The following is a 54664-nucleotide window of genomic DNA, read 5'->3' on the forward strand; positions in this document are numbered from 1 at the left end:
CTGGCCCGCGTCGGCGGCTACGGCGCCGCGTCCTAAGGAGACCCATCTGATGCGACCCACTCTTACCCGGATGGCCCTGCTTCTGCTCAGCGCCAGCACCCTGACCGCCTGCGCCGCGGGCGAACGCCTGTCCTATGTCGGCCAGGCCCCGCCCATGAGCCCGATGGAAAATATCGGCTCGATGAATATGGGCGCACCTAATCCGGCGATTTACGGCTCCCAGGATCCCCAGACGCGACACGTCGCCCAGCTTCGCTCCATCGCCGCGACGCGCGGCCTGGACGCCAATCCGGGCTCGCTGTGGCGGGGCAATGCGCGCAGCTTCTTCGGCGACCCGCGGGCAGCCAATGTCGGCGACATCCTGACGGTGAACATCGACATTTCCGACCGCGCCCAGGTCTCCAACCAGACCAACCAGTCGCGCACCAACGATACCGATTCCAACCTGACGAGCTTCTTCGGCGGGGAAGCGGCGCTCGGCCAGTTCTTCAACGACGCGGTGGATCCCGCCTCCCTGGCCAGCTTCGGTTCGTCGACCGCCACGCAAGGGTCGGGCAGCGTGAACCGGTCCGAGTCCATTTCGTTGACCGCGGCGGCCATCGTCGTCGAAGTCTTGTGGAACGGAAACATGATCGTCCAGGGCCGCCAGGAAGTGCGGATCAACAACGAGGTGCGCGAATTGCTGATCTCCGGCATCGTGCGTCCCCAGGACATCGAGCCGGACAACACGATTGACCACACCAAGATCGCCGAAGCGCGCGTGTCCTATGGCGGCCGTGGCCACATCTCCGACATGCAGCGTCCGCCGATCGGTCAAGAACTCTATAATCTTCTCTGGCCATTCTGATTGACGGCGAAAGTCGGCCGCGTCGGCGCCATCAGCCCGGATCCGGGCTGATGGCGAATCCTGGAGATAGGCATTGTGGACGATCTTGTTCTGGAACGCTCCGAACTAGGTGAGCTGAACGTCTTTTGCGTGAAGCTGATCGGGACCAATCGGTACAAGGAAAGCCGGGCGAACGCGGAGAAGCTCTGCGACCGGCTGGTGCGGGAGAACCGCGCAGGCCTGCTCATGGACTACACGCAATGCACGCTCGATCACACGACCGAGCAGTTTGCCGAAATCGTCACCCTGTTTTCCGCGCGCGTGCCCAAGAGCTGCGTGATCGCCTATGTCTTTGCGCCCGAAAACATGATGCATGCCCTGCTCATGACCAAACGCCTCCACCAGGCCGGTTTCACGGCAGGAGCCTTTCCGGTCTTCGAGAAGGCCGAAGAATTTCTGGAAGAAAGACTTTCTTAACCGCGTCTCTCAACGAAATGCCAACTGCGCCGGCCTAGGGTGTCTCCAGATACAAAAAGAGGCCGCGTCGGTGGGGAACAAGGATTTCAGCTATAGTGGCCGGGTGCTGCCACCCGGCGATATCCTGTATCTGGGTTTGAAGGGCCGAATGTCACCGGCCACGACCCGGCGCAGCGTGCCGCGCGTTCGCGAAGCCCTCGTCAGCCGGGGATTGCGGGCGCTGGTGCTCGACTACAGCCGGGTCAATTTCCTTCACAACGAGGTCCAGTTCGATCACGTCACCGGGCGCCTGGCCCACCTCCTCCCCCGAAATCTGGTCACGGCCGTCGTCTACTCGTCCGCCTCCAAGCCCCATGCGATCATGCTGACGCGGGCCCTGCAGGCGAGCGGCCTGCTGGTCGGGGCATTTGCAAACCGGCGCGATGCCATCACCTGGACGCGGCGCGTGCTGACCCTGCGCGACACCACCGACATTGCGCTGGCGCGCAGCGCCTGAGTTGGGGCGGAGCATTAAAAAAGCCCGGCGCGGGCCGGGCTTTTGACAGTCTGTGCAGATGGCTTTGACTAGTCGTCGCGGTGCACGCGCTCGGAGCGCTCGTGACGCTCCTGCGCCTCTATCGACAAGGTTGCCACCGGACGCGCTTCCAGGCGGGCCAGCGCGATCGGCTCACCGGTTTCCTCGCAATAGCCGTACTCGTCGGTCTCGATCCGGCGCAGCGCGGATTCGATCTTCGAGATCAGCTTGCGCTGGCGGTCGCGGGCGCGCAGTTCCAGCGCGCGGTCGCTTTCAGTGGAGGCCCGGTCGGCAAGATCGGGCAGCGAGCCCATATCCTCTTGCAGATTGGACAGGGTGGACCGGCTCTCGCGAATGATCTCGTCGCGCCAGGCCATCAACTTGCGCCGGAAATATTCCTTCTGGCGCTCGTTCATGAACTCCTCGTCCTCGCTCGGACGATAATTCTTGGGAAGTTCGATTTGCGAGACAGTGACGCTCATCCCTGGGATACTCCTCCCTTGGCACTCCCTGTCTGGAGCGGGCGAAAAATATCAGCGGTTCCTGGATAGTCAATCGGCACAAGCCGCGCGCACTACACTATGACACTGGTGTGAAAATACCGTGTTTTCCACACCTTACCGTTTTGTCACCTAAGCGTGATATTTCGCGAGCTCGACCGCGGCGCGAAGCTCGACTTCATCCAGGGCCGCTTCCAGCCGGGGATCGTCCACGCCGTCGCGTTCGCTCTTGAGCAATTCCATGAGGGCGGAGAGCTTGGCACGGGGGATCCCGCCGTCCAGCAGCGCCATTTTCAGATCGTCGAGAACGTCGAGCAGGGAGAAGGCCCGCTCGGTCGCGCGCTTGCGCGCCTCGCGGTAATCGCCGGCCGCCTGCAGCGTCAGCAGGGCATCGACCGAGTTGATCGCGCTGGCTCCAGACAGGGCGCCGGCCGAGCCTGCCCCCGACGAGGCGCCGGCCGATTGCGGCGCAAAGCCGGAGCCGTCGCCGCCCGAAGACGACTTGCGCTTGGCCCCCGCAGGGCCCTGAAGATGGCGTGGTCCGTTGATTTTCATGGCGTGGACACTCTCACCGCTAATTGTGCTGCAGCCTGCTTAATCAGTCTTAAGAAGAATTTAAACACCCGGCCTGACCCGGCAATTCTTTCCGGGCAAATCCCGCCCCGGCAGGATTCGCCGCCGGCACTGAAAACCTATCCAATTGATTTTCATCGGCATTTCTTCCATTAACCTTGGCACGGTTCTCGCATCCGGTTCGATGTGCTGATTAACACGCGCGGAGAACCGCCTGCCATGATCCGGATTATCGCCCTTCTTCTCGCTGCTGTCCTCACCACGGCTGCAGCTCACGCCAACCCGCGTATCAAGGATATCGCGGATGTGGAGGGCGTCCGGGACAACCAGCTGGTCGGTTACGGCCTGGTCGTCGGTCTCGACGGGACGGGCGACACGCTGCGCAATACCGCCTTCACGCGCCAGTCGCTCAACTCCATGCTGGAACGCTTCAACGTCAATGTGCGCGAAGCCGATCTGCGCACCGGCAACGTGGCCGCGGTGATCGTGACCGCAGAGCTGCCGCCCTTCTCGATGCAGGGCACGCGCATCGACGTGACGGTCTCCGCGCTCGGCGATTCCGACAGCCTGCAGGGCGGGGTGCTGGTCGCCACGCCGCTGATGGACGCAGCCGGCAATGTCTACGCCGTGTCTCAGGGCTCGATCGCGGTGGGCGGGTTCGCCGCCGAAGGCGACGCGGCCTCCATCACGCGCGGCGTGCCGACGACCGGACGCATCGCCAACGGCGCGCTGATCGAGCGCGAGCTGAATTTCGACATGAGCGGGGCGCAAGCGATTCGCCTGGCGCTGCGCAACCCCGACTTCACCACGGCCCGGCGCATGGCCGAGGCCATCAATGCCTTTCTGGGCGGCCGGGTCGCCGAGGCGCTGAACCCGTCCGTCGTGACGGTCTCCCTGCCCGCACAATACGGCTCCGGCATCGTCGGCATGATCTCCGACATCGAGCAGCTGCGCGTCCAGGCCGACATGCGCGCCCGGGTCGTCATCGACGAGGCCACCGGCACGATCGTCATGGGCGAGAATGTGCGGGTGTCGACCGTGGCCATCGCGCAGGGCAATCTGACCATCACCGTCTCCGAAACCCCGCAGGTCGTGCAGCCGGGCGCCTTCGCACCCGAAGGTGAAGCCGTCGTCGTGCCGCGCACGGAAGTCACCGTGGACGAAGGCATGAGCCAGCTGGGCCTGATCGAGGAAACAGTCTCCCTGCGCGAGCTGGTCGACGGCCTCAACGCGCTGGGCGTCAGCCCGCGCGACATGATCACCATCCTTCAGACCATCAAGGCGGCCGGCGCGCTGCAGGCCGAGATCGAGGTACTGTAACATGGACGGTTTGCTGAACGGACAGGTCAATGCCGCCCTCCTCCAGAGCCAGGCTCAGGAAGGACCGCGCGTCAACCGGGTCGAGACGGCCGAACAGGCCCGCCAGGTCGGCGAGGAATTCGAAGCGGTCTTCCTGGCCCAGATGCTCGAGCACATGATGGGCGAGAGCACGGAGGACTCGATGTTCTCCGGCGCCGGCCAGGGCGCCTGGAAAGGCATGCTCAACGAGGAATACGCCAAGGTCATGGCCAAGGCCGGCGGCATCGGCCTGGCCGACGATCTGGCCCGCGAAGTGATGCGCTATCAGGATATCGGAGAAGACCAATGAGTGAACTGGCTGCCAACACACCGCTGGAACGCGCCGAGGCGCTGCTGCGCCTGACCCGGCGTCTGACCGAATTGCTCGATGCCGAAACGGCCTGCTTCGACGCGAAGAAGCCGCAGGACGCCATCCCGATGCAGACCGAAAAGCTGCAGCTGGCCAATATCTACCGGCGCGAGACGATGCTGGCGGCCAAGGATAACAGCCGGCTGGCCGGCGTCGGCGATGCGCTGAAGAACGAACTCCGCAGTGCCACCGAAACCTTCGAGGCGGCAGTGCGCCGCAACGGCGCCGCGGTCGAAGCGATGAAGGTTCTCACCGAAGGCGTGGTCAAGGCCATTGCCGACGCGGCCGCGCGCCAGAAGCGCGAGGAAGCCGGCTACGGGCCCGGTGCACAGCAAAGCGGGCGCATCGGCTCCATGGCGCTCAACCAGAGCGCCTGACGCAGCGGCCGGTTTGACATCTCCTCCCCGGGCGTTCGACAGTAGCGCCAACCTGAAAATCAGGACTCTAAGGGGAGATCATCCATGAAAATCGTCAGTGCCGCGATCGCGGCCGGTCTTGCGCTGTCTGCGAGCAGCTTCGCCCAGGACTCCGCCGGGGACACGCTCACCGTGATCCATGCCGGACACCTTATCGCCGTGCCCGGTGAACGCGTCCGCGAGAACGCCTCCATCCTGGTGCGCGGCAACCGGATCGAGTCCATCGAAGACGGTTTCGTCACCCCGGACGGGGCGGAGATCATCGATCTTTCCGACGACTGGGTGATGCCCGGCTTCATCGACAGCCACGTTCACCTGCTGTCCCAGCAAGGCCCGCTGCGCCGGTTCGAAGGCTTCATCCTGAACCCCGCCGACATGGCGTTCAACGGCGCGGCCAACGCGCATACGACGCTGCTGGCCGGCTTCACGACGGCGCAGGATGTCGGCGGCAATTTCGAAGCGATCACCGCGCTGCGCGACGCCATTGAAGATGGCGACGTGCCCGGCCCGCGCCTGCGCGTGTCCGGCCCCTCCGTCACGCCGACCGGCGGACATGGCGACATCAACGGCTTCGCGTTTGACGTGATGCACATGTTCAGCTCCGAAACCGCCTGCAACGGCCCGTCCGATTGCCGGCGCGCGGTGCGCGAACTGGTGCGCGGCGGCGCGGACGTGATCAAGATCACCGCCACCGGCGGGGTGCTGTCCGACACGGCCGCGGGCGTGGAGCGTCAATTCTTCAATGACGAGCTGGACGCCATCGTCGAAGCCGCGCACCTGATGGGCCGCCGCGTCACCGCGCACGCCCACGGCGTGACCGGCATCAATGCCTTCCTGGAAGCGGGCGGCGACTCGATCGAGCACGGCACCTATCTCGACCGGGATTCCATCCGTCTGTTCCGGGAAAACGGCGCCTACCTGGTCCCGACCGTGATGGCAGGCGAGTTCGTCGCCGATCAGGCCGAGACCGCAGACTGGATGACCGACAACCAGCGCGCCAAGTCCCGCGAAGTGGGACCGCAAATGCTGGAAATGGCGCGCCGCGCCCACGAGAACGGCGTGCCGATCGCGTTTGGAACCGATAGTGGCGTCTCCGCGCACGGCGACAATGCGCGCGAGTTCGAGCTGTACGTGAACGCCGGCATGACCCCGATGGAAGCGCTGACCACCGCCACCGTCAACGCCTCGCGCCATATCCAGATGGACGATCAGATCGGCACGCTGGAAGCAGGCAAGCTCGCCGACATCGTGGCCGTCGACGGCGATCCGACGGAGAACATCTCCGAACTGACCGATGTCGACTTCGTCATGAAGGACGGCGTGGTCTATCTGAGCGAGTAATCCGACGTGCCGAAACCCCGGCCGGGCCCGGATATCATCCGGGCGAAGAGCCGGGCTCCTGCACGAAAACAGCGATGAGGTCCCGGCCCTGCGCGCTACGCGCCTGGCCGGGATTTCATGAAGGTGAGAAGACGGACGAATGACTGACCTGAACGAACAGTTTTCCGGCACGAAGACCGTTACCGACGCGCTGAAGTTCGACGAGTCCGCACTGGACGCGTGGATGACGGCCCATGTTGGCGACTATGCCGGCCCGCTCACCGTCACACAGTTCAAGGGCGGTCAGTCAAACCCGACCTACAAGCTGGATACACCGTCCGCGTCCTATGTCCTGCGCCGCAAGCCGCCCGGCAAGCTCCTGCCCAGCGCGCATGCGGTGGACCGCGAATTCACCGTGATGAGCGCTCTGGGAAAGACCGGCTTCCCGGTGCCGAAAATGCACGGGCTGTGCGAGGACGAGAGCGTCATCGGGACGCCCTTCTACGTCATGGACTTCGTCAAGGGCCGGATCTTCTGGGACCCGTACCTGCCCGGCATGGAGCCCGACGAACGCGCCGCGCTCTACGACGCGTCGAACGCGACGCTCGCCCAGTTGCACAATATCGACTACGAGGCGATCGGCCTGGGCGATTACGGCAAGCCGGGAAATTATTTCGACCGCCAGATCGGGCGCTGGACCAAGCAGTACAAGGCCGCTGAAACGCGCCCCATCCCGGCGATGGACAAGCTGATCGAGTGGCTGCCCGAGCACGCGCCCGAACAGGAGCGCACCTCAATCGTCCACGGCGATTACCGTCTGGACAACATGATGTTCCACCCGACCGAGCCGAAGGTCATCGCCGTGCTCGACTGGGAGCTGTCCACGTTGGGCGATCCTCTGGCCGACTTCACCTACCAGCTGATGCAGTGGCGCACCCCGAAGGATATCCGCAACGGCTTCCTCGGCGTCGATCTGAAATCCCACGGGATTCCGACAGAAGACGAATACGTCAAAGCCTATTGCGAACGCACCGGGCGCGACGGGATCCCCAAGCTCGATTTCTATATTTCCTACAACATCTTCCGCCTCGCGGGCATTGCGCAGGGCGTGTATGCGCGCTCGCTGCAGGGCAATGCATCGAACGAGCGCGCCAAGGATCTGGGCGCGCTGGTCGAGCCGATGGCCGAGTATGCGTGGGAGATTGCGCAGAAGGTTTGATCGCCACGAGCTCCCGGGTCTGTGCCTCGCACCACCCGGGGTTTCAGCGGCCGAGATGGCCGAGGAAGGGCGCCAGCAGGGCGACGCCGACCGCGAGTTCGAAGGCGGTACCGAAGACGTTGTAGCCGGTGCGGACGCCCTTCGAGGCGTCGGCCACGAGCGACACGGTGCGTCCGAGGCCCATGCCGATCCAGTAGCAGGCTGCGGCAAAGCTGGCCCCGATCACCGATCCTTCACCCGCCTGACCGCTCATGGCCAGGGTCAGCAGAACCGCAGCGTGCAGCAGGAAGAGCGCGCCGCCATAGCTGGCGCGAAACTCCGCCCACCCGCCGGGCCGTTCGGTTTCGGGGGTCAGACGCACGACGCCGGCGCCCCAACGGGGCCGGATCAGGCTGAGCAAGCCCATCGCGCCCCCGATCAGGGCGGCAATGCCTGCGATATACCAGGTGAAGGACCAGTCGGCCATGAGCGTGCTCCCGCGAAGACTATGACAGTTATACGCGGTACGCAGCGCCGCGGATCAAGGCAGCAGAGGCGGCCCGGTATCCCCCACCCTGCAAGGGAGGAATTCCCGGACCGCCAGCCCGAGCATCAGCCCTCGTTCAACCACCGCTTGGCTTCAAGGCGGGCGATGGTGCGCTCGTGCACCTCGTCCGGCCCGTCGGCCAGGCGCAGCGTGCGGATGCCGGCATAGGAATAGGCCAGCGGGAAGTCGGCACTGACCCCGCCGCCGCCATGGGCCTGGATCGCATCGTCAATGACGCGCAACGCCATGTTCGGCGCAGCCACCTTGATCATCGCGATCTCGCCGCGGGCATGCTTGTTGCCCACCGTGTCCATCATCCACGCCGCCTTCAGGGTCAGAAGACGCGACTGCTCGATGTCGATGCGGGCGCTCGCGATGCGCTGGTCCCAGACCGAGTGCTTGATGACCGGCTTGCCGAAGGCTTCCCGGCTCATCAGGCGCTTGACCATCAGCTCCAGCGCGCGTTCGGCCGCGCCGATCGTGCGCATGCAGTGGTGGATCCGGCCCGGCCCGAGGCGGCCTTGCGCGATCTCGAAGCCGCGCCCCTCGCCCAGCAGGATGTTGGCGGCCGGCACGCGGACATTGTCCAGCTTGACCTCCATGTGGCCGTGCGGGGCGTCGTCATAGCCAAAGACCGGCAGATGACGTTCGATGGTCACGCCCTTGGCGTCGGCGGGGACCAGGATCATGGATTGCTGGCTGTGCGTCGGCGCATCGGGATCGGATTTGCCCATCACGATGTAGATCTTGCAGCGCGGATCGCCCGCGCCCGAGCTCCACCATTTGCGGCCGTTGACGATATATTCGTCGCCGTCGCGCGTGATCGAGCATTCGATATTGGTGGCATCCGACGAGGCCACGGCCGGCTCGGTCATCAGGAAGGCGGAGCGGATCTTGCCTTCCAGCAGCGGCGTCATCCACTCGTCCTGCTGCGCCTTGGTGCCGTAGCGGGCAAGCACTTCCATATTGCCGGTGTCCGGCGCGGAGCAGTTGAAAACTTCCGACGCCCAGGGCACCCGGCCCATCTCTTCGGCAAGCGGCGCATAGTCGGCATTGGACAGGCCCGCGCCCTTCTCCGACTCAGGCAGGAAGAGGTTCCACAGACCGTCCTTCTTCGCCTGTTCCTTGAGCTCCTCGATGATCGGGATGACCTGCCAGCGGTCGGTGCCGAACCCGGCCAGCTGCTCGGAATAGGTCTTCTCGTTCGGATAGACATAGGCGTCCATGAAGGCCCGAAGGCGCTTCAGATAATCCTTGCAGGTATCGGAATACTCAAAATTCATTGAAACGATCTCCTCCCGTGTGGCTTTTGCCGTACCGCAACACGCGGCGTTTTCGAGTTTGGCCTATCATGGCACGGGAGAAAGCTGATTCCACCTGCCATATGACCGCATTTCTGATTCTCATAAGTGTATTAGCGACCGCAGCATTGTCGGCCGTGTTCGGCATGGCCGGCGGGCTGATCCTGATGGGCGTGCTGGCCGCCCTGCTGCCGGTGGCGAGCGCCATGTTCGTGCACGGCATCCTGCAGGGCGTGTCCAACGGGTGGCGCGCCTTTTTGCTGCGCGACTATCTGCTCTGGCGCACGATCGTCTGGTACGCGGCCGGCGCGATCGCCGCGGCTCTGGTGCTTGCAGGTGTGTCGGTCGTCCTGTCCCGCCCGCTGCTGTTCATCGTGCTGGGACTGGTGCCCCTGCTGGTCTGGCTGCCCCGGCGTCATCTGCACCTCGATTTCACGCGCCCGGTCCATGCGGTCCTGTGCGGGTTTCTGGTCACCGGCCTCAACGTGATCGCCGGGGTCGCGGGGCCGCTGCTGGACGTTTTCGCGCAGAATGTCGACGCCGACCGGCGGGCCGTCGTCGCCACCAAGGCCGCGACGCAACTGGCCGCCCATCTGGTCAAGATTGTCTACTACCTGCCGCTGGTGCTGGACCAGGGCCTGGGACTTCCGGTCTGGGTGCTTGCGGCCGCCATCCCGCTCTCGGTCGCGGGCACGATGGCCGGCGCGCGGGTGCTGGACGCGATGAGCGATACGCACTTCCGGCGCTGGACGAAGCGTCTGGTGACCGCTATCGGCGCGGTTTACGTGATACGCGGACTGATATTGCTGGCAGGGTAAGCGATGGACTTGAGCGAGCAGAAACTGCTGGAGAACGACTTCGTCCGGCTGGAGCCGTTGCGCGACCGCCACCGGGGCGTCTTGCGTCCGCTCGCCGACGAGGCCGAGCTCTGGGCGCTGACCAGCGTGCGCGCGGACGGCGTTCATTTCGATCCCTGGTTCTACACCATGCACGCAGCAACCCGGCTGGACCGGCAGATCTCCTATGCCGTGTTCGACAAGCTGTCCGGGCGCTATGGCGGGCATACCGCCTTCCTGTCCATCGTGCCCGAACACCAGCGCGTCGAGATTGGCTGGACCTGGTACGGCGCGGAGTTTCGCGGCACCCACGTCAACCCCGCCGCCAAGCGCCTGATGCTGGAGCGCGCCTTCGAAGCGGGTGCCGAGCGCGTCGAGCTGAAGACGCACGGACGCAACGAACGCAGTCAGCGCGCGATGGAAAAACTCGGCGCGGTGCGCGAAGGTGTCCTGCGCTCGCAGATGAATACCTGGACCGCAGAGCGGCGCGACACGGTGTATTATTCGGTTCTCAAAGAGGAATGGCCGGATGTCAGAGCCGGGCTCGACCGGCGCCTGACGGCCATGAAGCCCTGATGCGTATCGCCATCGACGAACCCACCCGTCCCGAGGCCGCCGCCGTGATCGAGGCCCATGGCCGCTACACGTCCGATGTGTCTCCGGCCAATACCTGCCACTATCTCGATGCCTCCGGCCTCACCCATCCCGACATCACCTTCTGGACGGCGCAGGAGGACGGTGCGGTGCTGGGCTGCATCGCGCTCAAAATGCTCAGCCCGGACCGCGCGGAGATCAAGTCGATGCATGTGCTGGCCGCCCATCGCGGCAAGGGCATCGCACGCAAGCTCATCGAGGCGCTGATCGAGGAGGCGCGCGGGCGCGGGGTCAGCTGGCTCGGTCTGGAGACTGGCCGGTCGGAGGGGTTTGCCGCTTCGCGCGCGCTTTATGCCAAGCTGGGATTTGACCCGTGCGAGCCTTTTGGCGCTTACTGCGGCAAGTCGTTCAGCTATTGCATGTCGCGCGCGCTCTGACCCGCGGCACAGTTTCCGGGGGGATCCATAGTGACCGCACGCATTTTTCACGCACGCCCGTGCATGGGCGCAATCCTGGCCGGTCTCGCCCTGGCCTCACCGGTGGCGGCCGCCCAGGAGGCTGAAAGCGTCTACACGCGCGTCGAGAGCTGCCCCAGCTATCAATACCCCGACGAGCCGGTCTGGGAGACCGCCTGCGCCGGCCATGACACGTATTCGCTCTATCTCATGAGCAGCGAGCACAGCTCGGCGATTGCCTATGCGTTCGATGGCGGGCCGCGCTCGGACTTCATGCGCGTTCCGGCCAATGCGCCCTATTCCAACTTCCATGACGTCGTGGAATGGCGCCTGCACGCGGGCACGCCCGTCGCCACCATACACAGGTCCATCGCCTTCACCCCCGGCGGCCTGGAGGGGACCGACGCCGAGCAGCAGGAGACGCTGGTGGTGACCGCGCTGGCGCCCGGCAGCGACGCCGTGGCCTGCCAGATCGCCTTCCTGGACGCCAGCGCGATGAGCGACGCCAACCAGGCCGCGCGCCTGGTGGCCGACACCTTCGCCCCGTCCTGGAGCTGTGACGGCGCGGACCCGATGCGCTTCGATGCGCTCGACCAGGTCTACATGTCGGTCGAAGCCTTCGACGGCCAGTCGCGGGACGATTAACCCGCAGGCGCGCCTTGATCGGGCCTCCCCCATCCCTGACATTGGAAAGGGCCGGTCAATCAGAACAAGGGACGAGCCAGCATGGCGGTAATCGAGATACGCGACAGGGGCGGCTGTTTCGGCGGAGGATGCGTCGGCATCGTGGCACTGGCTGGCTGGATCACCGCCGTCGTGCGCGACGCGATGATGGTCAAGTGGCTGTGGCTGATCTTCGATCTCCTGCTGCCGCCGCTCGGCGCCCTGCGTGGCTTCCTCATGTGGCTCGGCTGGGCCTAGCTTTTCTTCGGGCGCAGACGCCGGCTCGGCCTTCGGCTGGGTGTCAGGGATTGGGTTTGGCGCGGCGCGCGCGGAAGAAGGCCCGGAGCAGGTGCGCACTGTCCTCTGCCAGCACGCCGCCCGACACGTCGGGGCGCCAATGGCAGGTGGGCTGGTCAAAAAAGCGCGGGCCGTGATCGACCGCGCCGCCTTTCTCGTCGCTCGCGCCGTAGACGACCCGGCCAATACGGGCATGGCTGATCGCACCGGCACACATGGCGCATGGCTCGAGCGTCACGTAGAGTTCGAGCCCTGTCAGGCGGTAATTGCCGAGCGCCAGGCCGGCCCGGCGCAGGGCGACGATCTCGGCATGGGCCGTCGGATCGTGACCGGCAATCGGCGCATTACCCCCCTCGGCCACGACCTGTCCGCTGGCGGGATCGACGATCAGCGCGCCGATCGGCGCCTCGCCCGCGTCGCCTGCCGCTTGCGCCAGCTGCAGCGCCCGGCGCATATATCTCTCATCGCGTTCGGTCATGATCCGAGCGCTTAGCCGCGAACCGGAAATACCTCAAGCATGACCGATCAAGACGATGGCGCCAAAGCCACCGGCGAACGCATTGCCAAATATCTCGCTCACGCCGGGATCGCCTCGAGACGCGAGGCGGAAAAGCTGATCGAGGCGGGCCGCATCGCGGTCAACGGCAAGGTGCTGACTACCCCGGCCTTCAAGGTCACCGCCGCCGACGACATCACGCTGGACGGCGAACCGGTCGGCGCGAAACCGGAGACACGGCTCTGGCGTCACCACAAGCCGGAAGGCCGGTTGACCACGCACAAGGATCCGGAAGGGCGCGAGACGGTCTTCGAACACCTGCCCAAATCGATGGGCCGGGTGATCTCGATCGGGCGTCTCGATCTGAATTCGGAAGGCCTCCTGCTGCTCACCAATGACGGCGAGCTGGCGCGGATACTGGAACTGCCCGCAACGGCCTGGACCCGCCGCTACCGGGTGCGGGCCTATGGCGATGTGAAGGACAGCCAGCTTGAGAAGCTCAAAGACGGGATCACCGTCGAGGGCGTCACCTATGGTCCGATCGAGGCCAGCGTGGACCGGCGCACAGGCGCGAATATCTGGCTCACCGTGGGCCTGCGCGAGGGCAAGAACCGCGAGGTGCGCAAGGTGCTCAACGCGCTCGGCCTGCAGGTCAACCGCCTGATGCGCGTGGCCTACGGACCGTTCCAGCTCGGCGCGCTGGCGAAGGGCGAGACCGAGGAGGTCAAGCTCTCGGTTCTGCGCGACCAGCTGGGCAAGCTCTACCCGCTGGACACGGACGGCTATCCGGCCGGCTCCGGCCACGTCACCGGACCGGTCAAGACCGGGACCGCCAAGGCCAAACCGCGCCCGCAGCGCCCGGGTGGTGGAAGCGGGCCCGGCCGCAAACCGGGTGGAAAGCGCCCGGGCGCGCCGGGGCGCGGCCCGGACTCATCCTCTGGAAAACCGGCAGGAGGCAAGGCGAATGCGAATCGTCGCCGGCGCCCATAAGGGACGCCAGATCGCCGCGCCGAAGGGGCGGACTACGCGGCCGACCTCCGACCGGGCCCGTGAGGCGATCTTCAACAAGCTGGCTCACGCCCCCTGGTCAGCCGGCCTGGAGGGGCGCCGTGTCATCGACCTGTTTGCAGGGTCCGGCGCGCTCGGCTTCGAGGCGATGAGCCGAGGCGCGGAGTTCTGCCTCTTCGTGGAAACCGACGCCGCAGCCCGCGGCGCGATCCGCGAGAATGCCGAGGCCCTGTCCATGTTCGGCAATACGCGCATCCACCGGCGCGATGCGACCTCGCTGGGCACGAAACCGGCGGGCGTCGGGCCGGTCTTCGACCTGGTCTTCCTCGATCCGCCCTATGGCAAGGGACTGGGCGAAGCGGCGCTGGTCGAGCTGACAGCCGGGCGCTGGGTCGGGCCGGACGCGCTGGCGGTTTTCGAGGTCGGTGAGAAGGAAGATCCCCAGGTCGAAGGCTGGGACCGGCTGGACGAAGGCGAGTACGGCGCCGCGCGGGTGATCTTTCTCAGGCCCAGCGCAGTCGTGGCCTGAGGCGCGTCCGGCGCGGCTTGCTGATCTCTAGACCAGGGCGGCGGGGCCGCCATCCGCACCGGATTCGCTAGCAGTGCCAGCACGCGTCTGGCGTCTGAGCACCAGGAGCGCACCGGACATCAGGACCAGAACCAGAACGCTGGCAATGACACCCTGCAGAAGAGCCGATCGCATCCGAGCCCGTGTGGCAGCCTCGAACACCTCGGTCTCCTCGCGCAAGCGCAGGCTGCGCAGCATCGACAGGTCGTTGTGGCGCGCTCTCATCGACTCCGACCAGGCAATCATCTCGGAGCGCTCCAGGACTGCACCTTCTTCACCGGATCCCCAGACGGCGTCGCGCATGGCGGTGAGCGAGGCCGTGCCCGTTCGATGAAAGGCGAGATTGAGCGCGCTCGCCGCCGCCGCATCTGTGTTCGCGTGATACTGCGTGCGCTGAACCTGTTGCGTCTCGATCGCCCGTTCGAATTCCGCGCGCAGCGGCTCGGGTAGCCAGCCTTGAGCAAATGCGACCTGACCCAGCGCGTTTTCCAGACCGATGCGATCATCCAGCCTGGCGAGCGCAACAAACGCTTCACCGAACGTGGTCTCGCCAAGCCGGTCGTGGATCAGAACGCCCATCTCGGCAATCATGGAATCGATCACAGCGGTATAGCGTGTGGCGACAGCCTCGGGAGACGCGGTTCCGCGGCGCACATCCTCGCGAAGCGGCCCGAGCGCAAGCACGGCCGGACGCGTCCTGTTGAGACTTTCCCGGCCGACGTCGCTCAGCGAGCGCCGCCACTCTTCATCGGCAACCGCAGTGCTGAGAACCGACATGATCGAGTTGGTCGATTCGACCCGGCTCTCGTATTCATCCGGCGCGCTGTCCTTCAGCGCGGTAAGGTAGATCGCTTCGGTACGCTCGCGGCCCAGATCGTCGAGCATCACGTTCGCATAGGCGAAGTGTTCCAGTGATTTGTCCGCCTGCGCGACCCGGGCATCGAGGGATGACACGCGCTGTGCCGTGACCGCGACGGCCACCAGCACCAGAAACAGGCCGATCGCCAGGATCAGCTTGTGCGGCAAGTCACTGTCTGACGCGGCTGCCATAGATATCCCCCAACCCGTGCAGCGAATGGTTGAAAGCATTCAACAGAAATCTTGTTAAACGAGCATGAAACTTTTGGTGCGACCGCTGCGATTCGCAGCGTGGCGCTACTATCTGCGCCCGAACAGACGTTCGATATCGGCGAGCTTCAACTCTACGTAGGTGGGGCGGCCGTGGTTGCATTGTCCTGAATGAGGCGTCGCTTCCATCTCGCGCAGCAGCGCATTCATCTCCTCGCCCGACAGGCGGCGTCCCGCGCGCACCGAGCCATGGCAGGCCATCGTGCCGACGACCTCTTCCAGCTTCTCCTTCAGCGAGAGGGCTTCGTCGTATTCGGCCAGCTCGTCGGCCAGATCGCGGATCAGCCCCTGCACGTCGAGACGCTTGAGCAAGGCGGGCGTTTCGCGCACGGCAATGGCGCCCGCCCCGAAAGGTTCGATCACCAGGCCCAGCTCGGCCAGCTCCTCAGCCCGGTCCAGCACGCGGCGCGCCTCGGTCTCGTCCAGTTCGACGATCTCGGGAACCAGAAGCGACTGGCGTGCCACGCCGCTCGCGCGCAATTGGGCTTTCATGCGCTCATAGACAAGCCGCTCATGCGCGGCGTGCTGGTCGACGATGACGATCCCGTCCGCGGTCTGGGCCACCACATAGGTCCCGTGAAGCTGCGCGCGCGCCACGCCGAGCGGCCAGTCGGCTCCCGGCTGCCCGGACTCGCCGCCGGACTCCTCATGCGGCGCGCCGGAGGGGCCGGGAGGCTCGGCGAGATAATCGGGTTCGACCCGCGCCGAGACGCCAAATCCGGAGGCCTGGTCCTCACGAACCGGGTAAGCCATATCGCCTGCGCCATCCGGCTGCAGGCTGCGCTCGTATCCTGGCGAGACGGCTGCTCCCGCCCAGCTGCGCGACCCGCTCCACAGTCCGGCGGATGGAGATGATTGCGGCTGCACCTTGCCCAGCGCATAGCCGGCCACCGTGGTTGAGGCGCGATGGCCCGCCCCGGCCAGCGCATGGCGCAGAGCGCCGACGATCAGACCGCGGACCAGACCAGCATCGCGAAACCGTACCTCTGCCTTGGCCGGATGGACATTGACGTCCACCTCGTCGGTGGGCAGGCCGACATAAAGCGCCACGACCGGGTGCCGGTCGCGCGCCAGAAAATCCTGGTAGGCGCCGCGCACGGCCCCGACCAGCAGCTTGTCGCGCACCGGGCGGCCATTGACGAACAGGAACTGGAACTGGTTCGAGCCGCGATTATAGGTGGGCAGGCTCGCCCACCCCGACACGCTCACGCCCTCGCGTTCCTGATCGATGGCCAGCGCGTTCTCGCCGAAATCCCGGCCCAGCAGGCCCGACAGGCGGGCGCGGCGCGCCGCCGCCGGATCGGACGCGGTCTCGGCCGGAAGCGAGAGCCTCGAGCGTCCGTCCGAGTTCAGGAAGAAGCCGATATCGGCCCGCGACAGGGCAAGGCGCTTGAGAATGTCGTTGATCGCCGTCGTCTCGGCGCGCTCGGATTTGAGAAATTTCAGCCGCGCCGGCGTGGCGTAGAACAGATCGCGCACCTCCACCCGTGTTCCGCGCCGTCCCAGCGGCGGGGCCGGACGTGGCTCTCCTGTCCGGCCACCCTCCACGCTGAGCGCCCAGGCCTCGCCGATTTCCGCGCTCTGAGTGCATATCTCCATCCGGGCGACCGAACCGATCGAGGGCAGCGCTTCGCCGCGAAATCCCATCGTCTCGATATTCAGCAGATCGTCGCCCGCCTCCGACACCGGTAGCTTGGACGTGGCATGACGCTCTACCGCGAGTGCCAGCATGTCGGCATCCATGCCCGACCCGTCATCTTCCACGATCAGCCGGGTCAGTCCCCCGCTTTCCACGCTGACATCGATGCGGCGCGCGCCGGCATCAATCGCGTTCTCGACCAGCTCCTTGATGGCGGACGCAGGGCGTTCCACCACCTCGCCGGCGGCAATGCGATTGATGGTTTCCGGACTGAGGCGGCGAATGGCGGGCATGGCGCAAGCGTCGCGGGCGCGCCTGAGTCGGTCAAGATGCCCGCTCACCGTAAAACCGGAATAGAAAACCCCGGCCGCAGCCGGCCGGGGTTCAAAAAGCTCAGCGCCGTGAGGCCTCGCCTAGAGACCGGGCAGCTTGCTGCGCACCGTTTCGGGCCGGCCGATGACCACATCGCCGCCACCGGTCGCGCTCAGGATGCGCTCCTGCTCGGCCTGCGGATCGATGGGTTCGGGCCGCGCCTGGTTGCCCACGACCTGCCCGTCTCCGTCGCGCCAGAACAGGATCCGGTCGGCAAAGCTGGTTTCCTTGCGGACCACCTGCGCGGTCTCGCCATCGATCAGCGCACGCACATTCGGGTTCGCGTTACCCGCACCGGCGCGGGCGGCCAGCAGGATTTCCGCGTCCGACGCGTTGGTGGCATCCATGTCGCCGAACAGGGCGCGGCGCGCCTGCTGGTCGGTATAAATGTCTTCGGGACGCAGGCCGCCCGGCTCCGGCGGACGCAGATTATACTCGGGCGGAACCGAGAGCGGCGCGATCGTGACCACGCGGAACTCGTCCGGGGTCGCCTTTTCCGCACCAAGCGCCTGACGCACGCCGGAGGAACAGGCGCTGGTCGCCAGAAGGGCTGCAACAGCAGTCAGGATGAGGCGTGTGCGCATGAAATCGGGCTCGCTCATGGGTCAATGTCAAAACGATAGGGACTGTTTAACAGAGCCGGGCCCTCGAAGACCAGCCTTCACGACATTCTGCCGCGCTTTTCAGAGCGGGCGCGATTGTGGCCGTCCGTTATCGAGCAGCAGGTCCAGCACGAGAAGCGCGACCCCGATCGAGATGCCGGCGTCGGCCACGTTGAAGACATAGGGAAAATACAGGCCGGAAAAGTCCAGGAAATCGGCCACAGCCCCATAGACGAGCCGGTCGATCACATTGCCGATCGCCCCGCCGATGACCAGGCCGAAGGCGACCGCCTGAAGCCAGCGCTCGGCCTTGGTCAGCCACGCCGTCAGCACACCGGCGATCAGCAGCGAGAACCCGGCGAGCAGAAGGCGCTGCCACAGGCTGTCCGCGGCCAGCAGGCCGAAGCTGACCCCGCGATTCCACACCATGGTCAGATTGAAGACCGGATCGAGCACGCGGATCTGACTGCCCGGCCCTCCGGCATCCAGGTCGACGACGCGCAGAATGATGTGCTTGGTGATCTGGTCGAGCGCCAGCACCAGGCCGGCGACGAAAAACCCGGCTGCGGCCAGGCGCGCACGGCCCCGGCGGCGTCCAAACATCTTGCTCATGGCCATCCCTTCTTCAAAAACACGATCCCGCGCCAGCGGTCTAGCCGTTCAATATCTGCCGAGCCGTTTCGCAATCCGCGCCGATCTGCGCCTTCAGCGCATCGAGCCCGTCAAAGCGCTTCTCCGCGCGGATGAACGCCTCCAGCGCCACTTCGAGCTCGAGCCCGTAGAGATCGCCCTCGAAGTCGAAGATATTGACCTCCAGGCGCTCGTCCGTGCCCCCGACCGTCGGGCGTTTACCCGCATTGGCGACACCGGCGCGCCATTGCGTCTCGCCGGGCAGTCGCGCGCGCACGGCATAGACGCCGGGCAGCGGACGTACGTAATCCTCGAAGGCGATATTGGCCGTGGGAAAGCCCAGCACACGGCCGCGCTGATCGCCGCGGCGGACCACACCCTCCACGATGAAGGGCCGGTCCATCAGCAAGCGGGCGCGCGTCACGTCGCCGGCCTGGATGGCCTCGCGCACGGCGGTCGAGGAAATCTTCTCGCCGCCATCGTCGATCTCGTCTGCCGTGCGTGCCGTGAAGCCGTAGCGCTCGCCAAGCTCGCCCAGCATCGCCGCATCGCCGGCACGGTCATGGCCGAACCGGAAATCAGCCCCGGTGACCACGCCCTTCAGGCCGAGGCCCTCGGCCAGAACGCCGCGTGCGAACATGTCCGGAGTCATGGCCGCCAGCTCCGGTCCGAACGGAATGTGATGAACACGTACCGCGCCGTGCTTGCCCAGCGCACGCACACGCTGGCCGTCGCTCATCAGGCGGAAGGGTATGGTGTCGGGTTTGAAATAGCGCCGCGGATGGGGCTTGAAGACTGCGGCCACCACCTCGCAGCCGAGCGACCGGGCCAGCTCGGCCGCCGTCTCCAGCACCGAGAGGTGCCCGCGATGCACACCATCGAAATTGCCCAGCGCCGCGACGCCCCCCTTGTCGGAGGACGCAAGCGCGCGATAGCCCTCAACGGCGCGGGTCATGGCAGACGTCGTGTGCAGCGGGGAGCGGCGGTCACGCTTACGCGTCCGCGTCGCTGGACTTGCGGCGCTTGCGCACCATGACTTCGGCATCGGCCTCCATCACGACTTCACCATTGACCCTGCATTCGCAAACCATCTTCACAAGACGCGAGCGGATATCGATCCCGGCCACCGTGGCGCGGGTATAGACCGTGTCGCCCGGGCGGACCGGCTTCTGGAATCGGATCTTCATGCTCTGGAAGATCGCGCCCGGTCCGGGCAATTCATTGCCCAGCACGCACGAAACGAAGGACGCCACCAGCGCACCATGGGCGATCCGGCCACGGAACGGAGTCTTCGCGGCGAAGGCCTCGTCCATGTGCAGCGGATTGAAGTCGCCAGACACTTCGGCGAATTTTGCAATGAGGTTATCGTCGACCTGCCGCTCGATCTCGGCGGACTGGCCTACCTCCAGCTCATTGATTCCGAAGCCCTGATTCTCGCTCATTCGCCTGCCTTTCTTCACGTGCAGCGTGTTTAACCGAATTTTGACCGCACTTGTCTAGCTTTCACACCCAGAGAACGGGCAACGCCGGATCGGCCACGGCTCGGGACCTTGGTGAAACAGGACGGAGGTTGGGGTATGGCTGTCGAAATGTCGATGCCGATCCTGGTAGTTGATGACTACAAGACGATGATCCGGATCATCCGGAATCTTCTGAAACAGATCGGGTTTGAGAACGTGGACGAGGCTGCCGACGGCACCGAGGCGTTCGAGAAAATGAAGAAGCAGAAATATGGTCTGGTCATCTCTGACTGGAACATGGAGCCGATGACCGGTTACGAGCTTCTCCAGCGCGTGCGCAGTGACGATTCCACGAAGAACACGCCGTTCATCATGGTGACCGCAGAATCCAAGACGGAGAACGTGGTCGCTGCGAAGAAGGCCGGTGTGAACAACTACATCGTGAAGCCGTTCAATGCCGGCACGTTGAAGGCCAAGATGGCCGCCGTACTGGGTGACTTCTAAAGCCCAGCGATCCCTCGACGGACCGCAATTCATAAGGAGGGTCTCATGCCCGCCGCAGAAGTCGCCGCGCGAGTGCGCGAGTCGCTGCAGTCGATAAAGGCCAGTGACTTCAAGGACGCCCAGGTCATGGATGTCCTGGAGCTGGCCCAGCAGCTTACCAGTACGATGCAGCTATTCTTCGGATCGCTCGACCGATCGATCCATCAGGAATTCAGCTATATCGCCACCTACATCTCCCGCACCCGCGAGGAGATCTCCAAGCTGCGCCCGAACGACATCAAGGAACAACGTATTCCTGTCGCCGGGGCCGAGCTGGAAGCGGTGGTCACCGATACCGAAAAAGCGACCGAAACCATCATGAGCGAGGCTGAAACCATCCTCGGTCTGGATGCAGAGGCCGATCCGGCCGCCTACAAGGAGCGCGTCGACGCCGCGATGATGACCATCATCGAGGCCTGCTCCTTCCAGGATCTCGCCGGTCAGCGGGTCTCGAAGGTCGTCACCTCGCTCAAGCACGTCGAAAAGCGCGTTACCCGCTTTGCCCAGTCGATGGGCGTGCACGATGCCGACGCGGACGAGGACGAAAAGAGCGAGGCCGAGCGCAAGCGCGAGCTTCACCTGAACGGTCCGGCCATTGGCGGCCCGGAGAAGAAACAGAACGAAGTCGATAACATCATGGATCTCGGCCAGGACGATATCGACGCGCTGTTCGACTAGGCTCGTCACGTCCTCCCAGCCCGATCAGACCCGATAAGCCCCGCGAAGATTGACGCTTCGCGGGGTTTTTTGACGGCCGGAAGAATTTGCACACACTCCCTCTTCTCAAGGGGTGAAAGACGCGCCAATTCTATATCAGCGCGGCACGCCTCGGGTCCGGGACGTGAGGGCGCGCGTGTTCATTTTCTGGACGTTACACACATGATCGACCCGATCGCCGCCGGAACTTCCCCGGCGGCCGCCCCGGCGCCTTCCCCTTCGCGCCTCGGCCTTCACGCCATCGCCTGCGCCGTCTTCGGTGCCGGCTTCGTGGCCATCACCCTGGAATCGGTTGCCGCGGCCCTGATCTGGTCGCTGGCCTCCATGGCCCGCCTGCCCGCCGGCACGCTCTACAGCCTGGAGGCGGTCTGTCTCGTGGTCACCCTGGCTGGCGGCTTCTGGCTCGCGCGCCATGCGCTCGGCCTGGCGGCTGCACGCGCCCGGGGCGCGCTGGTCTAGCGGTTCGCTTCGCGCAGACCTGGCTACCAGACCAGCGCCGCTGCGCTGTAGCGCGCGGCGACCTGGTCCTCGGCCAGGACGCTATCGGCTGCGGCCGGATCGAACGCGCCTGAAAATCGCTCGCCGAGTATCCCTCCGGCGATGAAGAAAGCGTCGATGCCTTCCTGCTGCGCGCCGGAGATATCGGTTTGCGGCCCGTCGCCGATCGCCAGAAGCCGGGTCTTGTCGACCGGCTGGCCGCCATTCAGCTCGGCCAGGCGCTGATAGGCGAGATCGTAGATGGGCGGGTGAGGCTTGCCGGCAAAATGGGTTTCCCCGCCCATGGCCTCATAGGCCTGGGCAAGCGCGCCGGCGCAGGGCAGAAGACGGTCGCCCACCTGAACCACAATGTCCGGGTTGGCGCACACCATGGGCAGGCGGCGAAGCTGCGCCTCGCGCAACAGGTCGGTGTAATCGTCCACCGTCTCGGTCTCGTAGTCGAACAGGCCGGTACACGAGATGAAGGCGGCGTCCTCCAGAGGTGCAAATTCCAGGCCCGTGCCCTCATACAGCGCATCGTCCCAGTCGGGACCCAGCTTGAAGGCGGGGCCGGGAGCACGTGCCGCAAGCAGGGCGTGGGTCGCATCCCCGCTCGTCACCGCATCGTCGAACGGGCGCGGACGCTGCGGCCCGAAGCCGCCCATTTCATCCAGAAAATTCAAAAGCGAGCCCGACCGGCGCGGAGAATTGGACACCAGCACCACCTGTCCGCCTGCCGCCTTGAACCGGGCCAGGGCCTCCAGGGCCGGATCGACCAGGCTGCGTCCGTCCCGGATCACACCCCAGACATCGCAGAGGATGGCGTCGTAATCGGCCGCGACATCGCTCAGGCGGACAGCGTCGCTCATGGACAGGGACTTTCTCTTGGCTTGGGGCCGGCGCAATCTCGATGCGCGCCAGCCTGCCCGGTTTGACGCGGACTTCAAGCGGCCAACCGCGCAAGCGGCGTCCAATGTTGCAGTCTGCCGGAGCGCACCGAAAAATTCTCGGGAACCTGACACCGGTGCTTGGGCGTTACCCTGTTGTCACACCGGCGCCGTCCCCTCCCCAAACAGGCGCATACCCCAAGGCGTGACACGCGGCGTTCCCCTGCGCCGCACCGATACGGACTGGGCCCGGCCGGGCCCGCAAAGACGCACCCGCCTCCCCTCCCCGGGCGCCGCGCGCGTCAGTTCAAACAGGCCCGGCCGGCCGCCCGCTCTTCCAGACCGATCCGACCTTTCCTGACGGACATCGGCCCCGTGAAATCTTTCACCGGGTGGCGTCCTCACACTTACATTGCTGCCTGTACGACTCGTCGCTCACACCCGGGCGAGCCTCACAGACGTGATAGTCGTGGTAGTAGGAGGCGGTTGCGGCGCTCCTAGGTGAGAAAATTCTCACCCGGGGCAATTTTCCGGACCGGATCAAAGTCCGTTCTTGGATTCGCGCCAGCGCTCCATGGACTGGGAAATGGCGAAGGTTTCCCGGTATTTGGGGCTGTCCGAGGGGCGCGGAGGCCGGGCACTGGTCAGCGCCATGATCTCGGCGAGCTTGTTGTGCGCCGCGCCCGACTGACCTGCGCCGATATAGGCGTGCAGTTCGACCAGGGAATCGCTGAGCGGGTCGTGGGCGCGAATGACGAAATAGGGCTCGTCCTCGGCGAGGTCGGGCAGGCAGTCATACTTGGAGGGATTGGCTTTCGACCCGAGCGGCGGGCCGGAATGGGACTGGTCGCCGGACATGGGCGTCTCCTCTTCTTGGCAGAGCGAATCATCAAAGGACCGGAGGGCACTCTAGCCAGTTGCCCCCGGACTTGTCCCGGCGTCGATGTGCGTCGTCCTGACACGCAAGGCCCCTGAGGTGAAGCGCCGAAACGCTCGTGCCTGCTGGATGGCGGAACCGCGCGGTGCCGCCGGCCTGAAGACCGGCCTTGCCCGGGAGGAGGAAATCCCGTTTTGTTCCACTCATGTCCCCGTTCGCGCTCTTTCCCGCCCGCTCCGCCAGACCGGCTCATCCCTCCCGCGAGGACGAGCTTGCCATGAGCGCCTCGCAGGCCGGAAGGATCAGCGTGAACGGCGTGGAGCTCGTCGCCGACCTCTCCGGCGTGGCCTTCGAGCCGGAGAGCGCCAGCCTGCTGGTAGCCGATCTGCATTTTGAGAAGGGCTCCGCGCTCGCCTCGAAGGGCGTGTTCCTGCCGCCCTATGACACACGGGCCACGCTGTCCCGGCTCGCGGCCGCCATCGCCCGCTACCGGCCCCGCCAGGTGATCGCACTGGGCGACAGCTTCCATGACAGCCAGGCCGGCCAACGCATCCACGCCTCGGACGCGGAGGCGCTGACGGCCCTGGTCGCCAGCGTCGACGCTTGGGTCTGGATCGAGGGCAATCACGATCCGGCCCCGCCGCCGCGCTTCGGCGGGCAGGTCACGAGGCAGATGACACTCGGGGCTCTCACCCTGCGCCATGACCCGTTGCCGGGCGAGCGGCCGGGCGAGGTCGCGGGCCATCTCCATCCGTGTGCCAAGGTGCGCGGCCGTGCCGGATCGGTGCGCGCGCGCTGCTTTCTCAGCGACGGGTCGCGGCTCATCATGCCGGCCTTCGGCGCCTATACGGGCGGGCTGAACCTGCGCGATGCAGCGTACGCGCCGTGCTTTACGATACCGCCCGACGCCTGGGTGCTGGGCCGAAGCAAGGTGGTGCGCGTATCCGCCCGCCGCTGCCTGCCAGACTAGCCGGGCCGATCGGCCGACGCGGTTCGGATCGGCATGCCCGGGCTGGCCTCGCGCGTGTTGAAATTGCGGATCACTCTGTAGGTGATCTGGAGATTGTCCGCCTCGATGACCTCGATCAGCGCGCCGCGATAGCCGATCTCGCGCGACGCGGTCAGATCGTAGCGGGCGGCATTGGCGAACGCGGGCCGGGCGATGTCGCCGTCAAACTCGCGATAGGCCATGTGGATGTCGGATCCGCTGCGCCCGGAATAGATCAGCGTCTGCTGGAAGGCTCGTTCATGGGCGATTGCCCGGCTGGTATAGCTGAACTGCGGATACTGGCAGGCCGACACGTTCAGGATCGTGACGACACACAGCTGACCGTCTTGCGAGGCGCGGATGGAGGCGGCCGGGTCGACGATGAAATTCTTCGTGAGCGCCCCGATTGCAGCCGCGCCGTCGCCTGGCTCATCGCCAAACCGGTGGAAGGTGCGCCCTTCCTCATCGCTACCGGTTTGCGGGTAGAAGCCGCCATGCAGCGTATAGCCGGAAATGCTGACACGCCCCGGCAAGTCGATGCCCGCAAGCTGGACGATATTGCCCTGGGCCAGCATGGGCTCGCCGACAGCCACCGTCACCCTCTCGCCCAGCGGGGGATGGCTGAAGGCCTCCTGCGCCGGCCGGTAATCGTATTGCGGTGTCGTGCAGGCCGTAGCCAGCAGGCCAACGCAGGCCCAAGCGGCACGCAGGCTCATCGAATATCCCCCGGTAGCAACCGAGGACATTATTCACCTTCTACGAGAAAAACCGCAAGAAGACTCGCCCTAGAAAGCGAACCCGGTCCGGATCCACGCCGCCGCGAACAGGCTGAGCACCGCGCCCACGGTGAGGATAAGGCGCAGGGGATCATACCATCCCGGGAAGGTGGCACCGCGGATCGCGCTTCGGTCCCAGAGATATTGAACCAGAAAGCCCGCCATCAGGAGAACCCACCCAGCGAGCTCTCCATTGAACGGCAGGTTCGGACCGTTCCAGACCTGGATGATCACGGCCAGCCAGCCGGAAAGCGACAATGCAATGGCAAGGATGAGGATACCGGGACGCGGATCGTCGCCGTGCAGGACCAGCTCTCCGCCCCAGCGGGACCCGGCCAGGAAGGACAGGATGACCGCCGCGTAGACCGGCAACCCGACGGCCGCCTGCAGGGCGAGCGGTCCGCCGAGCGCCAGAGCGATGGCGCCGCCCACGAACGGGATAAGTCCACCAAACCCGAGAATGATGGCGGAGGCGGGAGCGTCTTTGAGCGTGGACATGATGAGCGTCCCCTGTCTAGCGGCGTCGGAAAATCTCGGCTGCGCCCCATCCGCTGACGACGGCCAGGATGACAGCCACCAGACCATAGGCGAGCGGGGAGTTATGAGCCATCTCGTAGATGAGACGTTCGATGCCGGCCTTCTCAACCCGCAGCGCCACACGGCGCGAGGCAATCGGCTCTCCGTCGCGGAACAGGTAGACATCGGCCTGGTATATCCCGACAGGCGTTCGCGGCGGGAGGCGGACTTCGGCAGAGAACAAGCCTCCCTCGATCAGCTCCACCCCGTCTGACGCTTCGTAGTATAGCCCGTCGCGGTTCTTGATGCGCACCAGGGCCTCGCGATAGTCGACGATCTCGGCTCCCAGCGTCGATACGCGCACATCACTGACACCGAAGCGGGTTTCCAGGCTCTCGGTTTCCGGCGCGGACAGATAGACGTGACCGGTGCCGAGCGAGTTGCGCCGCAGGGCAGAGAAGCTCGCGAACTCAGAAAGCGGCGCCGTCGCGGCGACCGCGTAATATCCAGGCACGCTCTCGAACCGGATCGGTGCCCGGTTAATCCATATGCCCAGCGTGCGCACTTTCTGCATCACGCGAACGTCGCGCGCGGGCCCGCGTACGGCGATGGCGATGTCGTCACCTTCCTCAAAGCCGCGCACGGCGCCATAGAGCGTGATCTCGGCGCCAGCGAAGTTCGATCGGATCTGCACCGTTTCCTCGGTCAGGGCCGCCAGGATATCGGCCGGGGGCGGATCTCCCTCAGGCGGCGCGCCGTGCGCTGCAAATGCGGCCCACGCCGCCAGCACTACAGCCGCAAACAGATGACGCAGATACCGGGTCATGTGGCCTGCCCCCCGGCTTCGATGATCTCGTAGAATTCGTTCGGGGTCGCGACCAGGCCCCACGCCAGGGCCAGGCACACGGCCAGAACGATGATGGCCAGCGCGGCGCGCAATTCCTCTGCCTTGACCTTCGCGCCCGCACGCGCGCCCAGCTGCGCACCCACGACCCCGCCGACGATCAGCAGGAAGGCCAGCACGATGTCCACGGTCTGGTTCTGTGCCGCCTGCAGGAAGGTCGTCAGGGCGGTGACGAAGAGAATCTGGAACAGCGATGTTCCCACCACGACATTGGTCGGCATGCGCAGCATGTAGATCATTGCGGGGACCATCACGAAGCCTCCGCCCACGCCCATGACGGCAACCAGTATGCCGACCAGGAGACCGATCACGATCGGCGGGATGACGCTCATATACAGCCCCGAGACCGGAAAGCGGGTCTTGAGCGGCAGGGTATCGATCCAATTGCGCTTGCGCCGGCCGCGGCGGGGCATCTGGCCGCCGCGCGCCAGCTTGCGGCGGACACGGATCGCATTGACGCTCTCGATGAACATCAGCGCACCGATCGAGCCCAGAAACCCGACATAGGAGAGCGAAATCACCAGGTCGATCTGACCCAGCCGCTGCAGCAGAGAGAAGAGGAAGACGCCGGAGGTCGAGCCGATCACGCCGCCCACCAGGAGTACCAGCCCCATCTTCACGTCCAGCGTCTTTCGCCGGAAATGGGCCAGCGCACCGGAAACCGAACTCGCCACGATCTGGTTGGCCTGGGTGGAGACCGCAACCGGTGGAGGAACGCCGATCAGGATGAGTGCCGGCGTCATGAGGAAGCCGCCCCCCACGCCGAACATCCCCGACAGGAAGCCCACCCCGATCCCAAGACCGAGCAGCAGGAAGAGGTTCACCGAGATTTCCGCGATCGGCAGGTAGATCTGCATCGCGCCGCCGCCCTACCGGGGCGCTGATTGTTCGAGGCGGGCGAGCAGGGCGGCATCCACCCGGCCGGTGGGGTCAAGCCCCTGATCGCTCTGATAGGCGACAATGGCCTCACGGGTTTGCGGTCCGAAATCCCCATCGGTCGGACCTGCATCATATCCAAGATCGCCAAGCAGGTCCTGAGCGCGGGCAATCAGGGTGAGGTCCTGGCCAGCCAGAGCATCGCGATCGCCAAAGCGTCCCTGAGCCGCGGGGTCGGCGCTTCGCGGCGTAAAGGCGTTGGCCACCTCTTCAGCGGCGTTCCGCTGCTCCACGCTGAGTTCCCGGCGCAAATCGGCGGCGCGCGTTGCGGCCGCCTCGTCCCCGTTGTCGGCTGCGATCAGGAACCAGGCATATGCGTCCGCCGGGCTTTCGGGAACGCCGTAGCCAGACTGAAACAGAAGGGCCAGATTGAACTGGCTGTCACGCAACCCGTGCAGAGCGCCCTGCTCGAACCAGCGAGCGGCCTGCTCCTGATTCTCCATGGTCGTATCCGCATTGATGAACATGGCCCCGGCCGCGTGCATCGCGCGCACATTGCCGTTCTGCGCGGCGCGGACCATCCAGAGCCGGGCCGCTTCTGCGTTGGCGTCCACGCCCTCGGCGCGCTGAAGCATCTGGGCATAGCGATACTGGGCTGCGGCAAGGCCCTGCTCGGCTGCTCGCCGCATCAAGGCCGCCGCATCTCCCATGGCGCCAGCTTCGAGGCGCTCGAGCCCGAGCTGATAGCGCGCCACCGGATCGCCGCCATTCGCCAGCTCTTCCAGGCTGGGCGGCGTGGCCTCCATTGACACCGGTTGCACCCGCGCGTCGGGTTGCGGACGGCTGGACTGCGGCTCCTGCACCGGTTCGACTCCGGCGGTTTCGACGGGCTCGGGCTCCGGCAAGCGCTCGGCATCTGCCGGTAGTGTGGCGTCATCGGTGGACGTTTCCCCGGCGCGGCTCGTCCCCGCCGGCTCGGCCGGGCTTTCGATACGCACCGGTTCCGGCGGCCGGCTTTCGGCTTCGGCGGAAAACAGCGAATTCAGCGCATCCGACGAAGCCGGACTTGCCGTGCGCGCCACACGTTCGCCAGACAGCGTATCGAGGATCAGCAGTCCTGCCGCGGCGCCAATGATGAGGAAGCTCAGCACGCTCGCCCCGATCAGGACCCAGCGCCCCCGACCACCTTCTTCACGGTCGGACGCTTCGCCGGGCGCATAACGCGGCAGCTCGGGGGCCTTCGCACGGCTGGTCCGCGCAGTATTGCGCATCGACGCCAGGAAGTCGGCATCCGCTGTCGCGCCCAGTACGGCCGGTTTCCTGGGACGCGCGTCCCGCGCCATTTCTTCCGGCTCCGCGTCGCGCTTGCGCCCCGGTGCAGGCTCTGCGTCCACGACGAAGCCGTCGTTTTCCAGATCGATGTCGAACGGGTCTTGCTCCCGGCGGTCTTCCGCCACACCGGGCGGCAGAGGCAACGGAGCCTTGCGGCGCTCGGCAGGAGCCTCCGGTTCGGGCGCAGCCATCGTGTCTGGCTGTTCAGCCGGCTCCGCGGCCTCGGTGCTGGCGACGGGCCCGCCGGCCGGTGCACCGCTTTCGATCCGTTCCAGACGGTCTGCCAGGGCCGACATCGCCCGCTGAACGGGGGTCAGCGCGTCAGCCTGTTCGCTGCGCGCCATGTCGAGGCGGTCATGCAGCTTGCCCATCGCCTCGTCGATACGCTGCGCTGTGCGCGTCTCGGAGGCATCGATGCGGGCCTGCAATTCCTCTTCGCGTTCAGGCGGCCGCGTCTGCATTTTCTCGACCACCTGGGCCATGCGCTCGCCGGCGGCCTGAACGGCGCGGGCGGAGCGATGTTCGGCTTGCTGGACCCGGTCGGCCAGTGAATTGCCAAGCTTGGCGACTTCCTCGCCCATCTTGCGAACCGCATTCGCGTTCTCTTCGCGCACCTGATTGAGCTGGGCTTCGATCACGGCCTGGCTCTCGCTCGTACGGCGGCCGCGCTCGGCATCGACCAGGCGGCTTTCCAGGCGACGGTCGGTCTCGTCCAGGCGCTTTTCCATCGCGCGGGCGAGCTTGCCGATCTGGTCGCCGATCCGCGCGAGCTGGTCTGATTGGCGCTGTTCGGCTTGGGAGATACGCGCTTCCGCGTCGCGCAGCGCATCCCGCATCTCCTGGGAATTGCCGCCGCGCGCCACTGTGTCGATTTGCCGGGCAAAATCGGCGCGTGTATCGCGAATGACATTGGCCAGTTCGCCAGCCAGCGAATCGAAGCGGCGCTGAAACACGTCCTGGCTCACGGTGTCTGAGGCGCCTCCCTCCAGGGACTTCAACCGGCTTTCCAGCTGCTCATGCGAGCGGCCGAGCATTTCGGCAGCCCGGTGGGTAGCGCCTTCGGCGGCGGTGAGCCGCTGCTGCAGGGTGCGCGTCGCATCGTGAAGCGCGCTGACTTCCTCACCACTGCGCCGCAAACGGTCCTCGACCATGTCACGCAGGGCGGAGTCTTCACCGGACAGCTTGCGTTCCGCATCGTCGACGCGCTGAGCCAGCGACTTGATCGTTTTCTCCGATCCATCGCGGCGGCGTTCTTCCTTGAGCGCCAGCGTATCGAGTTCGGACCGGATCTCGTTTTCGGTCTCGTAAAGCCGGCTTGCCAGCTTGCCGAGCGCATGCTCCACGGCGCGCACCGCTTCCTGACCCGATGCGCCGGGGCCGGCCTTTTCAAGCTTGCGGATGCGCTCCAGGAGTTCGTCCTGAGCCGCCCTCGCACGAGACAAGGCCTGCTCGACCTCGCCGCCATCCTCCTCATGCTCGTCTTCGAGCGCTTCGAGGCGGCGCGACAGGCCGAGAACGGCCTGGTCTACTCCGGAGAGGGCCAGCGTGGACCGGCGTTCGGATGCCTCGACCCGGGTGGCCAGCCGTTGAACGATTTCCGCCAGTTCGGTGTCTTCGTCGCCACCATCGCCGCCGCCGAAGCCGGGAAAGGCAGAGAGCTGGTCGTCCCATCCGTTCGAGCCTGACGGTTCGTCATCCAGGATGACGCGATTGAGCCATTCGCCCAGAGTCATACCGTCCCGGCGCGCCGCCGACTTGGCGATGGCGCGGGCGCGAGGGTCGATACCCTTAACGCTCCAGGGATTGCCGGACGGTGGCATGGCTGCGAATCGACTCCTGCTCCTTACGCCAGCGTAGCGAAGCCGTAAATATTGTGTAAACGCTCTAAACGGATACTAGATGTGGATATCCACACGCATCCGCCGGTTCACGGCTCACTGTGACGTCTTAACGATAAAAGCAGGTGGTGCGGTTAAGGCGGGGTAAAGCTATTAACCCGGTGTCAATCGGGGTTAAGCCCAAAAGCAGCTGGAAAATAAGCAGGCGCAACGTCTTCGATTCGCGCCTTGAGCTCAACCGACTGCTGTAGAAGCGGCGTCATATCCCGTCCGGGCAGGGCCGAACCCAGCTCAAACAGGGTAAACGCCGTTTCCGGCGAGCCGGCGACAAGAAAGCGCTCACCCAGATACCAATACGTATCCGGAGCCAGGGGATCGAGGACGATCGCCTCGGCCAGAAGGCGCGCCGGGTCGAGCTCCTCGTGAGCCTCGAGACCTTCGCGCCCCCAGGCGACAAGCTCGTTCGCCACGAGCGTGCGCGCTGCGGCGCCGGCCCGGTCCTGGCGCGAAAGCGAGGGCCTCAACGCAGCGATAGCGCCGGCGTGATCGCCGCTATCGACGGCGGCGAGCCCGGCCGCGACACGTTCGAAATCCGCATTCCCAATGCCTTGTGCGCGCAAGCCGCTCATGCTTGTGCACGCCAGGCGCGCAGACCCGATGGTCGCCGTGGGGCACGGACCGAAATGGTGGGTTTCCCGGATGGACAGCAGCAGGGCGCCGGCCAGATCCCCGGCTTCGCGCAGGCTCTCGATGTCATCCATGAACGTGATAGGGCCGGGCGTGTCGCCCGCCTCGCCGCGCACTGCCTCCAGTACGGCGGGCCAGAGCAACTCCTGAAGCAGGTCAGGGCCCGGCAGGGCTACACTATCGCCGGAAGCAAACACGTCCGCATTGGGGACCATGTCCGCAGACTCGATCGACCAGCTCTCCTCTCGCCCCTGGGGGCTATCCGGACTGTAAATCACAAAGGACAGCGCACACGGTGCCCGATCCTGGTCCAGCAGGGCGGCAGAGACGGTCGGATGGACTGGCGCAGCCCGGACCAGCCAGGCGTTGAAGGCCGCCGCCTGGCTTTCGTTCAGGGCGGGCGAGTGGCAGGTGCCGAAACCGATCCGGGTTACCGTTTCATCGCCGCGAACAGCGGTCAGCGTGTCGTCCGCCACACTCAGCTCGACATCTGCCTCGCGCGCGCTGATACCCATCGCCGCCTCGAGCCAGAAGCGGTCCAGTCCGACCACGTCTGCAAAGTCGATCTGCTCGCGCATGCCCCGGTCCGACAGCGCGACGTAGACATCCAGATTGCGCCGAGCCAGAGCGTGGGTCGCCAGATTGCTGAAGGTCTCCGCCTCCCGGTCGAACTCGACCGTGCGCTCTTCGGCAAAGTCGTACAGGGTCACCGGCCCGTTCCCCTGTTCCAGCACCCAGTCTTCCCCCACCAGGACCGTCAGTTCGCCCTCGACGCGGGCGCCTCCGCCGAGATCGGTCCGGCTCATCGCCACGGTCATTTCACGTGCAGAGCCAAAGCCGCCGCGTGCCGCGATATAGGCCGGTCCGCTCATCTGAGGCGTAATGGCGCTATTTGGCTCGTGCACGACCGGCTCGGTCGTCTGAGCTCCGGCCGCCGGAGCGCCAAGGCCCGCACACAGGAGACCGGCAGAGCACAAAGCTGGCAGGCAGGAGGCGAGTCGCATGACGCAATCCTTCAAATGGCGATGTCGACAGGGGAACCAAGGAATAGGGCAGGCTCATGACCTGGTGAAAACGAGGCTGGGTCAGCTCGACAGATGCAGGACGATCTCACGGGTGTGGGCGGCAAGCCGATGCTCAAACAGGTAGAGGCCCTGCCAGGTTCCCAACGCCAGGCGCCCGCCCGTGACCGGTACGCTCAGAGAGACGGGTGTCAGCGCCGCCTTGATGTGCGCCGGCATATCGTCGGGACCTTCGGCGGTATGTCGCAGCCAGGACATGGCCGGATCATTCCCGTCCGGGACCAGCCGGCGGAAAAACACGTCCAGGTCCCGGCGCACATCCGGATCGGCGTTTTCCTGGATCAGCAGGGAGGCCGAGGTATGGCGAACGAAGCACGTCAGCAGTCCATCGCCGGACGCGACTGACCTGACGAAGGCCGAGGCCTTGTCGGTAAACTCATAGAGGCCGGGCCCGCTGGTGGAAATCTCGATGCGTGACTGTGCCATGCGCCCTCCCGGCCGAGGTCTGATCTTTGGAACCCTGTGTACGGCGCGGCCGTTGGATTCATTCCACATATTCGCGGACACGAGGGCCCACCGTCATGAGAGTGCTTTACATGGTTTCCCTGATCATCGTCATCCTGGGCGCGCTCGCCTGGGGCTTGATCGGGTTGTCCAACTTCAATCTCCTCGCGATGTTCGGCGCGAATAGCTGGATCACGACCCTGATCTACCTGCTGGTAGGCGCTGCGGCCATTGTCGTGGCCCTGTTCGCCGCCAAGGTGCTCTCACCCGGCGGTGAAAGCGAATCCCGGCCCGAAGCCGCAAATCCGCCCGAGACGGGCCCGACCACACCCGCGACGCCGGCCGCAGGCAAGCCGCGGGTTGGCGGCACGCCTGCCGGTACGGGCCCGGGCAGCGACCCCAAGCAGCCGCCGACAACCGGTGCGCCCGGTGCCGGCCCCGGCGGGACGGCCTAGCCTCCAGGCATTGGACGACGTCATGAAAACGCCCCGGTCATCGCCGGGGCGTTTTTCTGGCCTAGAGCCCGTTCAGCTCCCAGCGCCGGACCGGTTTCGCGTAGCCGCCCGAGCTCTCGTAGAGCCCTTCGGCCGCTTCGGTCTCCGAGCTGGTCCACATGAGGAATGTCGCGGGGCTTTCGCGGACATCCTCGATCACGGCCTCGAACAAAGCGCGCCCGGCGCCCTCACCGCGGCCCGCCTTGCCCACGCACACCTCGGCCAGCCACGCGCCAGCGCCGCCATGGCCGCTATCGTAATAGGCATGCCAGACCGCATAGCCGATCGGCTCGCCATCGGCGCGCGAGGCAACCAGCACGTGGAAACTCGTGTCCTGCCCGAACAGGGTGCGCTTGATATTCTCCGGTGTGCAGTGCTCGGTCGAGTCGCCGACCACCTCGTTGAGTTCGCGCGAGAGGCGGGCGATTGCGGGCGCATCCTTGGGACGCGCGGCCTTAATGGTCAGTTCTGACTGGCTCATGGGATTTCCTTTGCTTCGATGGGCGGCCGCGAGGGCCGCTGCAACTTATTCGGTCGGCGCGTCTTCCGAGAGCAGATCGCGCGCCGGGGCTTTGCGGCGTTCTTCTTCGACACGGTCGGCCAGCGAAGTGTCGGGCGCCACATCCGAGGCTTCGCCGGTCTGCGCGTTGGCAGGCTCGTCCGGAGCCCTCGCGGCCGGTGTCGCGGGCACTCGCGCGGGAGGAGCCGCCGGGACTGCGCCGCTGTCGATGCGCAGGCGATAGGTCGGGTCTGGCAAGGTGAAGCCGGCCTGGTCCAGCGCCGCCTTGACCGCCGCGATCGCCACCGAGCGCGACTTGAAGAAATCGGCTGCGGTCTGATCGATCCAGCCGGCGAAGAACAGGTTGATCGTGGAATCGCCCACCTCGCGTATGACTCCGGCCGGATCCGGTGCCGTCAACACGAAGTCCAGGGCCTTCAACGCGGTCAGGCCGGTCTCTATCGCGGACATTGGATCGTCGTCCGGGTCCACGCCCAGAATGAAATCGAAACGGCGCTCCGGATTGCGGGTGTAGTTCAGGATCACCGCCTTGAAGACGAGGGCGTTGGGCAGACGCAAATGGTTGCCGTCGAGCGTCATCAGCACGGTGGCGCGCGAGGTCAGCCGGATCACCCGCCCCTCCTGCCCGTCTATCACCACATGCTCGTTGGGCCGGAAAGGCTGGCGGACCGAAAGCATGATCGAAGCGATGTAGTTTTCGATCGTGTCCTTGACCGCGAAACCGACGGCCAGACCGATGACACCGGCCGCCCCCAGCAGCGCGCCCAGGAAGGCCGTGGCGTCCAGCAGGGTCAGGGCCGAAACCAGTCCGAAAACGAGGAAAAGGCCGAAAACGGTCGTGCCCAGAAGCTCCGCGACAAAGCGGTTGGGTGCGAGCACGCGCCAAAGTCCATCCCAGCGGCTCAGGAGCCAGCCGGCCAGTCCGAGCACCAGAAACAGCGCCACCGCAAGCGCCAGCAGCGGGAAGAAGCGAACGAGATCCTGTAGTGAGGTCTCCAGCTCGCCCACGGCCGGAGCGACGCGGGTGGCGACCGAGACGTCACGCCCGATCCGGTTCTCGACCGTCACCACACCTTCCACGCGGTCTGCGAGCGCCTCGGCGCGGCTGGCCGCCTCGGCGGTCACGGTTTCGCCCGTCAGGGTCACGACACCCGCCTCGACATCGATTTCGACGCCGGACAGACTTTGGATTTCACCAAAGATGGTCTCGATGCGCCGGGCGATCGCGGCGTCCGAAGGGGCGTCGGTCTCCAGCTGGATTTCGCCACCGGCCTCGCGTCCGCCCGTCTGCGCCCCGGCCGGGGCTGACAGCAGGGCAAAAGCGCAAGCCAGGAGTGCGGCGAAGGCAAGCCAGAAGCGGAGGGTTACACGGGTCATCGGGCAGAGCCTTGCGCAAGGCGCATGAAAAGGGAAGTCGCCGACGGAGCTAACGCCGGCCGGCGGCTTTCGTTTCGCCGCCGGCGAAGACGAAAAAGCCCCGGCTGTTCGGGCCGGGGCTTCATTCTGTGTGCAGCGCGTTTGCCTAGCTATCCAGGAAAGAGCGCAGCTTGCGGCTCCGGCTGGGGTGTTTCAGCTTGCGCAGCGCCTTGGCCTCGATCTGACGGATCCGCTCCCGGGTCACGCTGAATTGCTGGCCGACCTCTTCCAGCGTGTGGTCGGTATTCATGCCGATGCCGAAGCGCATGCGCAGCACGCGCTCTTCACGCGGGGTAAGCGAGGCGAGGACCAGAGTGGTGGTCTCGCGCAGGTTGGAGTGGATCGCCGCATCGATAGGCAGGACCGCATTCTTGTCCTCGATGAAATCGCCCAGATGGCTGTCTTCCTCGTCCCCGATCGGGGTTTCGAGCGAGATCGGCTCCTTGGCGATCTTCATCACCTTGCGCACTTTTTCCAGCGGCATGGAGAGTTTCTCGGCCAGCTCTTCCGGGGTCGGCTCGCGGCCGATCTCGTGCAGCATCTGGCGGCTGGTGCGCACGATCTTGTTGATCGTCTCGATCATGTGCACCGGAATGCGGATGGTGCGGGCCTGGTCCGCGATGGACCGTGTGATGGCCTGACGGATCCACCAGGTGGCATAGGTCGAGAATTTGTAGCCGCGGCGGTATTCGAACTTATCGACCGCCTTCATCAGGCCGATATTGCCTTCCTGGATCAGGTCGAGGAATTGCAGCCCGCGATTGGTGTATTTCTTCGCGATCGAGATCACCAAGCGAAGGTTGGCTTCCACCATTTCCTTCTTGGCGACGCGCGCCTCGCGCGCGCCCTTCTGCACGGTGTGCACGATGCGGCGGAAATCGTCGACCGGAACACCGGACTCTGTCGCCAGAGCGGCAATTTCCTCACGGATGGCGGTGGCTTCGCGCTCTTCGCGCTCGGCGAATTTCGCCCAGGCTTTCGACTTGGCCGAGACTTCCTCAAGCCAGTTCGGGTTCAGCTCGTTGCCGTGATAGAGCTTCAGGAACTCGCCGCGCGCCACGCCATGCGCTTCGGCCATGCGCAGCAGCTTGCCTTCCAAACCCACCAGACGCTTGTTGATTGCATCGAGCTGTTCGACCAGAGCCTCGATCCGCGCATTGTTGAGATGCAGCGAATTGAGGTTTTCCACGATGCTTTCGGACAGGGTCTCGTAGTTCTCGCGGTCCTTCTTGGTCAGGTCCTTGCCTTCGAGACGCTGGGTGACAAGCTTGTCCTGCAGGCGGCGGAAATTCTCGAAATCGCTCGCCACCGCGTCCAGCGTTTCCATGACGCCGTCGCGCAGTTCAGCTTCCATCGCAGCGAGAGAGAGGTTCTGGCCCTCCTCGTCGTCTTCGTCCTCGTCGCCGTTCTCGCCCTCTTCGGACTCAGTGTCTTCGGAGCCTTCCGCTTTCTCGGCGCCGTCCTCGTCTTTGGAAGCCGCTTCGGCCTTGCGAGCCTTTTCCGCCTCGGCGGCCTTGGCGCCCGGCGAGCCGGGTCCGCCGGTTTCCGAATGGTCCGGCTTGGTGCCGCCATAGGTGGCGTCCAGATCGATGATGTCGCGCAGCAGGACCTGGCCCGACTGCAACTCATCGCGCCAGACCATGATCGCTTCAAAGGTCAGCGGGCTCTCGCACAGGCCGCGGATCATCGCGTTGCGGCCGGCCTCGATGCGCTTGGCGATGGCGATCTCGCCCTCGCGAGACAACAGCTCCACCGAGCCCATCTCGCGCAGATACATGCGCACCGGGTCATCGGTCCGGTCCTGGGCCGCGCCGGTATTCTGACCCGCTACAGCCGTCTTGGACTTGGCTGCGAGAGCCGTAGACTTGGACTCGTCCTCCTCGTCGGACTCGTCCGCGCTGTTGTCGGTGTCCTCGAACTCCTCTTCGCTGTCGACGACCGTGATACCGATCTCGGACAGCTGGGAGAGGATGTCTTCGATTTTCTCGGAGGAGAATTCTTCGCTGGGAAGAACCTTGTTGAGTTCGTCGTGCGTGACATAGCCGCGTTTTTTCGCGGTCTTGATCATCGCCTTGACCGACTGATCGGTCAGATCCAGCAGCGGCCGGTCTTGCGTTTCCGCAGCAGCGCTGTCGGTCGTGTCGGTCGATTTCGTCATTAGTGAATTCAGCTCCTCGAGCCTTGCCCGCAAAAGGGCGCGCGCCGGCAGGACTTCCTACCGCGCGCCGCCTCGTTTGTTCACCCTGCCGCGGCGCATGGCGGCCACGACTTTCTTGAACTCATCCGAATCGCCGTCTTCAAACACGCCCTCGAGGCGTTCACGCTCTTCAGCCTGACGGACTTCGCGAGTGAGCTTATCCATATAAGAAGCCGCAAGTGCACGCCAAGCCTCCGCCCGGCCATCGACTGCAGCTTGATCTCCCCCCATTGCAGCCCGCATTGGTCCGCGGTCCGCTTCGAGACGCTGTAACACTTCTCCAAACCCGCGCTCGACCAGAGCGGATCGTAATCCGCCCGCGCGCACAAGGTCTTCAGAAGAGCAGGCGTCTAGAACGCCGTCACGCAGGCTGTCAAGCGGACCGAGGGGGAGTTCGGCGAGTGTTTCCGCTTCGCCCTCCGCGATCGACGGCCATTCGATCGCTGCCAGAAGAAGGATGCGCGCGGTCGCGCCGGCGCGCGGCCCCTGCCTGGAGGCTTTAAGCGACGCGGTCGCCGGACCGGCCAGAGGGTCCTTCTCGCGCCGCCAGTTCGACTGACGCTGCGTCCGTCTTCCGGCAAAGCCCGCGCCGAAAAGGTCAGAGAGGCGCCGGTCGAACTCGGCGATATATTCCGCTTTCAGGTCGCCATCCTGGATCTTGCCCGTCAGCGCGCGGAGCCGCTTTCGAAAGCCTGCGCGCTGGTCGGGATCGTCGAGCGGTTCCAGCGACTTCTCGCGGTCCCACAGGACATCGACCAGGGGCCGGGGTTCAGCGATCGCCTCACGCAGCGCCTGGGCACCGCGATCACGCAGCATGTCGTCCGGGTCCTGGCCCTCGGGCAGGAAGACAAAGCGCAAGGTGCGTCCCGCTTCGAGCAGCGGCAGGGCGCGCTCGGCGGCTGTAGCCGCCGCCCGGCGTCCGGCGCTGTCACCGTCAAGGCACACGGTTGGCGCGCCGCCCGCGCGCCATAGAAGACGCAGCTGGTCCTCGGTCAGCGCCGTGCCCAGCGGCGCGACAGCATGGCCGAGCCCGGCGCGGGCAAACGCGATCACATCCATATAGCCCTCGGCCACGATCAAGCCGCGCGCCTTGACCTTGGGATCGGACGCAAAGCGCCGCGCCTCGGGAAAGCGGTACAGACACGCGCCCTTGTGAAACAGCGAAGTCTCCGGCGAATTGAGGTATTTGGCCCGGGCGTCCTTGGACAGCGCACGCCCCCCGAACGCCACGAGACGTCCACGCGGATCGTGAATGGGGAACATGATCCGGTCGCGGAAACGGTCATAGGCCTCGCCCCCGTCGTCGGGCGCGATCAGCAGGCCGACTTCGACCAGCTCTTCCACCCGCGCGCCCTCCGCCGTCAGGAAATCCTTCAGCGCGCGCCGGCTCGAGGGGGCATAGCCGATGCCGAAGCGCTCGCAATCCGCTCCGGACAGGCCGCGGCGTTGAAGATACGAGCGGGCCTCGCCGGCATCAGAGCCGGAGAGCTTGCGCCGGAAGAAGCCCTGCGCGGCCTCCATCCATTCGACCAGAGATTTCTTGCGTTCTTCCTGCCGCGCCGAGTCCGGATCGGGCTTGGGCATGTCGAGCCCGGCCTCGCTGGCCAGCGCCTCGACCGCCTCCATGAAGGACAGGCCCTGGGTTTCCTGAAGCCAGGAAATGACGTCTCCATGCTTCTGACTGGCAAAGCAGTGATAGAAGCCCTTCTCGTCGTTGACGAAAAAGGAAGGCGTGCGTTCCTTCTTGAACGGAGAGAGACCGACGAACTCCCGGCCCTGGCGCTTCAGCGCGACGGAGCGTCCGATGATATCGGACGGACGCACACGCGCCTTGATCTCGTCGATGAAGCCGTCAGGCAGGGACATGAGCGCCTTGAAATAATGACAGGATGGACCAGCCGGTCAGTCTAGACCTGCCGGACCGTCTCCGTCACGCCGGGTTTCACGCGGGCCGGACGGGAAAGACCTACGCCGCGCCGCTCAGGCGCGACTTGACCTCTGCACCGGCCCGCGAGAAATCCATCCGGCCCGAATAGCGGTCCTTGAGCGTGCCCATGCACTTGCCCATGTCCTTCAGGCCGGTGGCGTTCAGCTCACCCACGACTGCGTCGACAGCTTTGGAAATCTCGGCCTCATCCATGGGCCGCGGCAGATATTCGCGCACGATATCGGCTTCCGCGCGTTCGCGCTCGGCCAGATCCAGCCGGCCAGCCTTTTCGTACGTGTCCGCGCTTTCCTCGCGCTGCTTGACCAGTTTCTGGAGCAGCGTCAGCACCTCGCTCTGGCCGCAACCATCGCAGCGGTCCTCGGCGCGGGCCGCGATATCGCGGTCCTTGATCGCGGCCTGAATGAGACGCAGCGTGTTCAGGCGCAAGGTGTCCTTGGCGCGCATCGCGTCCTTCAGGTCGGCGAGAATTCGTTCGCGAATGTGCATTCGAGATCCCTCTGCCGGTCAGACATCCACAGCAAAACCAGCAACTCTTTGTAAAACAAACCGTTTTTAGCAACCTCCGTCTCTTGACGGGCCGGGTTGCCTCTCATACCGTCCGCGCGTTTGTCCAGAGGGCGCACGCATCCGCGTTCGCGCCATCACGGGGTCGCGCGGCGTCTAAGGAGCGGTGAAGTATGTCGGATACGATCGAGAATCAAGTGCGCGGTCCGAAGCGCCGGATTGAAGACCTCACTGCAGACGAGATCAAGGCAGCCACAGGGGCAATACTCCTGGCCGATGGCAGCGTCTTCCTCGGCAAGGGCGCGGGGGCCAGCGGGATTGCGACGGGCGAGCTCTGCTTCAACACCGCCATGACCGGTCACCAGGAGATTCTGGCTGATCCCTCTTATGCTGGGCAAATTGTCTGCTTCACCTTCCCGCATGTCGGCAATGTCGGCGCGAATGTGCAGGACGAAGAAGCCGCATCCGAACCGGCCAGGAAGGCGGCTGTCGGCATGGTCAGCCGTGCCCCCATCACCGCTCCGGCCAGCTGGCGTGCCGAGCAGAGCTTCGACGAGTGGCTGGCGGCACGCGGCGTGATCGCGGTGACCGGCTTGGACACGCGCACCCTCACGCGCCGCATCCGGCAGGACGGGATGCCCATGGTTGCCATCGCTCATGCGCGCGACGGGAAGCTGGATCTCGATGCCTTGGCCAAGCTCGCCCACGACGCCCCCGGTATGGAAGGACGCGAGCTGACCCGGGCTGTGACCGGTGCCGCCGCTGCCGACTGGCAGAGCGCGGACTGGGCCTGGCCGGAAGGCTATGCGCAAGGCCCCAAGGACGGACCGAAAGTCGTCGTCCTCGATTACGGGGTCAAAGCCAATATCCTCCGCCGCCTCGCCGGGGCGGGCGCCTGCGTGCATGTCATGCCGGGCAGCTCGACCGCGCAGGATGTGCTGGCTGAAAAACCGGCTGGTGTCGTGGTTTCCAACGGCCCGGGCGATCCGGCCGAAACCGGCAAGTTCGCGCTCGATACCATTCGCGGCGTGATCGAGGCCGGCATTCCGGTGCTCGGCATTTGCCTCGGTCACCAGATGCTGGCGCTCGCGGTGGGCGCGACGACCGTGAAGATGACTCAAGGCCATCACGGCGCGAACCATCCGGTCAAGAACATCTCCAGCGGGCAGGTGGAGATCGTGTCGATGAACCACGGCTTCGCGGTGGATCGCGACACCTTGCCAACCAATGCCAAAGAGACGCATGTGTCCCTGTTCGATGGAACCAATTGCGGCTTCATGCTGACCGACAAGCCGGTCTATTCGGTGCAACACCACCCTGAGGCAAGCCCGGGTCCTCAAGACAGTTTTGCCGTCTTCGAGACCTTCGTCACCAGCCTCTAGCACTCGCGGCATCGAAACGGGTGCATCCCGGATTCAGGCACGCTATATCAGCATCTTCACGAGTCTTGCGGGAGTAGAACGCGAGGGTGCGCACGCCATTTGCCAATCGCCGGGAATTCCTCGCCGCCGCCAGCGCATTGTCGCTGGCCGCCTGCTCGAGGAATGCTGGCCCGGGCGGTGACGACGCGATACTGCGCGTTGCCCTCGCAAGTGCACCCGATACGCTTGATCCGCTGCGCGGCCAGCTCGCCGTCTCCGCCCTGATGTTCAAGCAGCTGCATGCGCCCCTGACCGAGTACGCGCCCTCCGGCGGGGTAGCGCCGGGTCTGGCCGATGGCTGGCGCAGTGATGACGGTCAGCTTTGGATCTTTCGCCTGAACCCAGACCTCGTCTGGTCGGACGGGACACCGCTGACCTCCGAGGATGTCGTCTGGACGGCCCAGCGCGCGGTCGACCCGATGACCGGCTTCGCGGATCTGGGCGATTTCTTCGCGGTGGAGGGCGCGCGAGAAGCCGTGGCCGGCGAACGCCCACCCGAAGACATCGCCGTCGAGGCGCCCGATCCGCGCACGGTGGTCTTTCGTCTGAACCAGCCGGTCGGCCTGTTTCCGGTCTTCATGCGCGAATTCTATCCACTTCCGCGCCATGCCATCGAGCCCGCGCCGGAGGCCTGGACGCGCGCGGCGGGATGGGTCAGCGCCGGACCCTATGTCCTCGCCGCGCACGAGGAGGGACGCTACCTGCTGCGCCGGAACCGGAATTTCCACGCTGCGCAGAGCGTTTCCATTCCCCAAATCGAGGTTGAGGTCGTCGAGAATGCCGAGGCGAGGGCGCAGCGTTTCCGCGCAGGCGAATTCGATATTTGCGAACAGCCTCCCGCCGGTGAAATCAGCGCCCTGAAGGCCGAGTTCGGCCCGGAACTTCATAGTTTCAACGCCCCCACCCTCACCTATCTGAAGCTCAACCACAGCCGCGCACCGCTGAACGATCTGCGGGTAAGACAGGCGATCTCCCTCTCCATCGATCGCGCCTTTCTGTCAGACACGCTGTTCGACGCAGAGGCCAGCCCGACCGAAACCGTCATCCCTGCCGATGCGCGCCCGGCTCCCGCCGACCTGGATACCGCTGGCGCCCTCCTCGCCGCCGCCGGATACGGTCCCGAACGGCCGCTGCGCCTGGACCTCCGCCTGATTGCCGGCGGGCGGGAACGCATGGCCGCCGCCATCATGCGCGACCTCGCCCGCGTGCATGTCGAGCTGAACCTGGTGCCGAGCGAGGCTCTGGACATGTTCGCGGCCGTGGATGCGGGCGATTTCGATCTCTCCCTGTCCCGCTTCGACCGAGGCCTCAAATCGGACCCCAACTTCATGCTCCAGCCATTCGGTCCGGACGGGTTTGCCGACGATGGCGGCTGGTCCGGCCTGGTTCGCGAGGACTTCGACCTGCTGATGACCCAGGCACGCGCGACCATAAACGCCAACGCCAGGGCCGAGCTGTACCGGCGCGCCGAGCAGCTTCTGCTGGCAGAACAGGCCATCGTGCCGCTACTGCATGAGCGCACCTTCTGGCTGATCGGCGACCGGGTGGAGGGCTGGCGCCAGGAGATTCCGCCGATGCTCTGGCGCGACCTCGATCTGGATTGATCGCTATTCGGTGGATGGAACCAGAGCCAGAATGTCGCCTGGCTCGCAATTGAGCACGTCGCAAATCGCGGCCAGAGTGGAAAAACGCATCCCTTTGATGCGGCCGGTGCGGATCATTGACAAAGCCTGTTCAGAGACCCCGATCGCTTCGGCCAGTTCCTTGGAGCGCATCTTGCGCCGCGCCAGCATCACGTCGAGATTGACCTGAATTGCCGAACTCACAAGATCGTCCTCAACTCGTCATGGGCCCGGCCACCCTCATGAAGGAGTTGGGCGGCGAAGAAAAAGCTGGCGCCCAAAAGCAGAGCGCCCAGATCGCCGCTGCCGACGCTCAACGCAAGCTGGCCGCTCACCTCCGGGCTCAGACCGCTTAGATACGCACTCAGGCCAGCGCCGGCCAGCGGTCCCAGTACGGCGTTCAGCCAGATGGCCAGCGCAAAATTACGCAAGCCGGTCAGACCGCTGACGGCGAAGGGATGGTCGCCCGCGCATTGCCCGAAAAACCTGCCGAGACCCCGCAGCCCCCACGCCATGATAGATGACGGAACCAGAACGATCGCTGCCGCCCCGAGGCGCAAGGGCCAAGCATACCAGTCGTACCGTTCGCCCATATAGGTGGCGCGCTCGGGCAGCATTTCGGGGAATATCGCAACCGGCAGAACGGCGAACACGATCACGAACGCCGCGCCCAGGCGGGTCAGGACGGCGAACACCGCTGCCCAGCCTTGCATCGCCGGGGTGAGACCCTGCTCCGGGCTTTCCGATGCCGCCGCATGCCGCTTGTCCATGGCTTTCATTTATCAATCTCCGAGTTGATCTAATTAAAGTCTTACTTTAATCGATAGCGCATGTCATCCGTCGAAGGGCCGCCTCGATGTACGCATTTGCAGCTTTGGTACTCCTTAGCGCCTCACTCCAATCGGCGCCGCTTCTGCAATGCCATGCTGATCAGAGCTATGAGGGTCCGTCGCCCATCGACCGGCCAGCTGCCCTCCACCTGCCGGTGGCCGTGACGGACACCGCAGCGATTTCCTACGGGCGCGGCATCCAGCTGACCGGCGGCATCGACGCAACCGGTCCGATGCTGATGCATTCCGGCGGCATAACCGGTTTTCGCGCGGCCGTCGCTTACCTGGCCGAGGACGACATCTTCGTCGCGGTCATGGTCAATGATTCCACCGTCCCGGCCGAGGCGGCGCTATGGGCTCTGGTGCGTGCGGCGCGGGCCAGGCGATAGCACGCCGGCACCGGCGCATTTCTCCTCACATCCCCTCTCGCCATCGCGGCGATTCCGCGCTAACACCCGGCTTCAGCATTTTTGAGAACGCCGACACCGCCGCCGTCCGAAGCTCTTCGGAAGGCTGGGCGGGTTCGCGCGCGCCGATATCCCTTCGCCGGACCCTTGCCGCCGGCCAGACACGAGAGAGCCACCATGCCCAAGCGCACCGATCTGAAATCCATCCTGATCATCGGCGCCGGGCCCATCGTGATCGGCCAGGCCTGCGAGTTCGACTACTCAGGAGTTCAGGCGGTCAAGGCACTGAAAGATGAAGGCTACCGGGTCATTCTGGTGAACTCCAACCCGGCCACGATCATGACCGATCCTGGCCTGGCGGACGCCACCTATATCGAGCCGATCACCCCGGAAATGGTCGCCAAGGTGATCGAGAAGGAGCGCCCCGATGCGCTGCTGCCGACCATGGGCGGCCAGACTGCGCTTAACTGCGCCCTGGAGCTGGACCGGCGCGGCGTGCTCGACCTGTTCGGCGTGGAGATGATCGGCGCGCGCGCGGACGTCATCGACAAGGCGGAGAACCGCGAACGCTTTCGCGTCGCCATGGACAAGATCGGTCTGGAAAGCCCGCGTTCGCGCACGGTCCATTCTCTGGCCGAGGCCGAAGCCGTCATGGAAGAACTCGGTCTGCCGGCCGTGATCCGACCGTCCTTTACCCTTGGCGGCACCGGCGGCGGCATCGCCTACAATGTCGAGGAGTTCCGCGAGATCGTCGCGTCCGGGCTTTACAATTCCCCGGTCAACGAGGTGCTGATCGAGGAAAGCGTTCTGGGTTGGAAAGAGTACGAGATGGAGGTTGTGCGCGACAAGGCGGACAATTGCATCATCGTGTGCTCGATCGAGAATATCGATCCGATGGGCGTGCATACCGGCGATTCCATCACCGTCGCCCCGGCCCTGACTCTGACGGACAAGGAATACCAGCGCATGCGCACCGCCTCGATCGCGGTGCTGCGCGAGATCGGCGTGGAGACCGGCGGCTCGAACGTTCAGTTCGCCGTCGATCCCAGGACCGGGCGCATGCTGGTCATCGAGATGAATCCGCGGGTTTCGCGTTCTTCCGCGCTCGCCTCCAAGGCAACCGGTTTTCCGATTGCGAAGGTCGCCGCCAAGCTGGCCGTAGGCTACACGCTGGACGAGATCGACAACGAGATCACCGGCGGCGCGACCCCGGCCTCGTTCGAACCGACCATCGACTATGTGGTCACGAAGATTCCCCGCTTCGCCTTCGAGAAATATCCCGGCGCCAAAAACACGCTGACGACCTCCATGAAGTCGGTCGGCGAAGCGATGAGCATGGGGCGCACCTTCAAGGAGAGCGTCCAGAAGGCACTGCGTTCGCTCGAGACCGGCCTGTCAGGCTTCGACGAGATCGACATTGCCGGGCTCGACCATGCCGACACGCCCGACAGCCGCCGCGCCGCCGTGCTGGCCGCACTCAGCTCGCCGACACCGGACCGGCTGCGCGTGATCGCCCAGGCCTTCCGCGAGGGCCTGAGCGTCGACGACATCTACGCCGCCTGTTCCTACGAACCCTGGTTCCTGCGCCAGATCGAGGAGATCATCCACACCGAGGAAGACGTTTCCACGCTGGGCCTGCCCGACGATGTCGAGGCGATGCGCGCGCTCAAGGCGGACGGCTTCTCGGATGCGCGGCTGGCGCAGCTGACCTCAATGGAGGAAGTCGACGTCCGCGCCCATCGGCGCAAGCTCGGTGTGCGCCCGGTCTTCAAGCGTGTCGACACCTGTGCCGCCGAGTTCGAAGCCGCGACGCCCTACATGTATTCCACCTACGAGACCGGGGAATGCGAGAGCGAGCCGACGAACCGCAAGAAGGCGATCATCCTGGGCGGCGGCCCGAACCGGATCGGACAGGGCATCGAGTTCGACTATTGCTGCTGCCACGCGGCCTTCGCCTTTGCAGAGATGGGCATCGAGTCCATCATGGTGAACTGCAACCCGGAGACGGTCTCGACCGATTACGACACCGCTGACCGGCTCTATTTCGAGCCGCTGACCGCTGAAGACGTGCTCGAGCTCATCGAGACCGAGCGCTCCAACGGCGAGCTGCTCGGCGTGCTCGTGCAGTTTGGCGGGCAGACCCCGCTCAAGCTCGCCGCAGAGCTGGAAGCGGCCGGGATCCCGATCCTGGGCACCGCGCCGGACGCGATCGACCTCGCCGAGGACCGCGAACGCTTCAAAGCGCTGCTAGACGATGTGAAGCTGCGCCAGCCGCCCAACGGCATTGCCAAGTCGGTCGAGCAGGCGACCGAGATCGCCAAAGAGCTTGGCTTCCCCCTGGTTCTGCGCCCCTCCTTCGTCCTCGGCGGCCGGGCCATGGAGATCGTTCGCGATCAGGAGAGTTTCGAGCGCTATATCCGCGAGGCCGTTCACGTCTCCGGTAAATCCCCGCTGCTGCTCGACCGCTACCTCACAGACGCCAGCGAAGTCGACGTGGACGCGGTGTGTGACGGCGAGACTGTCTGGGTTGCCGGCGTGATGGAGCATATCGAGGAGGCCGGCGTGCATTCGGGCGATTCTGCCTGCGCGATCCCGCCCTACTCGCTCTCGCCCGAACTCATCGAGGAGCTCAAGCGCGAAACCGAGGCCCTGGCCCATGCGGTCGGCGTGATAGGGCTGATGAACGTGCAGTACGCCGTCAAGAATGGCGAGATCTTCGTGCTCGAGGTCAATCCGCGCGCCAGCCGCACCGTGCCCTTCGTCGCCAAGGCGATCGGCGCCCCGGTTGCCGCCATCGCAGCCAAGGTCATGGCCGGCGCCAAGCTGTCCGAGTTCAACACCAAGCCGTCCGATCCGGGCCATGTCGCGGTGAAGGAAGCGGTCATGCCGTTTTCGCGCTTCCCTGGCGTCGATCCGGTTCTCGGCCCGGAAATGCGGTCGACCGGCGAGGTCATGGGCATCGATGCGCGCTTTGAAGGCGCCTTTGCCAAGGCCCAGCTCGGAGCGGGGGTCAATCTGCCGCGCACCGGCACGGTCTTCGTCTCGCTCAAGGAGAGCGACAAGGCCTTCATGATCGAGTCGTGCCGCAAGCTGACCGAACTCGGCTTCTCGCTGGTGGCGACCGGAGGGACCGAGAAGACGCTGCGCGAAGCCGGCGTGACGGTCGCGCGCATCAACAAGGTCTTCGAAGGTCGGCCCCATATCGTGGATGCCATCAAGAACGGCGACATCCAGCTCATCTTCAATACGACCGAAGGGCGTCAGTCGCTGATCGATTCCTATTCGATCCGGCGCACCGCTCTGGAGCTGAAAGTTCCGTGCTACACGACCGCGTCTGCCAGCCGCATCTGTGTGCAATCCATTGCGGCGATCGACGCGGGAGAGCTTGAACCGCGCTCCTTGCAATCCTATCGTAGTGGATCGGCCTGACCGGGCGGCATTTCCGCCACGGCCGGTACGTCCGACTCTGACGGGAAACTCTCATGCAGAAAATACCAATGACGGCCGAGGGCCATCAGGCCCTCGACGCCGAGTTGAAGCATCTTAAGAGCGTGGAACGCCCGGCGGTGATTCAGGCGATCTCCGAGGCGCGCGAGCACGGCGACCTGTCTGAGAATGCCGAGTATCATGCCGCCAAGGAACGCCAGGGCTGGATCGAAGGCCGCCTGCAGGAGCTTGAGGACAAGCTCGCGCGCGCCCAGGTCATCGACACGTCCAAGATGTCGGGCGACACGGTCAGATTCGGCGCGACGGTAACTCTCGTGGACGAGGACACCGACAAGGAAGCGACGTACAAGATTGTCGGCGACGACGAGGCCGACGTCAAAGCCGGCAAGATCTCGCTTTCTTCCCCGATCGCCCGCTCGCTGATCAACAAGGACACCGGTGACGTGGTCGAGGTGAATGCCCCCGGCGGCGTGAAATCCTACGAAATCCTCAAGGTTGAGTGGAAGTAAGGCAATCTGGCTCATGCACGGACCTGGAAATGCTGCGGCCCTGCCCGGAGCTGTCTCGGGTTCGTCTTGATACCGCCGCCCTTGCGCTGCGATGACCGCTCGCGCCGCGCGCTTGCCTGACGTGTTACTGCGTCGGCGCAGCGCAGCCATCATGCGTGCAGCCATTGTCAGCGGCCGCTTGCTGCTGCCCGGAAACCGGTGACCCGTCCTCCCGCAAGAGCGCCATGATCTCCGCGCCGATCAGCATGTCTTGAGTGTGCCCGAATTTCTGCTTTCTCAGATTGCCCTGGCGATCAATGAGAATCGTCGTCGGTGTGCCCTGCATCTGATAGGCCGTCATGGTCCTGGGCAGCCCACGGCCATCCGGCGGCGCATCGATTCCCACCGGAAATGTGATCCGGTATTCATGCAGGAAAGCCGCAAGCGCCTCTTTCGACCCCTGCGCCGTGTGATGTTCGAACACCGTGTGCAGACCGATCACCGCCAGGTCGCTTTTACTGAACAACTCCCTCGCGCGCATGGCCTGCGGCAGCGAATGGGATACGCAGCCAGCGCACAGCATCTGAAACGCTTCCAGAAGGACGACCCGGCCGCGCAGGGATTCGAGCGTGACCGGTTCCGGTACATTGAGCCACTCGGTCGTCTGCAGTGGCTTGGCGGGGCGGAGTCTCATTGCGGCGATCCTCGTCAGAACTCGCGCCAATAATCATTGGCCGCGGCGATGGTCTGATAGTGGATGGCGACCACCTGACTCGAGGCGATCAGCGCATCGGCGTCTCTGGAGTATTTCGGGCGTAGCCGGTTCAGAACCTCCGCGTCCGGCTGCGTGGCCTTCACGCCGAGGCGGGACAGCTTGATCGCAAGCTGGAAACCCGCCTCCGGCGTTGGAGCGACAAGGCTATCCGGAAAGCCGGAGAGCATATCCGTCATCGAGATTACTCCGCCATGACCTTGCCGGGCATCGAGAGGTCACCGGATGCGATGTCATGCACGCCAGTGACACACAGCAATGGGGCTTGCCCTGTTTCGTTGACCTGCAACTGAGCGGTCACGGCGTCGAACGAGACGTTTTCAGCACCGGCCACCGGCACGGTAATCCGTGCGAGGCGTCCATCGAGGACCGGACTCATGCCGGGGCTGTCCAGGGCGATGGGCAGGCCGGGCGCGGTAGCGGGCAGCAGGTCCTGGCCCGGGGAGACATCGCGCACTTTCAGGCCTGCGCCGCAGGCGACATCTTCGGTCAGAACCACCCAGTGCGAGTGCCAGTCGGCGCCGTCATTGTTCGGGTCGCCATCCTGGTCCTCATCGAAGAGTGGCGTGTCATCGAAATCAGGATGTGCCGTGATCGCGAGTGCCAGAATGCCGGAGTCTGCATCGAAACCCACGGCGTCCGGATCCAGGCTGGTGGGCCAGACATAGGCCTCGACCCGGGCGCCGGTCAGCTGGCCCGTCGGAGACGGCTTCACACTGCCCGCGACGCCGGCGACTTCCATGGCGAATGTCACGAGGCGACCGTCGGTGGAGGCTTGTGTGCTGGTGACATCGAAGGCTGGCGGGATATCGGGATTCACCTCGCTCTCGATCGGGTGGGCGGACGCTGAACCGGCGGCGCCGGTTGCCAGCATGATGGCGAGGGTCAAGCGTTTCATGAGTTTTCTCCTTTAGTATCGAGTCGATACTGTCTCATAGCACGCTCGGCCGCTCTTGCAAGAATTGTTTTTAGTCGATACAAAAAAACATGTCCGATTTCGCCGCCACTGCGCTGCTTGAACGCCTCTCGCGCGTCATCCACAACGACGCACATGCCAGCGGTCTCAAACCCACTCAGTGGGAAGCCCTTCGCTTCCTCGCCCGGGCCAACCGGGTTTCCCGCAGCCCAGGGGCGCTGACGGGGTTTCTGGGCGTGACCAAGGGAACGGTGTCCCAGACGCTGCAGGCGCTCGAACGAAAGGGGCTGATTGAAAAGACGACGGCAGATGGCGACCGCCGCGGCGTGAAGCTGGACCTGACTCCCGCCGGGCGGACCCTGCTCGCCGACGATCCGTTGACCGATCTCGACGCCAGCCTGGCCGCAATGCCGCCTGAAGCCCGCGATCAGCTGAGCACATCTTTAGAACGGCTCATGACGGAAATGCTCGCCCGTCGTGGAGGGCGGGCCTTTGGCGCATGCCGAACCTGCCGGCACTTCACGCGCGGACATCGTGAGGGCGCACCGTATTTCTGCGCCCTGTTGCGTGCGCCACTGTCCCGGGAGGAAAGTGAACAGATTTGCATCGAACAGGAGACGACCGCTTGATGTCCCAAACCGAACGCACGTGCTTCATCGTCTCCGACGGACGCCGCGGGATCGAGAATCAGGCTCTGGGCCTGGCCGAGGCGTTGAGCGACCTGACGCCGCTGCGCCTGATGCCGGTCCATGTCCCGCGAACCGGACCGATTCCCGACCCCGGACCGATCGCGCCCGAGGTCTGGATTGGCTGCGGGCGGGCCGCGGTGCGCGCGAGCGAGGTCCACCGGCGCGCCTTTCCTGATTGCACGATGGTCTATATCCAGCATCCGCGCGAAAACATGGCGCGTTTCGATCTGGTCATTCCTCCGCGCCATGACCGCCTGGACGGGCCGAACGTGTTCTCCATCCTTGGCTCCGCCAACCGGATCACGCCGTCACGCCTGGCCGAAGGCGCGGCCCCGTTCGCATCGCGCATGGCCGGCTTCGGTACGCCCCGCGCCGCCGTGCTGATCGGCGGGGACTCCCGGCACCACCGGTTTGATGAAGCGGTGAATACCTATCTGATCGAGCGCCTGGCCTTCCTGCGCGCCTGCGATGTGGCGCTGCTGATTACCGTCTCGCGGCGCACCCCGGACGCGTTGAAGGATGCGCTTCGGGAGCGGTTCTCACATGATGAGGGTGTCTGGCTTCACGAGGATGGCGCCCCGAACCCGTATTTTGCCTTCCTTGACGGCGCCGACTGGATTTTCGTCACCGAGGATTCCACCAATATGCTGACCGAGGCCGCGGCGACCGGAAAGCCGGTGTTTCGCCTGCCGGTCGCGGGCGATCCCGGCAAGTTCAGGCGCCTTTACGCCGAGCTTGAGGCCTATGGAGCCGTGCGCCCTTTCCTCGGAAGACTGGACCGGTGGCGCTATCGCCCGCTTCGCGAAACCGGGCGCGCGGCGCAGCGCGTGCTTGAAATTCTCGACGCGAAATCCCACTCCTGAACATCAACGGTCAAATCGGTCAGGACCTGGCGCGAATCCCGTCAGGTTCGGACCGAAATCATGAGAGAGGATCAGCCATGAGCGAGTCGCGCCACGCGAAAGTCGTCATTATCGGGTCGGGCGCTGCCGGCTATACCGCCGCCATCTACGCGGCGCGTGCCATGCTCAAGCCCATGCTGATCGCGGGATTGCAACCGGGCGGACAGCTGACCATCACCACCGATGTCGAGAACTATCCCGGCTTCGCCGAGCCCATACAGGGGCCCTGGCTGATGGAGCAGATGAAGGCCCAGGCCGAGGGTGTCGGCACCGACATGGTCAGCGACATCATCGTCGAGGCGGACCTGAAGGCGACGCCCAAACGTCTCGTCGGCGATAGCGGCGCGGTCTACACCGCCGACACCGTCATCATCGCCACCGGCGCCAGCGCGAAATGGCTGGGCCTGGAAAGCGAGCAGAAATATCAGGGCTTCGGCGTGTCGGCCTGCGCCACGTGCGACGGTTTCTTCTATCGCGACAAGGAAGTCTTCGTGGTGGGCGGCGGCAATACCGCTGTCGAAGAAGCACTGTTTCTGACCAACTTTGCCAAGAAGGTGACGCTGGTTCACCGCCGCGACGAACTGCGCGCTGAAAAGGTGATGCAGGACCGCCTGTTCAAGCACCCCAAGATCGAGGTCGTCTGGAATAGCGAGCTGGATGAGATCCTGGGCCAGGACAAGCCGATGCCCGGCGTCACCGGCGTGCGCCTGAAAAATACGCAGACCGGCGAGACCGAGGAACGCGCCGCCGACGGGGTGTTCATCGCGATCGGCCATGCGCCCGCAACCGAGCTCTTCATCGACCAGCTCGAAACCAAGCCGGGCAATTATCTCGTCACCAGACCGGACAGCACCGAGACCGCCATTCCCGGCGTCTACGCGGCAGGCGACGTGACCGACGACAAATACCGCCAGGCCGTGACCGCAGCCGGCATGGGCTGTATGGCCGCCCTCGAGGCCGAACGCTATCTCGCGGCGCGTGAAGCGGCGGGCGAGCCCGAGCCGGACGCGGCGGAGAAAGAGAAGACCGACGCGGCGTAGCGATATATTATAACGTTGCGTGAGTTTCATTTGGCGTAGCGGGCCGGTCGCGGTATCGACACCGGTATGACCCAGTCCGCTACGCCAGCCGTCCTGATCGAGGATTTGCGCTTTGCCTACGCGCGCAAATCGCCTCCGGTTCTCGATATCGCCCAATTCCGTGTCGATCCGGGTGAGCGCGTTTTCCTGCGCGGCGCGTCGGGAAGCGGCAAATCGACCCTGCTCGGCGTCATCGCGGGCATTCTGGACGTCTCGCACGGGCGGATCGAAGCGCTCGGCACCGACATGGCGCATGCCGACGCGGCCACGCGCGACCAGACGCGGGCGGAGCGTCTCGGCGTCATCTTCCAGATGTTCAACCTGCTGCCCTACCTTCCGGTGGGCGAGAATGTGATGCTGCCCTGCCGCTTCTCGGCCGGACGCGCGCGGGCCACGAAGGTCAATGGCGGCCCGGCCGCCGATGCGCGGCGTCTCCTGAGCCGGCTGGAGCTCGATCCCGCAGAGTACTGGAACGCCGCGTCGCGCAGCCTGAGCGTCGGCCAGCAGCAGCGTGTCGCCGCAGCGCGCGCCCTGATCGGCCAGCCCTCACTCATCCTGGCCGACGAACCGACCAGCGCGCTGGACACCGACCGCCGCGACCGCTTCATCGCCCTCTTGCTGGAGGAATGCGCGAGCAGCGGGGCGGCCCTGCTTTTCGTGAGCCATGATGGCGGGCTGGCGCCTCATTTCGACCGGGCGCTGGATCTCTCCGAGATCAACCGCGCCGGCACGGGAGAAACCGCATGAGCCGCTTCCCCCTGCCCCGCCTCGCCCTGCGCTCGGTGCTGAACCGGCGCGCGACGGCCCTGCTGACCGCCCTCACCGTCGCCATCTCGGTCACGCTCTTCCTGGGGGTGGAGAAAGTGCGCCACGGCGCGCGGGCGAGCTTCGAGAACACGATCTCGGGGACCGACCTCATCGTCGGCGCGCGCTCCAGCCCGATCAATCTGTTGCTCTACTCCATCTTCCATATCGGCGACCCGACCAATGCGATCAGCTGGCAGAGCTATGAGGCCGTGTCCGGCGCGCCCTCGGTCGCCTGGACGGTTCCGATCTCGCTGGGCGACTCCCATCGCGGCTTCCGCGTGGTAGGGACCGACAACCGCTTCTTCGAGCACTACAAATACGCCAATCGCCGCGACCTCGAATTCGAGAATGGCGGTCCGCTTGAAGACACGTTCAGCGCGGTGATCGGCGCGCGCGTCGCCGACGAGCTGGGCTATGAGGTCGGCGGCGAGCTGATCGTCGCCCATGGCGGCGGGGAGTTCAGCTTCGTCCAGCACGACCAGAATCCGTTCACGCTGACCGGCATCCTCGCGCCGACCGGAACGCCCGTCGACCGCTCGGTCTTCGTGCGGCTGGACGGGCTCGACGCGATCCATGACGGGGCGGGGCCCGGGGAGGATCACGCCGGAGACGCCCACACCGAAGACGACCACGCCCACGCTGAACCCGACCAGATCACCGCCTTCCTGGTCGGGCTGGACCATCCGGCCGCCGCGCTGCGCCTGCAGCGCCAGGTCAACACCTATCCCGACGAAGCCCTGCAGGCGATCATCCCCGGCATGGCGCTGGTCCAGCTGTGGAGCGTGATCGGGGCGGCGGAAACCACGCTGACCCTGATTGCCGCCTTCGTGGTGCTGACCGGGCTGGTGTCGATCCTGACCGCCATCCTGACCAGCCTGAACGAGCGCCGGCGCGAGATGGCGATCCTGCGCGCGCTCGGCGCCCGGCCGCATCATATCTTCGCCCTGCTGGTCAGCGAGGCGGCGCTGCTGGCGCTCGCCGGGGCCGTGCTGGGCACCGCCCTGACCTACGGCCTCCTCGCCGTCCTCGCCCCCGTGCTGGAAGCGCGCTACGCGATTTTGATCGCGCAGCTCTGGCCGGGCCTCTACGATCTGGCCATTGTGGCCGCAGTGACCGGCGCCGCCGCGCTTCTG

Annotated in this window: 61 protein-coding genes (2 of these 61 running past the window's edge); 31 read left to right on the forward strand and 30 right to left on the reverse strand. The window is 65.3% G+C overall.

The features are described from left to right. The 4 genes from flgA to E5162_RS06735 all read left to right on the forward strand — a co-directional run. Positions 1-36, forward strand: partial view of a flagellar basal body P-ring formation chaperone FlgA gene (flgA, locus tag E5162_RS06720; protein ID WP_135944237.1) — the 3' end only. 897 nt of this gene lie to the left of the window's left edge; the window shows 36 of its 933 coding nt (coding positions 898-933); its start codon lies beyond the left edge, outside the window; the stop codon is at positions 34-36. A gap of 13 nt (positions 37-49) precedes the next feature. Continuing rightward, positions 50-847: a flagellar basal body L-ring protein FlgH gene (flgH, locus tag E5162_RS06725; protein ID WP_135944239.1), complete on the forward strand. Its 798-nt coding sequence runs from the start codon at positions 50-52 to the stop codon at positions 845-847. A gap of 75 nt (positions 848-922) precedes the next feature. After that, positions 923-1303 carry a hypothetical protein gene (locus tag E5162_RS06730; RefSeq protein ID WP_135944242.1) on the forward strand — a complete coding sequence of 127 codons (381 nt, stop codon included), beginning with the start codon at positions 923-925 and terminating at the stop codon, positions 1301-1303. A gap of 70 nt (positions 1304-1373) precedes the next feature. Further along, positions 1374-1799, forward strand: coding sequence for a hypothetical protein (locus tag E5162_RS06735; RefSeq protein ID WP_135944244.1), 426 nt, complete (start codon positions 1374-1376; stop codon positions 1797-1799). Between the two features lie 68 nt (positions 1800-1867). Here E5162_RS06735 and dksA read toward each other — a convergent pair whose 3' ends face one another. Together dksA and E5162_RS06745 are read right to left on the reverse strand one after the other, a co-directional pair. Further along, the gene (gene dksA / locus E5162_RS06740; protein WP_135944246.1) at positions 1868-2299 is read right to left on the reverse strand and encodes an RNA polymerase-binding protein DksA; all 432 of its coding nucleotides are present in this window, start codon (positions 2297-2299) and stop codon (positions 1868-1870) included. 150 nt (positions 2300-2449) lie between these two features. After that, positions 2450-2872 carry a flagellar assembly protein FliX gene (locus E5162_RS06745; protein ID WP_135944248.1) on the reverse strand — a complete coding sequence of 141 codons (423 nt, stop codon included), beginning with the start codon at positions 2870-2872 and terminating at the stop codon, positions 2450-2452. Between the two features lie 237 nt (positions 2873-3109). Between E5162_RS06745 and E5162_RS06750 the strand changes: the two genes are divergently transcribed. The 5 genes from E5162_RS06750 to E5162_RS06770 all read left to right on the forward strand — a co-directional run bounded on the left by E5162_RS06750 (position 3110) and on the right by E5162_RS06770 (position 7553). Further along, complete coding sequence (locus E5162_RS06750) at positions 3110-4210, forward strand: flagellar basal body P-ring protein FlgI (RefSeq protein WP_135944250.1); 1101 nt, start codon at positions 3110-3112, stop codon at positions 4208-4210. 1 nt (position 4211) lies between these two features. Further along, a complete protein-coding gene (locus E5162_RS06755; protein WP_135944252.1) occupies positions 4212-4538 on the forward strand; it encodes a rod-binding protein in 327 nt (108 codons plus the stop codon). Beyond that, a complete protein-coding gene (locus E5162_RS06760; protein WP_135944254.1) occupies positions 4535-4975 on the forward strand; it encodes a flagellar basal-body protein FlbY in 441 nt (146 codons plus the stop codon). The genes E5162_RS06755 and E5162_RS06760 overlap by 4 nt, the downstream gene beginning before the upstream one ends. Positions 4976-5059: 84 nt before the next feature. Beyond that, positions 5060-6355, forward strand: a complete 1296-nt coding sequence (locus E5162_RS06765; protein ID WP_135944256.1) for an amidohydrolase family protein — start codon at positions 5060-5062, stop codon at positions 6353-6355. Between the two features lie 139 nt (positions 6356-6494). Then, entirely contained in the window at positions 6495-7553 is a 1059-nt protein-coding gene (locus E5162_RS06770) for a phosphotransferase family protein (protein ID WP_135944258.1), read from the forward strand. A gap of 43 nt (positions 7554-7596) precedes the next feature. On the opposite strand, the gene E5162_RS06775 is transcribed toward E5162_RS06770, so the two are convergent. After that, a complete protein-coding gene (locus tag E5162_RS06775) occupies positions 7597-8019 on the reverse strand; it encodes a hypothetical protein (protein ID WP_135944260.1) in 423 nt (140 codons plus the stop codon). Positions 8020-8144: 125 nt separating this feature from the next. Further along, positions 8145-9362 (reverse strand): acyl-CoA dehydrogenase family protein, encoded by a 1218-nt coding sequence (locus E5162_RS06780; RefSeq protein ID WP_135944262.1) that lies wholly within the window; start codon positions 9360-9362, stop codon positions 8145-8147. 101 nt (positions 9363-9463) lie between these two features. On the opposite strand from E5162_RS06780, the gene E5162_RS06785 reads away from it, so the two are divergent. The 5 genes from E5162_RS06785 (at position 9464) to E5162_RS06805 (ending at position 12186) form a co-directional block, all read left to right on the forward strand. After that, positions 9464-10198 (forward strand): TSUP family transporter, encoded by a 735-nt coding sequence (locus E5162_RS06785; protein WP_135944264.1) that lies wholly within the window; start codon positions 9464-9466, stop codon positions 10196-10198. Between the two features lie 9 nt (positions 10199-10207). Further along, positions 10208-10792: a GNAT family N-acetyltransferase gene (locus E5162_RS06790; protein WP_371872222.1), complete on the forward strand. Its 585-nt coding sequence runs from the start codon at positions 10208-10210 to the stop codon at positions 10790-10792. After that, a complete protein-coding gene (locus E5162_RS06795) occupies positions 10792-11247 on the forward strand; it encodes a GNAT family N-acetyltransferase (protein WP_233342053.1) in 456 nt (151 codons plus the stop codon). The genes E5162_RS06790 and E5162_RS06795 overlap by 1 nt, the downstream gene beginning before the upstream one ends. Positions 11248-11277: 30 nt before the next feature. After that, positions 11278-11910, forward strand: a complete 633-nt coding sequence (locus tag E5162_RS06800) for a hypothetical protein (protein ID WP_135944269.1) — start codon at positions 11278-11280, stop codon at positions 11908-11910. 81 nt (positions 11911-11991) lie between these two features. After that, the gene (locus E5162_RS06805; RefSeq protein ID WP_135944271.1) at positions 11992-12186 is read left to right on the forward strand and encodes a hypothetical protein; all 195 of its coding nucleotides are present in this window, start codon (positions 11992-11994) and stop codon (positions 12184-12186) included. Between the two features lie 43 nt (positions 12187-12229). On the opposite strand, the gene tadA is transcribed toward E5162_RS06805, so the two are convergent. Then, on the reverse strand, positions 12230-12703 hold the full coding sequence (gene tadA / locus E5162_RS06810; RefSeq protein ID WP_135944273.1) for a tRNA adenosine(34) deaminase TadA: 474 nt from the start codon (positions 12701-12703) through the stop codon (positions 12230-12232). Between the two features lie 39 nt (positions 12704-12742). Between tadA and E5162_RS06815 the strand changes: the two genes are divergently transcribed. Then, positions 12743-13711 carry a pseudouridine synthase gene (locus tag E5162_RS06815; RefSeq protein WP_135944274.1) on the forward strand — a complete coding sequence of 323 codons (969 nt, stop codon included), beginning with the start codon at positions 12743-12745 and terminating at the stop codon, positions 13709-13711. Further along, positions 13686-14258, forward strand: coding sequence for a 16S rRNA (guanine(966)-N(2))-methyltransferase RsmD (rsmD, locus tag E5162_RS06820; protein ID WP_135944276.1), 573 nt, complete (start codon positions 13686-13688; stop codon positions 14256-14258). Before E5162_RS06815 ends, rsmD begins: the two co-directional genes overlap by 26 nt. 27 nt (positions 14259-14285) lie before the next feature. Here the strand turns inward: rsmD and E5162_RS06825 are convergent, their stop codons facing one another. The 6 genes from E5162_RS06825 to E5162_RS06850 form a co-directional block, all read right to left on the reverse strand. Further along, positions 14286-15347 carry a nitrate- and nitrite sensing domain-containing protein gene (locus E5162_RS06825; protein WP_158291224.1) on the reverse strand — a complete coding sequence of 354 codons (1062 nt, stop codon included), beginning with the start codon at positions 15345-15347 and terminating at the stop codon, positions 14286-14288. 108 nt (positions 15348-15455) lie between these two features. Then, positions 15456-17357: a DNA mismatch repair endonuclease MutL gene (gene mutL, locus E5162_RS06830; protein WP_135944280.1), complete on the reverse strand. Its 1902-nt coding sequence runs from the start codon at positions 17355-17357 to the stop codon at positions 15456-15458. A 120-nt stretch (positions 17358-17477) separates the two neighbouring features. Continuing rightward, positions 17478-18038 (reverse strand): DUF3035 domain-containing protein, encoded by a 561-nt coding sequence (locus E5162_RS06835; protein ID WP_233342054.1) that lies wholly within the window; start codon positions 18036-18038, stop codon positions 17478-17480. Between the two features lie 81 nt (positions 18039-18119). After that, entirely contained in the window at positions 18120-18650 is a 531-nt protein-coding gene (lspA, locus tag E5162_RS06840; protein WP_233342055.1) for a signal peptidase II, read from the reverse strand. 40 nt (positions 18651-18690) lie between these two features. Next, the gene (gene ribF, locus E5162_RS06845) at positions 18691-19623 is read right to left on the reverse strand and encodes a riboflavin biosynthesis protein RibF (RefSeq protein WP_135944282.1); all 933 of its coding nucleotides are present in this window, start codon (positions 19621-19623) and stop codon (positions 18691-18693) included. Positions 19624-19660: 37 nt separating this feature from the next. Beyond that, the gene (locus E5162_RS06850; RefSeq protein WP_135944283.1) at positions 19661-20110 is read right to left on the reverse strand and encodes a MaoC family dehydratase; all 450 of its coding nucleotides are present in this window, start codon (positions 20108-20110) and stop codon (positions 19661-19663) included. A gap of 135 nt (positions 20111-20245) precedes the next feature. Here E5162_RS06850 and E5162_RS06855 point away from each other — a divergent pair, with 135 nt between their 5' ends. From E5162_RS06855 to E5162_RS06865, 3 genes are all read left to right on the forward strand, one after another. Next, a complete protein-coding gene (locus E5162_RS06855; protein ID WP_135944285.1) occupies positions 20246-20632 on the forward strand; it encodes a response regulator in 387 nt (128 codons plus the stop codon). Positions 20633-20677: 45 nt separating this feature from the next. Further along, entirely contained in the window at positions 20678-21349 is a 672-nt protein-coding gene (locus tag E5162_RS06860) for a protein phosphatase CheZ (protein WP_135944287.1), read from the forward strand. Between the two features lie 201 nt (positions 21350-21550). Continuing rightward, complete coding sequence (locus E5162_RS06865; RefSeq protein WP_135944288.1) at positions 21551-21847, forward strand: hypothetical protein; 297 nt, start codon at positions 21551-21553, stop codon at positions 21845-21847. 23 nt (positions 21848-21870) lie between these two features. Here the strand turns inward: E5162_RS06865 and E5162_RS06870 are convergent, their stop codons facing one another. After that, entirely contained in the window at positions 21871-22734 is an 864-nt protein-coding gene (locus E5162_RS06870; RefSeq protein ID WP_135944290.1) for a TIGR01459 family HAD-type hydrolase, read from the reverse strand. Between the two features lie 558 nt (positions 22735-23292). Beyond that, a complete protein-coding gene (locus E5162_RS06875) occupies positions 23293-23610 on the reverse strand; it encodes an aspartate decarboxylase (RefSeq protein ID WP_135944291.1) in 318 nt (105 codons plus the stop codon). 296 nt (positions 23611-23906) lie between these two features. On the opposite strand from E5162_RS06875, the gene pdeM reads away from it, so the two are divergent. After that, positions 23907-24599 carry a ligase-associated DNA damage response endonuclease PdeM gene (pdeM, locus tag E5162_RS06880; protein WP_135944293.1) on the forward strand — a complete coding sequence of 231 codons (693 nt, stop codon included), beginning with the start codon at positions 23907-23909 and terminating at the stop codon, positions 24597-24599. Here the strand turns inward: pdeM and E5162_RS06885 are convergent. The 7 genes from E5162_RS06885 to E5162_RS06915 all read right to left on the reverse strand — a co-directional run bounded on the left by E5162_RS06885 (position 24596) and on the right by E5162_RS06915 (position 33054). After that, positions 24596-25363, reverse strand: coding sequence for a hypothetical protein (locus E5162_RS06885; protein WP_135944295.1), 768 nt, complete (start codon positions 25361-25363; stop codon positions 24596-24598). The genes pdeM and E5162_RS06885 overlap by 4 nt on opposite strands. A 39-nt stretch (positions 25364-25402) precedes the next feature. Continuing rightward, on the reverse strand, positions 25403-25891 hold the full coding sequence (locus tag E5162_RS06890) for a DUF3429 domain-containing protein (protein ID WP_158291225.1): 489 nt from the start codon (positions 25889-25891) through the stop codon (positions 25403-25405). 16 nt (positions 25892-25907) lie between these two features. Continuing rightward, positions 25908-26735, reverse strand: a complete 828-nt coding sequence (locus tag E5162_RS06895) for a TIGR02186 family protein (protein ID WP_135944299.1) — start codon at positions 26733-26735, stop codon at positions 25908-25910. Then, positions 26732-27670 (reverse strand): sulfite exporter TauE/SafE family protein, encoded by a 939-nt coding sequence (locus E5162_RS06900; RefSeq protein WP_135944300.1) that lies wholly within the window; start codon positions 27668-27670, stop codon positions 26732-26734. Before E5162_RS06900 ends, E5162_RS06895 begins: the two co-directional genes overlap by 4 nt. Positions 27671-27682: 12 nt before the next feature. Beyond that, complete coding sequence (locus E5162_RS06905) at positions 27683-30841, reverse strand: peptidoglycan-binding protein (RefSeq protein WP_135944302.1); 3159 nt, start codon at positions 30839-30841, stop codon at positions 27683-27685. A gap of 182 nt (positions 30842-31023) precedes the next feature. Further along, the gene (locus tag E5162_RS06910; RefSeq protein WP_135944304.1) at positions 31024-32550 is read right to left on the reverse strand and encodes a hypothetical protein; all 1527 of its coding nucleotides are present in this window, start codon (positions 32548-32550) and stop codon (positions 31024-31026) included. A gap of 81 nt (positions 32551-32631) precedes the next feature. Next, a complete protein-coding gene (locus tag E5162_RS06915; protein WP_135944306.1) occupies positions 32632-33054 on the reverse strand; it encodes a secondary thiamine-phosphate synthase enzyme YjbQ in 423 nt (140 codons plus the stop codon). 110 nt (positions 33055-33164) lie between these two features. Between E5162_RS06915 and E5162_RS14945 the strand changes: the two genes are divergently transcribed. Then, positions 33165-33527 carry a DUF378 domain-containing protein gene (locus tag E5162_RS14945; protein WP_206751070.1) on the forward strand — a complete coding sequence of 121 codons (363 nt, stop codon included), beginning with the start codon at positions 33165-33167 and terminating at the stop codon, positions 33525-33527. Between the two features lie 61 nt (positions 33528-33588). Here E5162_RS14945 and E5162_RS06925 read toward each other — a convergent pair whose 3' ends face one another. The 5 genes from E5162_RS06925 to E5162_RS06945 form a co-directional block, all read right to left on the reverse strand. Continuing rightward, positions 33589-34047, reverse strand: a complete 459-nt coding sequence (locus tag E5162_RS06925) for a GNAT family N-acetyltransferase (RefSeq protein WP_135944307.1) — start codon at positions 34045-34047, stop codon at positions 33589-33591. A gap of 45 nt (positions 34048-34092) precedes the next feature. Continuing rightward, on the reverse strand, positions 34093-35463 hold the full coding sequence (locus E5162_RS06930) for a mechanosensitive ion channel family protein (protein ID WP_135944309.1): 1371 nt from the start codon (positions 35461-35463) through the stop codon (positions 34093-34095). A gap of 145 nt (positions 35464-35608) precedes the next feature. Next, positions 35609-37660, reverse strand: a complete 2052-nt coding sequence (gene rpoD, locus E5162_RS06935) for an RNA polymerase sigma factor RpoD (protein WP_135944311.1) — start codon at positions 37658-37660, stop codon at positions 35609-35611. A 57-nt stretch (positions 37661-37717) separates the two neighbouring features. Continuing rightward, on the reverse strand, positions 37718-39565 hold the full coding sequence (gene dnaG / locus E5162_RS06940; protein WP_135944313.1) for a DNA primase: 1848 nt from the start codon (positions 39563-39565) through the stop codon (positions 37718-37720). A gap of 100 nt (positions 39566-39665) precedes the next feature. Beyond that, entirely contained in the window at positions 39666-40133 is a 468-nt protein-coding gene (locus tag E5162_RS06945) for a GatB/YqeY domain-containing protein (RefSeq protein WP_135944314.1), read from the reverse strand. Between the two features lie 191 nt (positions 40134-40324). Here E5162_RS06945 and carA point away from each other — a divergent pair, with 191 nt between their 5' ends. After that, positions 40325-41533, forward strand: a complete 1209-nt coding sequence (gene carA / locus E5162_RS06950; protein ID WP_135944316.1) for a glutamine-hydrolyzing carbamoyl-phosphate synthase small subunit — start codon at positions 40325-40327, stop codon at positions 41531-41533. An 86-nt stretch (positions 41534-41619) separates the two neighbouring features. Beyond that, positions 41620-43176 (forward strand): peptide ABC transporter substrate-binding protein, encoded by a 1557-nt coding sequence (locus tag E5162_RS06955; protein WP_135944317.1) that lies wholly within the window; start codon positions 41620-41622, stop codon positions 43174-43176. Between the two features lie 3 nt (positions 43177-43179). Here the strand turns inward: E5162_RS06955 and E5162_RS06960 are convergent, their stop codons facing one another. Continuing rightward, positions 43180-43365, reverse strand: coding sequence for a helix-turn-helix domain-containing protein (locus E5162_RS06960; protein WP_135945092.1), 186 nt, complete (start codon positions 43363-43365; stop codon positions 43180-43182). A gap of 29 nt (positions 43366-43394) precedes the next feature. Further along, positions 43395-43973, reverse strand: a complete 579-nt coding sequence (locus E5162_RS06965; RefSeq protein ID WP_158291226.1) for a hypothetical protein — start codon at positions 43971-43973, stop codon at positions 43395-43397. Between the two features lie 212 nt (positions 43974-44185). Between E5162_RS06965 and E5162_RS15160 the strand changes: the two genes are divergently transcribed. From E5162_RS15160 to greA, 3 genes are all read left to right on the forward strand, one after another. Next, positions 44186-44413, forward strand: coding sequence for a hypothetical protein (locus tag E5162_RS15160; protein ID WP_308610784.1), 228 nt, complete (start codon positions 44186-44188; stop codon positions 44411-44413). 195 nt (positions 44414-44608) lie between these two features. Then, positions 44609-47860, forward strand: a complete 3252-nt coding sequence (carB, locus tag E5162_RS06975; RefSeq protein WP_135944323.1) for a carbamoyl-phosphate synthase large subunit — start codon at positions 44609-44611, stop codon at positions 47858-47860. 53 nt (positions 47861-47913) lie between these two features. Next, positions 47914-48387, forward strand: a complete 474-nt coding sequence (greA, locus tag E5162_RS06980; protein ID WP_135944325.1) for a transcription elongation factor GreA — start codon at positions 47914-47916, stop codon at positions 48385-48387. 124 nt (positions 48388-48511) lie between these two features. Here the strand turns inward: greA and E5162_RS06985 are convergent, their stop codons facing one another. Genes E5162_RS06985 through E5162_RS06995 form a run of 3 tightly spaced genes read right to left on the reverse strand, consistent with a single transcriptional unit; the run spans position 48512 to position 50036 of the window. Then, positions 48512-49060 carry a redoxin domain-containing protein gene (locus tag E5162_RS06985; RefSeq protein WP_135944327.1) on the reverse strand — a complete coding sequence of 183 codons (549 nt, stop codon included), beginning with the start codon at positions 49058-49060 and terminating at the stop codon, positions 48512-48514. A gap of 14 nt (positions 49061-49074) precedes the next feature. After that, complete coding sequence (locus E5162_RS06990) at positions 49075-49317, reverse strand: hexameric tyrosine-coordinated heme protein (RefSeq protein WP_135944329.1); 243 nt, start codon at positions 49315-49317, stop codon at positions 49075-49077. A gap of 5 nt (positions 49318-49322) precedes the next feature. Continuing rightward, positions 49323-50036, reverse strand: coding sequence for a hypothetical protein (locus E5162_RS06995; protein WP_135944331.1), 714 nt, complete (start codon positions 50034-50036; stop codon positions 49323-49325). A gap of 89 nt (positions 50037-50125) precedes the next feature. Here E5162_RS06995 and E5162_RS07000 point away from each other — a divergent pair, with 89 nt between their 5' ends. From E5162_RS07000 to E5162_RS07020, 5 genes are all read left to right on the forward strand, one after another. Further along, positions 50126-50683 (forward strand): MarR family winged helix-turn-helix transcriptional regulator, encoded by a 558-nt coding sequence (locus E5162_RS07000; RefSeq protein ID WP_135944333.1) that lies wholly within the window; start codon positions 50126-50128, stop codon positions 50681-50683. Then, entirely contained in the window at positions 50683-51606 is a 924-nt protein-coding gene (locus E5162_RS07005; RefSeq protein WP_135944335.1) for a mitochondrial fission ELM1 family protein, read from the forward strand. Before E5162_RS07000 ends, E5162_RS07005 begins: the two co-directional genes overlap by 1 nt. Positions 51607-51683: 77 nt before the next feature. Continuing rightward, entirely contained in the window at positions 51684-52685 is a 1002-nt protein-coding gene (gene trxB, locus E5162_RS07010; RefSeq protein WP_135944336.1) for a thioredoxin-disulfide reductase, read from the forward strand. Positions 52686-52751: 66 nt separating this feature from the next. Next, positions 52752-53471 carry an ATP-binding cassette domain-containing protein gene (locus E5162_RS07015; RefSeq protein WP_135944338.1) on the forward strand — a complete coding sequence of 240 codons (720 nt, stop codon included), beginning with the start codon at positions 52752-52754 and terminating at the stop codon, positions 53469-53471. Next, a protein-coding gene (locus E5162_RS07020; RefSeq protein WP_135944340.1) for an ABC transporter permease crosses the window boundary here: on the forward strand, positions 53468-54664 show its 5' portion. 66 nt of this gene lie beyond the right edge of the window; only the first 1197 of its 1263 coding nucleotides appear in the window; its start codon is at positions 53468-53470; its stop codon lies beyond the right edge, outside the window. The genes E5162_RS07015 and E5162_RS07020 overlap by 4 nt, the downstream gene beginning before the upstream one ends.

Source organism: Marinicauda pacifica (assembly GCF_004793635.1).
GTDB lineage: Bacteria > Pseudomonadota > Alphaproteobacteria > Caulobacterales > Maricaulaceae > Marinicauda > Marinicauda pacifica.

Coding starts and splice junctions, on each gene's coding strand:
- E5162_RS06915 (WP_135944306.1), bottom strand. CDS start 33,054: ATGGCACAGTCACGCATCGAGATTTCCACCAGCGGGCCCGGCCTCTAT.
- E5162_RS06785 (WP_135944264.1), top strand. CDS start 9,464: ATGACCGCATTTCTGATTCTCATAAGTGTATTAGCGACCGCAGCATTG.
- carA (WP_135944316.1), top strand. CDS start 40,325: ATGTCGGATACGATCGAGAATCAAGTGCGCGGTCCGAAGCGCCGGATT.
- E5162_RS06890 (WP_158291225.1), bottom strand. CDS start 25,891: ATGTCCACGCTCAAAGACGCTCCCGCCTCCGCCATCATTCTCGGGTTT.
- E5162_RS06875 (WP_135944291.1), bottom strand. CDS start 23,610: ATGTCCGGCGACCAGTCCCATTCCGGCCCGCCGCTCGGGTCGAAAGCC.
- E5162_RS06895 (WP_135944299.1), bottom strand. CDS start 26,735: ATGACCCGGTATCTGCGTCATCTGTTTGCGGCTGTAGTGCTGGCGGCG.
- E5162_RS06775 (WP_135944260.1), bottom strand. CDS start 8,019: ATGGCCGACTGGTCCTTCACCTGGTATATCGCAGGCATTGCCGCCCTG.
- E5162_RS06905 (WP_135944302.1), bottom strand. CDS start 30,841: ATGCCACCGTCCGGCAATCCCTGGAGCGTTAAGGGTATCGACCCTCGC.
- E5162_RS06860 (WP_135944287.1), top strand. CDS start 20,678: ATGCCCGCCGCAGAAGTCGCCGCGCGAGTGCGCGAGTCGCTGCAGTCG.
- pdeM (WP_135944293.1), top strand. CDS start 23,907: ATGAGCGCCTCGCAGGCCGGAAGGATCAGCGTGAACGGCGTGGAGCTC.
- E5162_RS14945 (WP_206751070.1), top strand. CDS start 33,165: ATGGTTTCCCTGATCATCGTCATCCTGGGCGCGCTCGCCTGGGGCTTG.
- E5162_RS06870 (WP_135944290.1), bottom strand. CDS start 22,734: ATGAGCGACGCTGTCCGCCTGAGCGATGTCGCGGCCGATTACGACGCC.
- E5162_RS06750 (WP_135944250.1), top strand. CDS start 3,110: ATGATCCGGATTATCGCCCTTCTTCTCGCTGCTGTCCTCACCACGGCT.
- E5162_RS06795 (WP_233342053.1), top strand. CDS start 10,792: ATGCGTATCGCCATCGACGAACCCACCCGTCCCGAGGCCGCCGCCGTG.
- dnaG (WP_135944313.1), bottom strand. CDS start 39,565: ATGTCCCTGCCTGACGGCTTCATCGACGAGATCAAGGCGCGTGTGCGT.
- E5162_RS06885 (WP_135944295.1), bottom strand. CDS start 25,363: ATGTCCTCGGTTGCTACCGGGGGATATTCGATGAGCCTGCGTGCCGCT.
- E5162_RS06765 (WP_135944256.1), top strand. CDS start 5,060: ATGAAAATCGTCAGTGCCGCGATCGCGGCCGGTCTTGCGCTGTCTGCG.
- E5162_RS06930 (WP_135944309.1), bottom strand. CDS start 35,463: ATGACCCGTGTAACCCTCCGCTTCTGGCTTGCCTTCGCCGCACTCCTG.
- trxB (WP_135944336.1), top strand. CDS start 51,684: ATGAGCGAGTCGCGCCACGCGAAAGTCGTCATTATCGGGTCGGGCGCT.
- E5162_RS06945 (WP_135944314.1), bottom strand. CDS start 40,133: ATGCACATTCGCGAACGAATTCTCGCCGACCTGAAGGACGCGATGCGC.
- ribF (WP_135944282.1), bottom strand. CDS start 19,623: ATGACCCGCGCCGTTGAGGGCTATCGCGCGCTTGCGTCCTCCGACAAG.
- E5162_RS06855 (WP_135944285.1), top strand. CDS start 20,246: ATGGCTGTCGAAATGTCGATGCCGATCCTGGTAGTTGATGACTACAAG.
- E5162_RS07000 (WP_135944333.1), top strand. CDS start 50,126: ATGTCCGATTTCGCCGCCACTGCGCTGCTTGAACGCCTCTCGCGCGTC.
- carB (WP_135944323.1), top strand. CDS start 44,609: ATGCCCAAGCGCACCGATCTGAAATCCATCCTGATCATCGGCGCCGGG.
- rsmD (WP_135944276.1), top strand. CDS start 13,686: ATGCGAATCGTCGCCGGCGCCCATAAGGGACGCCAGATCGCCGCGCCG.
- E5162_RS06965 (WP_158291226.1), bottom strand. CDS start 43,973: ATGAAAGCCATGGACAAGCGGCATGCGGCGGCATCGGAAAGCCCGGAG.
- E5162_RS06815 (WP_135944274.1), top strand. CDS start 12,743: ATGACCGATCAAGACGATGGCGCCAAAGCCACCGGCGAACGCATTGCC.
- E5162_RS07015 (WP_135944338.1), top strand. CDS start 52,752: ATGACCCAGTCCGCTACGCCAGCCGTCCTGATCGAGGATTTGCGCTTT.
- E5162_RS06755 (WP_135944252.1), top strand. CDS start 4,212: ATGGACGGTTTGCTGAACGGACAGGTCAATGCCGCCCTCCTCCAGAGC.
- E5162_RS06990 (WP_135944329.1), bottom strand. CDS start 49,317: ATGACGGATATGCTCTCCGGCTTTCCGGATAGCCTTGTCGCTCCAACG.
- E5162_RS06745 (WP_135944248.1), bottom strand. CDS start 2,872: ATGAAAATCAACGGACCACGCCATCTTCAGGGCCCTGCGGGGGCCAAG.
- E5162_RS06770 (WP_135944258.1), top strand. CDS start 6,495: ATGACTGACCTGAACGAACAGTTTTCCGGCACGAAGACCGTTACCGAC.
- dksA (WP_135944246.1), bottom strand. CDS start 2,299: ATGAGCGTCACTGTCTCGCAAATCGAACTTCCCAAGAATTATCGTCCG.
- E5162_RS06865 (WP_135944288.1), top strand. CDS start 21,551: ATGATCGACCCGATCGCCGCCGGAACTTCCCCGGCGGCCGCCCCGGCG.
- E5162_RS06780 (WP_135944262.1), bottom strand. CDS start 9,362: ATGAATTTTGAGTATTCCGATACCTGCAAGGATTATCTGAAGCGCCTT.
- E5162_RS06900 (WP_135944300.1), bottom strand. CDS start 27,670: ATGCAGATCTACCTGCCGATCGCGGAAATCTCGGTGAACCTCTTCCTG.
- E5162_RS06850 (WP_135944283.1), bottom strand. CDS start 20,110: ATGAGCGAGAATCAGGGCTTCGGAATCAATGAGCTGGAGGTAGGCCAG.
- tadA (WP_135944273.1), bottom strand. CDS start 12,703: ATGACCGAACGCGATGAGAGATATATGCGCCGGGCGCTGCAGCTGGCG.
- E5162_RS06960 (WP_135945092.1), bottom strand. CDS start 43,365: ATGCTGGCGCGGCGCAAGATGCGCTCCAAGGAACTGGCCGAAGCGATC.
- rpoD (WP_135944311.1), bottom strand. CDS start 37,660: ATGACGAAATCGACCGACACGACCGACAGCGCTGCTGCGGAAACGCAA.
- flgH (WP_135944239.1), top strand. CDS start 50: ATGCGACCCACTCTTACCCGGATGGCCCTGCTTCTGCTCAGCGCCAGC.
- greA (WP_135944325.1), top strand. CDS start 47,914: ATGCAGAAAATACCAATGACGGCCGAGGGCCATCAGGCCCTCGACGCC.
- E5162_RS07005 (WP_135944335.1), top strand. CDS start 50,683: ATGTCCCAAACCGAACGCACGTGCTTCATCGTCTCCGACGGACGCCGC.
- E5162_RS06995 (WP_135944331.1), bottom strand. CDS start 50,036: ATGAAACGCTTGACCCTCGCCATCATGCTGGCAACCGGCGCCGCCGGT.
- E5162_RS06805 (WP_135944271.1), top strand. CDS start 11,992: ATGGCGGTAATCGAGATACGCGACAGGGGCGGCTGTTTCGGCGGAGGA.
- lspA (WP_233342055.1), bottom strand. CDS start 18,650: ATGAGCAAGATGTTTGGACGCCGCCGGGGCCGTGCGCGCCTGGCCGCA.
- mutL (WP_135944280.1), bottom strand. CDS start 17,357: ATGCCCGCCATTCGCCGCCTCAGTCCGGAAACCATCAATCGCATTGCC.
- E5162_RS06925 (WP_135944307.1), bottom strand. CDS start 34,047: ATGAGCCAGTCAGAACTGACCATTAAGGCCGCGCGTCCCAAGGATGCG.
- E5162_RS06760 (WP_135944254.1), top strand. CDS start 4,535: ATGAGTGAACTGGCTGCCAACACACCGCTGGAACGCGCCGAGGCGCTG.
- E5162_RS06835 (WP_233342054.1), bottom strand. CDS start 18,038: ATGAGCGAGCCCGATTTCATGCGCACACGCCTCATCCTGACTGCTGTT.
- E5162_RS06910 (WP_135944304.1), bottom strand. CDS start 32,550: ATGCGACTCGCCTCCTGCCTGCCAGCTTTGTGCTCTGCCGGTCTCCTG.
- E5162_RS06985 (WP_135944327.1), bottom strand. CDS start 49,060: ATGAGACTCCGCCCCGCCAAGCCACTGCAGACGACCGAGTGGCTCAAT.
- E5162_RS06825 (WP_158291224.1), bottom strand. CDS start 15,347: ATGGCAGCCGCGTCAGACAGTGACTTGCCGCACAAGCTGATCCTGGCG.